This is a genomic window from Sphingobium chlorophenolicum (genome assembly GCF_000722875.1).
Taxonomy (GTDB): domain Bacteria; phylum Pseudomonadota; class Alphaproteobacteria; order Sphingomonadales; family Sphingomonadaceae; genus Sphingobium; species Sphingobium chlorophenolicum.
Window position 1 is genome coordinate 1 of sequence record NZ_JFHR01000027.1, and the last position, 55103, is coordinate 55103.

Here is a 55103-nt window from a genome sequence, read left to right on the forward strand (position 1 = left end):
GCGGGAGGGGGAATGACGGCAAACCACCCAAAACAGCTTCGCTTGCCCCTAAGTCGCGTGGGAGGCGCCGTGCCGGGCGACGGCGACGCGGTTGCGGCCGGAGCGCTTGGCCTCGTAGAGCGCCATGTCGGCCACCGCCAGCCAGCTTTCGCCGGTCGGCCAGTCGCCGCGCAGTTCCGCCACGCCGAAGCTGACCGTCACGCGCAGCGGCGGCGGGCCGGGGATCTCCGCTGCGGCAATCGCCTCGCAGAAACGTTGCGCGGCTCTGGCGGCGTCTTCCTCGGCGGTTTCGGGCAGCAATATGCCGAATTCCTCGCCTCCCAGCCGACCCAGCGAATCGCTGGGCCGTTGCAGGCTGGTGCAGAGCCGGGCGATGCCGCGGATCACCTGATCGCCCGCCGGATGGCCATGGGTGTCGTTGATCCGCTTGAAATGATCGATGTCGAACAGCAGCAGGCTGGCGGGCCGCTCATGCCGTTCGAACAGGGCGATGGCGCGGTTCATTTCAGTCAGGAAGGCGCGGCGGGTGAGGGCGCCGGTCAGATGATCGCGTTCGGCGATGCGGCGCAGTTCCAACTGTTCGACCACCAGCGCGGCCAGATTTTTGAGGATGGCGATCTGGCCGGGGTCGAATTCCCGCGGGACGGTGTCGATGGCGCAGAGCGAGCCGATATTGTAGCCGTCCGGCGTTTCCAGCGGGATGCCCGCATAGCTGCGGATATTGGGATCGCCCGTGACGAGCGGATTGTCGCGGAAGCGCGCATCCTCCTGCGCGTCGGTGACGACCATGGGCGCCCGCTGGCGGATGGTGTGGTCGCAAAAGGCGATGTCGCGGGAGGTTTCGCTGGCGTCGAGACCGGCCAGCGACTTGAACCATTGCCGGCCGCTGTCGACCAGCGAGACGGCGGAAATCGGCACGCCCAAAATGCTGCGGACCAGATCGGTGATGCGGTCGAAGGAGGGTTCGCTTGGCGTGTCCAGAACTTCGTAGCGTTCCAGCGCGGCCATGCGCGCCGGTTCATCCGTCAGCTTGGGGTCGAGCATTGCCAATGCACCTCAATGGGCGGCGCGGCCGGTTCCGCGCCCCGCGATTCTCATTGAAACCTTATCTCACGATAATGGCTTGGCGATGTTTAACAAAGGCTTGGCGGTTGCCGTCCGCCTTATTCCTCGCCGAATTTATCCTCCACCAGCGTCACCAGCTTGCCCAGCGAATCGGCCGCCTCCGGGCCGGTGGCGCTGATCGTGATGCTGTCGCCCATCGCCGCGCCCAGCATCATGAGGCCCATGATGGAGGTTCCGGTGACCTCGCTGCCGTCCTTGCGCACCGTGATCTGCGCGGGCAGGCCGCTGGCCAGGGTCACGAATTTCGCGCTGGCGCGGGCGTGGAGGCCCCGCCGGTTGCTGATCCTGACTTCCTGACTGATTTCGCTCATGTAGTGCTGCCCAACAGTTCCGATGCGACGCTGATATATTTCTGGCCCGCCTCCCGCGCGGCGGCGACGGCCTGGCGCACGTCCATGACCTTGCGCGCGCTTTCCAGGCGGATCAGCATGGGCAGGTTGATGCCCGCGATCACCTCTATCTCGCCCGCCTTCAGCAGGGAAATGGCCAGGTTGGACGGGGTGCCGCCGAACAGGTCGGTCAACAGGATCACGCCCGCCCCGTCATTGACGCGGGCGACCGCGTCCGCGATGTCGGCGCGGCGCATCTCCATGTCATCCTCTGGCCCGATGCAGATGGTCTCGATCTGCTGCTGCGGACCGACCACATGTTCCATCGCGACGACGAATTCCGTCGCCAGCGCCCCATGGGTGACGAGTACCAGTCCAATCATGTCGCTTACGTGGCCCACCTGTTTTTCATGATGTTGCTTTCGGGCCTCCCGGTCTGCGCTTCTCCAGGGCATCCTGGGGCGCTGATTCCATATTGCGGTGCGAGACCGTGGGCGAAAAGCCCGCATCTTGCAAGTCTCTGGCGACGCGTTCGGCGACATGGACCGAACGATGACGGCCGCCGGTGCAGCCGAAGGCCACGGTAATGTAGCTTTTTCCGCTCTCCGCATAGCGGGGCAGCAGCAGCGTCAGCAATTGTTCGATGCGCTGGACGGCCTCCTCATAGGCCGGGTCCGCCACGATATAGGCGGCGACATCGGGGTCCAGCCCGGTTTTGGGCCGCAGATCCTCCTCCCAATGCGGATTGCGCAGGAAGCGCATGTCGAAGATCAGGTCGGCGTTCAGCGGCACGCCCCGCGAATAGCCGAAGGACAGGATGGTCAGCACCGGGTCCGACAGCCCCTCGCGCGCGAAGCGGTTGCGGATTTCCTGCTGCAACCCGTTGCTGGTCAGGCTGCTGGTGTCGATCACCTGATTGGCCCAGCGGCGCAGCGGTTCGGTCAGTTCCCGTTCGCGGGCGATGCCGTGGCGGGCGGGGCGGTCGGTGGCCAGCGGGTGGCGTCGGCGCGTCTCGGCGAAGCGGCGCTCCAGTTCCGCGCCGGAGCAGTCGAGGAACAGCGTCTCCACATCATGGCCGTGACGGGACCGCAGCGCCTTGATCCGCTGGACGATGGCGGCGGCGTCGAAACCCCTGGTCCGCGCATCGATGCCCAGCGCCAGCGGACGGTCCGTCCCCTCGTCATGCCCCTCCGGCAGGGGGGTGTCGAGCAGCCGGTCGAGCAGCACCAGCGGCAGGTTGTCGACCACTTCCCAGCCCATATCCTCCAGCGTCTTGAGCGCGGTGGTCTTGCCCGCGCCGGACAGGCCGGAAACGAGCAATATGGTCTTCGGCGTTTCGAAACTCACGATAGGCTCTCGCTCTTCAGGCCCATGCTCCTGACTGCGAGTTCGACCTTGATCGGGGCGGATGCCTCGAACGGGGCGAGGCGCACGACCGGGATGTCGACGCCCGCGATCGATCGTTGCGCGGTTTCCAGCGGCATGCGCTCCACCGCGTCGCTCAGGTCGACGGCCAGGGCGACGGGGGCGTTGTCCGCATGGGGCATGTCGACCAGACCCAGGCCGCGCACCTCCATCATGCCGACGATCCGGTCGGGGGCGCGGGCGAACAGGCGGCCTTCGATTTCCAGCAGGCGGGTATAATCGTCGCTGATCAGCACCGCGCCGCGGTCGATCAGGCGCAGCGCCAGATCGGACTTGCCCATGCCGCTGGGGCCGCAGAGCAGGACGGCCCGGCCGTCAATCGCCACGCTGGTCGCATGTAGGGTTTCGGAAGAGGGTGTCGACGCCATATCGCCTTATCGCTTTGACGTCATATTAGCCCGTCTTGGCGCTGGGGGAAATCGAATTAACCGGGGCGGTTCTCATTATGGTGCGGTTGTTAATCCTCCCTGCGCGAAGCGTGGGGAGGGGGACCGCGCGAAGCGTGGTGGAGGGGAAATGGCGTGACCTCCGAATTTCCCCTCCACCACCGCCTTCGGCGGCGGTCCCCCTCCCCATCTATCGATGGGGAGGAATAGGAGAGGTTCGCTTCTTATTCCGAAACGATGCCTGGATCGCGTTCCACCGCCATGGGCAGGCGCATGATGAAGCAGGCGCCGCTTTGCGCGTCCTGGCGGTCGGCGATGCTGATCTTGCCCTGATGCCCCTCCACGATGGAGCGGGCGATGGCGAGGCCCAGACCCGAATGCTTGCCGAACGCCTCATTTTCCGGGCGCACGCTGTGGAAGCGGCGGAAGACATGTTCGCGTTCGGATTCGGGGACGCCCGGTCCCTGATCCTCGACGCTGACCAGCACTTCATTATCCGCCACCGTCGCGACGATCTGGACCAGTCCATCGTCGGGGGAGAAGGACACGGCATTGTCGATCAGATTGTCGAGCACGCGGATGATCCGCTGTTCCTCGCCCAGCACCACCGCGACATTCCGGCGCGGGCGGGCGAAGGCGAGGCGGACGCCGCGGGGGACGCCGCGGGCTTCGCGGGCCACCACCATCCGCTCGATCAGCAGGCCAAGGTCGATCGGCTCGAACCGGGTGCGCGACAATTGGGCATCGATGCGCGACGCTTCGGCAATGTCTGTGACCAGCCGGTCAAGCCGCCGCACATCGTCCTGCGCGATGGCCATCAACTGGGCACGCAGTTCCGGCTTGTCCACCCGGTCCAGCGCGTCCAGCGCGGAGCGCAGGGAGGCGATGGGGTTCTTCAATTCATGGCTGACGTCGGCGGCGAAGGCGTCCGTGGCGTCGATCCGCTGGCGCAGCGCATGGCTCATGTCCGACAGGGCGCGGGCCAGCATGCCGATCTCGTCGCGCCGGTCGGGCAGGCGGGGCACGGTGACTTCACGCGCCCGGCCCAGCCGCACCCGCACCGCTGCGCGGGCCAGCCGCTGCAACGGCTGCACGATGGTCCGGGCGAGGAACAGCGAGAGCAATACCGATGCCAGCACCGCCGCCGCCAGCACCATGCCCAGGCGGAAGCGTTCGGCGCGGACGGTGCGGGTGATGTCGCGGGCGTTTTCGGTCGCCAGCAGGCTGGTGCCGTCCTTCGCGATGACGGCGGCCGATATCATGAAGGTGCGGTCGGGCGCATAGCGGTTCACCGCCTGGGTCCGGCCGCTTTTCCGCGCCACCACCAGTTCGGGCCAGGCCTGCGCCCGGTCGACCGCCGGTTCATCGAAATTGGGCGGGCGGTCGGCGGAAACGATGCGGTCGATCAGCTTGTCGAGGAAGCGGGCGACATGGCGCTGCCATTCCTCCTCCTCCGGCAGGCGCAGGCGATAGCGGGGGGCGTCCATGGCGAAGCTGTCCGCGATCAGCCGTCCGTCCCCGTCATAGCGGCGCACGCGATCTTCCGTCTGCCGCGCATAGGCGGCGATCAGCGCGTCTTGCCGGTCGGCGGGCGCATTTTCCAGGCCGATGGCCAGCAATTCCAGTTCGCGGGCCGACTGTTGCAGCCGGTCGTCAACGATGCGCGTGCGATAGCTGTCGAGATAGAAGAATCCGCCCGCCAGCAGCGCCAGCGCGAACACGTTGACCGCCAGGATGCGCGGGGTCAGGCTGATCCGGCCGGACCAGCTCAATCCCGGACCCGCGTCAGACCTCTTCGGAGAAACGGTAGCCGGCGCCATAGAGGGTGTCGATCGCGTTGAATTCGGGGTCGGTTTCGCGGAACTTGCGGCGGAGGCGCTTGATGTGGCTGTCGATGGTGCGGTCGTCGACATAGACGTCATCCTGATAGGCCGCATCCATCAACTGGTTGCGATTCTTGACCACGCCGGGGCGCGCGGCAAGCGTTTCGAGGATCAGGAACTCGGTGACGGTCAGCGTCACGTCCCGGCCCATCCATTTCACCCGGTGCCGGGCCGGGTCCATCTCCAGCCGTCCGCGCACGATGGGTTCGGCGACCGGTTCGTCCGGGGAGGCGTCCGCCTTGCTGACCTCCGCCCGGCGCAGGATCGCCCGGATGCGGGCGATCAGCAGCCGTTGGGAAAAGGGCTTGCTTATATAATCGTCCGCGCCCATGGCAAGGCCCAGCGCCTCGTCCAGTTCATCCGCCTTGGACGTCAGGAAGATGACCGGCATATGGCTCTTCTCGCGCAGCCGCCGCAGCAGTTCCAGCCCGTCCATGCGCGGCATCTTAATGTCGAAGACGGCAAGGTCGGCGGGGTTTTCGATCAGCGCCTTCAACGCCGCCTCCGGGTCCGAATAGAGGCGCGTCAGAAACCCCTCCGTCTGCAAGGCGATGGAGACGGAGGTCAGGATATTCTTGTCATCGTCCACCAGAGCGATGGTTGCGGTCATGCTGTGTCCCGGAAATTCGTCGGCATGGGAATAGCTTGCGTTAGACGATGGCGGCTTCCCCCGCAAGGAAGGTCGGGCAGGCGGGTTATGCGGCGTAGTCGTGGGAATTCGGGATAGATGCCGCCGCCATGGCGTTTTCCGGGGTTTGACGCACCTACTGCAAAGCCTTATGCCCCCTCTGTCTGCAACAGACGGCGCCACGCGGCACGAAGAATCGCGGCGCCGGGAGGTGGACCGGTCGTGAACATGATAAGATGGCGACCGACATAATGATATTCAGGAGCAAAGGCGTGCAGGCCAAATCCTCTTTCACCCTCGATCAGCAGGGCATTTCCACCAGCGCTGTTCAATATTGGAATCTGGGCACCGCGCCCCTGGTCGAAGCCGCGCTCGCCAATGGCGAAGGCATTTTGGCCAAGGACGGCCCGCTGGTCGTCAAGACCGGCAAGCATACCGGCCGGTCGGCAAGCGACAAGTTCATCGTCCGGGACGCGGAAACCGAATCGACCGTCTGGTGGGGCAAGACCAACGTGCCGATGACGCCGGAACATTTCGCCGCGCTGAAGGCCGATTTCTTCGCCGCCCTGGGTCAGAAGGACAAGCTGTATGTCGCCGACCTGTTCGGCGGGTCGCAGCCGGAACATCGCGTCAATGTGCGCGTCATCAACGAATTCGCCTGGCACAACCTGTTCATCCGCACGCTGCTGGTCCGTCCCGGCGCGGATGAGCTGGCCGGTTTCGCGCCTGAATATACGATCATCGACCTGCCGACCTTCAAGGCCGATCCGGCCCGCCACGGCAGCCGCAGCGAAACCGTGATCGCGGTCAACTTCACCGAGAAGCTGATCCTGATCGGCGGCACCCGCTATGCCGGCGAGATGAAGAAGTCGGTGTTCGGCATCCTCAACTATCTGCTGCCGACCCATGGCGTGATGCCGATGCATTGCTCCGCCAATATCGGTCCCAATGGCGACACCGCCGTCTTCTTCGGCCTGTCGGGCACGGGCAAGACCACCCTGTCGGCCGATGCCTCCCGGACCCTCATCGGCGACGACGAGCATGGTTGGTCGGACACCGCCGTCTTCAATTTCGAGGGCGGCTGCTATGCCAAGATGATCAACCTGTCGGCCGAGGCCGAGCCGGAGATCTTCGCCACCACCAAGCGGTTCGGCACGGTGCTGGAAAATGTCGTGATAGACGAGGAAACCCGCGAGATCGACCTGGACGACAATAGCCTGGCGGAAAACAGCCGCGGTTCCTACCCGATCGACTTCATCCCGAACGCGTCGGAGAAGAATCTGGGGCCGGTGCCCAAGAACATCATCTTCCTAACCGCCGACGCTTATGGCGTGCTGCCGCCGATTGCGCGGCTGACGCCGGAACAGGCCATGTATCACTTCCTGTCGGGCTATACCGCGCGCGTCGCGGGGACCGAAATCGGCGTGACGGAGCCGACCGCTACCTTCTCCACCTGCTTCGGCGCGCCGTTCATGCCGCGTCATCCCTCCGTCTACGGCAATCTGCTGAAGGAACGGATCAACAAGGGTGGCGTGACCTGCTGGCTGGTCAATACCGGCTGGACCGGCGGCAAATATGGCGTCGGCAAGCGCATGCCGATCAAGGTGACTCGCGCCCTGCTGAACGCCGCGCTGGACGGCAGCCTGAACAGCGCCGAATTCCGGGTCGATCCGAATTTCGGCTTCCAGGTGCCGGTATCGGTTCCGGGCGTGGATTCGACCATCCTCGATCCGCGCGCGACCTGGGACGACAAGGCGGCCTATGACGAAACCGCCGGCAAGCTGGTGAAGCAGTTTGTCGACAATTTCGCCCAGTTCGAGGATCATGTCGACGCATCGGTGCGTGAAGCGGCTTTGACCGCCGCCTGACATCGCAGCGATCCGTAACGAAAGGGGCCGGGGGAGCGATCCTCCGGCCTCTTTCGCTTTCTGTCGGCGGCGCGCAATGCTATCCTGCGTCAAATCACTGGCGGGATATGTCCTATGTTTGACGATTTGCTGGGAAATATGGGTGGTCTGGAGGCGGTCGCCGCGAAGATCGGCCTTCAGCCGGAGCAGATGCAGGCGCTGATGAGCGAAATCGGCGGCAAGATCGCTGCGGGCGAGACCGATGTCGCCGCGCTGGCGACCACGGCGGCCGAACATGGCGTGTCGGCGGACAAGCTGCAGGAGCTTTTCGCCCAATTTGGCGGGCCGGAAGCCATATTGTCGAAGATCGGCGGCCTGTTCGACCGGGACGGCGACGGCAATCCGCTCAATGAACTGGGCGGGTTGGCCAAGGGCCTGTTCGGCTGACGCATTGGGCGGAATGACCGGGCATACCCCCGATAGAGTATGCTTTTGGACAGGGAAGCCATTATGGACCTGCTGCGGGGACGGGCGTGTCGGCGTTCCGGAGCAAGGGAAATCATCATGGTGGGGGATATGCTGCTCGGCAGCGCCGCCATTGCAGCGATATTGAGCGGCAATGCGCAGGCGCAGGGCCAATTGCTGTCCGGCGAATGGATGCAGGATGGCGCCTGCGTCCCCGGTCATCGGGTGTTGCCGGGGGTGACTCATTTGCCCTGCTGCGTTCCGGCCCGTCGCGCCGTGCCGCCGCTTTGCCCCCGGTCCTGATCCGGCGCGGATGATCGCCAGCTTTCGCGCCGACAAGTTTTTTTCGCCTTGCCTTGGAACGTTCCAGGGGGCATTCGCGCTGCACAGCTTATTGCGAAGCCCACGCAACTGACGCTCTTTCGGCGGCGGTCGCCCTGGATTTGGCAGGGGAAAAGGTTTGAACGACGTGACGATCGAAAAGCCGGTGCTGGAACCGACCGGCGCGCTATCCGTGGAAACCGTGCTGTCGGTGCGGCATTGGAACGAGCATCTTTTCAGCTTCCGCATCACGCGGCCCGCCAGCTTCCGCTTCCGGTCGGGCGAGTTCGTGATGATCGGGTTGCAGGGCGACAATGGCAAGCCGCTGCTGCGCGCCTATTCGGTCGCCAGCCCCGCCTGGGACGAGGAACTGGAGTTCCTGTCGATCAAGGTGCAGGACGGCCCGCTGACGTCGAAGCTGCAATTGATCCAGCCCGGCGACCAGATCTATCTGGGCCGCAAGCCGACCGGCACGCTGGTGACGGACGCGCTGCTGCCGGGCAAGCGGCTGTTCATGCTGTCGACCGGTACGGGGCTGGCGCCCTTCCTCAGCCTGGCGCGCGATCCGGACGTCTATGAATTTTACGAGCAGGTCGTGGTGGTGCATTCGGTTCGCCGGGTGAGCGATCTGGCCTTCCATGACGAACTGTCGGGCAAGCTGGCGGAAGACCCGCTGGTGGCGGAACAGGCGGCGAGCCAGTTCCATTATGTGCCGACCGTGACCCGCGAGCCGTTCCGGAACAATGTCCGTATCGACAAGCTGATGGAAACGGGTGCGCTGTTCGAGGGCATATCGGGCGACGCGAAGTTCAATCCGGAAACCGACCGGATCATGATGTGCGGCAGCATGGAGATGATCAAGCAGTTCGGCGCCTATTTCGAGGAGCAGGGCTTTGCCGAAGGCTCCAACGCCGCGCCGGGGGCTTATGTGATCGAGCGGGCTTTCGTCGGCTGATTTGTTGGCGCTATGGTGGAAAGAAGGGGCTGGCGGTGACGCTGGCCCTTTTTTGGTCGCTTAAATCCTCCCTGCGCGCAGCGTGGGGAGGGGGACCGCTCGCGAAGCGAGTGGTGGAGGGGAAATTCGGAGGTCGTGCCCCTTTCCCCTCCACCACGCTTCGCGCGGTCCCCCTCCCCATCTCTCGATGGGGAGGAATGGGAGGGGTTCGCTTACTCCTTAAGCCGTCTCAAACCAGCTCCACCTTCAGCACCGACGCCTCGGCGCCGATTACTCTGACGCTTGTGCCCACGGGCGCGTCGGGGCCTCGGCAGGACCATACGCCGTCCCCCACCTTCACCCGTCCCCGGCCATTGTCGATCGCTTCGACCACGGTGACGATTTCCCCCACCAGCCGCGCCGCGCGGTCGTTGAGGAGCGGGTCTTGCGAATCCACCGGATTGGCGGTGTACCAGCGCCGCCCGCCCCATACCGACAGCAGGCACAGGCCGGCAAACAGCAGCAGTTGCAGCGGCACGGAGATCGGAAAGACGAGCGCGACGAGGCCCGTCACCGCGGCCGCCAGCGCGACCCAGATCAGGAACACGCCCGGCACCAGCACCTCGCCCATGCCGAGCAGCGCGGCGAAGACCAGCCAGCCCCAATGATCGTCCAGCAGGGCGAGCCAGCCCATCATGCCCGTTCCCATCAGGCTGGCCCCTGTCCGAACGGGCCACGGCGCGGCGCTGCAGGGGGCGACGGGGGTGGGGCGCCTTCACCCAATGCCTCCTTCGCCAGCGCGCCGATGCCGCCCAGCGTGCCGATCAACTGGGTCGCCTCGACCGGGAAGAGGATCGTCTTGGCATTGGGGGAGGTGGCGAACTGGCTCACCGCCTCGACATATTTCTGGGCGATGAAATAGTTGATCGCCTGCGCATTGCCGCTGGCGATGGCTTCGGAGACCATCTGCGTCGCCTTGGCTTCCGCCTCCGCCTCGCGCTCGCGGGCTTCGGCGTCGCGGAAGGCGGCTTCGCGGCGGCCCTCCGCCTCCAATATCTGGCTTTGCTTCTGACCTTCGGCCTTCAGGATTTCCGATGCGCGCAGGCCCTCCGATTCCAGGATCAGGGCGCGTTTTTCGCGCTCGGCCTTCATCTGGCGGCCCATGGCGTTGACAATGTCGGCGGGCGGGCGAATGTCCTTCAACTCGACGCGGGTGATCTTAATGCCCCAGGCGTTGGTGGCGTGATCGACCACGGACAGCAGCCGCGCATTGATTTCGTCGCGCTTCGACAGGGTTTCATCGAGGTCCATCGACCCCATCACCGTGCGCAGGTTGGTGGTCGCAAGCTGCATGATCGCGACATAGAGTTCCGACACTTCATAGGCCGCCTTGGCCGCGTCCAGCACCTGGAAGAAGACCACGCCGTCGACCGACACCATGGCATTGTCCTTGGTGATGATTTCCTGCCCCGGAATGTCGACCACCTGTTCCATCATGTTGATCTTCCGCCCGACGGCGTAGAAAAAGGCGGGGTAGAAATTCAGGCCGGGGCGCGCGACTTCGGTGAAGCGGCCGAAGCGTTCGATGGTATATTGATAGCCCTGGCGCACGACCTTGACGCTGACCGCCAGATAAAACAGCACCAGCAATGTCACCGTCAGCGCGAATGTCGTCAGCATGCTGCCCTCCCCCTGAAATCCGCTTGGACTATGACGCGAAATCATGAATGGGGAAAGGCAAAGGATAGGAGTTTCATCATGTTGTTGCGCCACGCCCGATCGCTGCTGTTCCTGCCCGCGTCCAACCCCCGCGCCATCGCCAAGGCGCGGACCTTGCCCTGCGACATGGTGATACTGGATCTGGAGGATGCGGTGCCCGACGACCGCAAGGAAGAAGCGCTGGCCAATGCGGTAGAAGCCGTGGCGGAGGGTTTTGGCGGGCGTCTGGCGGCGGTGCGCATCAATGTCGAGGGCGCGCCGACGCATGGGCGCGAGATGGTGGCGCTGAAAGGCTCTGCCGCCGATTATGTCGTGCTGCCCAAGGTGGAGACGCCCAAGCAGGTGAAGGACGTGTTCAGCGTCTGCCAGAAACCGGTGATCGCGATGATCGAAAGCGCGGCAGGCGTAGTCGCGGCGCAGGCGATCGCGGCGGCGGAGGGCTGCGCGGGGCTGTTCATGGGCAATAACGACCTGCGGCAGGATCTGGGAATTCCGCCTTCGGCCGGGCGGGAGGGGCTGTCGCTGTCGCTGCAATCGACCATATTGGCGGCGCGGGCGGCCCGGATCGCGGTGTTCGACGGCGTGTTCAACCGGCTGGACGATGAGGCCGGGTTCGAAAGCGAATGCGCGGCGGGGCATGTGCTGGGCTTCGACGGCAAGACGCTGATCCATCCCAGCCAGGTGCCGGTCGCCAATCAGGTGTTCGGTCCCGATCCGCAGGCCGTGGCGGATGCGCGGCGGCTGATCGAGGCGGCGACGGGCGGCGCCGAACGCTTCGAGGGGCGCATGATCGAAAGCATGCATGTGGAAGAAGCGAAGGCGTTGATCGCGAGAGCCGACGCGGTGACGGTTTAGGGCGGTGGCCACAAACCCGGAGTGGGGAATGGCGTGACCTGCGTATCTTCCCCTCCACCAGCCTTCGGCCGGTCCCCCTCCCCATCTATCGATGGGGAGGAATAGGATAGGTCCGCTTTCTACCCCAATCGCTCCGTCGGGCATTTTGGATTGTCCACGCCGCAAGGCTGGAGATGGACGAAAGGGCGCAATTCCACGATGTTTCCGCATGCGTCATAAATGTCACTGTCAATAAATAATTAATGGCATTTTTATGGCAAAATGTTAATGTTGAATTTGCGGGGTCCAGTCGATTCTGCGAGGTCCATCATGTCCAGGTTGAGGATGGCGGCCGGTGCCGCCAGTTGCTTTGTCGCGCTCTTTTTTGGCGGTGCCGCGTCTGCGGGGGAGGCACGGTGCTGGCAAAGCTATGAAGTCGAAGCGGCGCGAGTCAGGGATCTACAGATCATGTTGATGCTGGGATCGCTGAAATGCCGGTCGACCAATAGCGAGATCACGGCGAAATACGATAAATTCTATGAGAAGATGGGAAGCGCCGATAAATATAATAATGCGTTGAAACTGCGCTTCATGCGCGAAAACGGCATAGCTGACGGACAGCGTGCCTATGATGATTTCATAACCAGACTGGCCAATAGTCACAGCGATGGCCTCCAGACAGCGGGTTTCTGCCAGATGGCCGATACGTTGCTGAGCCTGGCGACCGACGCCGGTGAGAATGAGCTTCCGATGCTGGCCCGGAATTTTTCCGAAAAACCGGCCGGGGTCGGAGATGTGTGTGAATTGACGACCGCTGCGGCGGCGGCTCCGGCCTCTGTCCCGGCGGATGCAGTGAAAGCGGCGCCGGTGAGCGATCCGGTGACGCCGACAGCAGCAGTGGCCGAGACGGCAGCACCGCAGGTCACGCCGCAATCCGCCGCGGCGGCGCTGGAGGCGGCGGCTGTCGCGCTTCAGTCGGCCGCGGCGAGCCTCAAGACCCAGCCAAGTGCGGCCAATGCGGCGACAAAGGACGCCGCGCTGGATGCGCAGCCGACGCTGGTGGCGGTGGCGAAGCCTGTAAGCTGAGAGTTGGAGAGGTGCCGCGCTTTGGGGGAGCGCGGCATGGGGGCAATGTTCAGGCCCCGGAACGCTTTTTAGTCCCCGCTGCGTTCCCTTCGCTTCAACTCCGGTTTGCCGGTTGCAATAGAGGTGGTGCGCTTTGCGCTTGCTGCGTCGATTGGACGAGGGTCGTGCGTTCCGGCCCGTCGTCATGCTGAACTTGTTTCAGCATCCATTTCTCCCCAGGCGGCCAAGGCTCTTGGAGGCACAATGGATGCTGAAACAAGTTCAGCATGACGGGTAACGGGAAAGCATGGCTCTCCGCCGCCGCATCTGCATCGCCTTCACCCCTGCCGGTGGCGGGCGGTCAGCAGATAGTTGATCGCCTTGTTGGGCGACAGGATGAAGCCCTTGGCGGGCGTGAAGCTGAGGCCGCTACTGTCGGTGACTTCCAGACCCGCATCTTCCAGCAGCTTCGTCAATTCCTCAGGATTCAGGAATTTGCGCCAGTCGTGCGTGCCCTTGGGAATGCCGCCGATGCTTTCGCCGATGGTGATCATGGCCAGCCGGGACAGCGGCGTGCGGTTGGGGGTGGAGAGGATCAGCAGGCCGCCCGGCGCCAGCTTGTCCGCCAGCGCGGCGATGAAGGCGGCCGGATCGGTGACATGCTCTATCACCTCCATCGAGGTGACGAGGTCGAAGCCGCTTTCCTCCAACTGCTCCACCGGGGTGGCGCGATAGTCGATGGAGAGGCCCTGCGCCTCCGCATGGCTGCGCGCCACGGCGATATTCTCCGCCGCCGCGTCCAGCGCCGTCAGCGCCGCGCCCATGCGGGCCAGCGGTTCGGAGAGCAATCCCGCGCCGCAGCCGACATCCAGCGCCCGCTTGCCCGCGAGTGGACGAAAGCTCTGGTCGTGCCCTGGCCAATGCCCGTCGACGGCATCGCGGATATAGCGCAGGCGCACGGGGTTCAGCTTGTGCAGCATGGCGCTGCTGCCCTTTGGATCCCACCAGTCGGCGGCCATGCTGCCGAAATGTGCGGCTTCGCGGGGGTCGATGGTGCTGGAAGCTGTGTTCGCCATAATCGCCCTGCTACCAGCGTCCGCCTCTTCGCGCCATATGCGCTTTGCGCGTGAGGTTGCCATATTCGCCGCTGCTGCTATAGCGGCGCCGTTTTTGCCCCATGGGGCGACATTTTCTTTCTTACAACCAGGCAGGCTCGACAAGCAAATGGCGCGCATCGTGATGAAATTCGGCGGCACCTCCATGGCGGGGATGGAGCGAATTCGCAACGTGGCCGCGCGCGTCAAGCATGTCGTCGAACAGGGTCATGAAGTCGCCGTTGTCGTATCCGCCATGGCGGGCGAGACGGACCGGCTGGTCGGCTTCTGCAAGGAAGCCTCTGCCCTTTACGATCCGGCGGAATATGACGTCGTCGTCGCCAGCGGCGAACAGGTGACCAGCGGCCTGCTGGCCATGACGCTGAAGGCGATGGGCGTCGACGCGCGAAGCTGGCTCGGCTGGCAACTGCCCATCCGCACCAACGAGGCCCATGCCAAGGCGCGCATCGGGGACATCGACACGATCGACCTGCTCGCGTCCATGCGGTCAGGCACAGTCGCCGTCATTCCCGGCTTCCAGGGCATGATGGAGGATGGCCGCATCTCGACTCTGGGCCGAGGCGGTTCGGACACATCGGCCGTGGCCGTGGCGGCGGCGTTGAAGGCGGATCGCTGCGACATCTATACCGACGTCGACGGCGTCTACACCACCGACCCCCGCATCGTGGCGCGGGCGCGCAAGCTGGACCTCGTCACCTATGAGGAGATGCTGGAACTGGCCTCGGTCGGGGCCAAGGTGCTCCAGACCCGTTCGGTCGGCCTCGCCATGAAGGAAGGCGTGGTCGTGCAGGTGCTTTCCTCCTTCGATGATCCCACGCAGGACGACCTCCCCGGCACGCTGATCGTCAGCGAGGAGGAACTGGAAGCCAAGCTCAAGGAAGACAAGATGGAACGTCAGCTCATCACCGGCATCGCCCATGACAAGAATGAGGCGAAGATCACCCTGACCCGCGTGCCGGACCGTCCGGGCGCGGTGGCGCACATCTTCGGCCCGCTGGCCGATGCCGCGATCAACGTCGACATGATCATCCAGAATGTCGGCCGCGACAAGGGCGAGACGGACGTGACCTTCACCGTGCCGGGCGCGGATCTGGCGCGCGCGCTGGACGTGCTGGAGGGGCAGAAGGACGTGATCGGCTTCAACCGGGTGATCCCGGATACCAAGGTGGCGAAAGTGTCGGTGGTCGGCGTCGGCATGAAGAGCCATGCGGGCGTGGCGTCCGCCATGTTCCAGGCGCTGGCCGATCGCGGGATCAACATCCTCGCCATCTCGACCAGCGAGATCAAGGTTTCGGTGCTGATCGACGAGGATGAGACCGAACTGGCGGTGCGCGTGCTGCACACCGCTTACGGTCTGGACGCGCCGGTCGCGTAAGCGAACCTCTTTACTAAAGTCGTCATTCCCGCGAAGGCGGGAATCCATCTCCAACCCCATCCCCTGTCGCCATGTCGGGAGATGGATCCCCGCCTTCGCGGGGATGACGGGAAAGAACGAATGAGCAAGTCGAAACTGCAATCCCTGATGGCCCGCGGCACCGATTTCCTGGGCTGCGAGGTCGCGATCCTGTGCGGGGCGATGAGTTGGGTGTCGGAGCGGCATTTGGTCGCGGCCATCTCCAATGCGGGTGGCTTCGGCGTGATCGCCTGCGGGGCGATGACGCCTGACCTGCTGGACAAGGAAATCGCGGCGACCAAGGCGCTGACGTCGAAGCCCTTCGGCGTCAATCTCATCACCATGCATCCGCAGCTTTTCGAGCTGATCGACGTTTGCGCGAAACATGAGGTCGGCCATGTGGTGCTGGCCGGCGGCCTGCCGCCCAAGGGCAGCATAGAGGCGATCAAGCAGAAGGGCGCGAAGCTGATCTGCTTCGCCCCGGCGCTGGCGCTGGCGAAGAAGCTGGCGCGTTCCGGCGTCGACGCGCTGGTGATCGAGGGGATGGAGGCGGGCGGCCATATCGGCCCGGTGTCGACCAGCGTATTGGCGCAGGAAATCCTGCCCGAAATGGCGTCGCAGCTTCCGGTGTTCGTCGCGGGCGGCATCGGGCGCGGCGAGCTGATCGCGGGCTATCTGGAAATGGGCGCGGCGGGCGTGCAGCTTGGCACCCGCTTCGCCTGCGCGACGGAGAGCATCGCCCATCCCAATTTCAAGAAGGCCTTTTTCCGCGCCTCCGCCCGCGACGCCATCGCCAGCGTGCAGATCGACCCGCGCCTGCCGGTCATTCCCGTGCGCGCCCTGAAAAATGCCGGGACCGAAGCCTTCACCGCCAAGCAGCGCGAGGTCGCCAACCTGCTGGACAGCGGCGCGGTCGACATGGGCGAGGCGCAGTTGCAGATCGAACATTATTGGGCGGGCGCCCTTCGCCGCGCCGTGATCGACGGCGATGTCGAGGGCGGTTCGCTGATGGCGGGGCAGTCGGTCGGCATGGTCGCGAAGGAAGAGCCGGTGGCCGACATCATTGCCCAGTTGATGGATGAAGCGGTGGTGGCGCTGGAGCGGCGCGCCTGAAAACAGGACAGGGTGAATCCGTGACCGGATGAGCCGAACCCCGGCGCGCTCGTCAGGAACGCTTGGCTTTGCCATGAGTTTGTTCTGTCCTGACAATGATCAAAGGGATTTCGGGTGCCGTCGCGTACCGTCTTTCGCCGTTTTTATGCGCTTGCATCCATAACCGCGCTCGCACTGGTCGCGGGCTGCTCCACGCCGGAAAAGGCGCCGCCCACGCCACCGCCGCCGGTGGTGCCGACGATCAAGCCGCTGCCGCCCATGGGCGCGGTGGAGGATATGAGCATTCCGGAGGTCGCGACGGACGGCAGCTATCTGACCCCCAATCGCGGCGTTACCGCCAATACCGCGCTCTGGCATGTGCGGATGGCGCTGAACGTGGCGGCGCTGTCCTGCCATGGCGTCTATGAGCCGGCGCGCCTCCAGTATAACCAGATATTGCATGTGCATCAGGCGGCGCTGCGGGAGGCCAATGCGGCGGTCGACCGCAATTATCTGGCCGCTTATGGAACGGGCGGGCTGAAGGCGCGGGAATTGCTGAACACCGTCGTCTATAATTTCTTCGCCCTCCCGCCGGTCACGAAGAGCTTCTGTCCGGTGGCGATCGATGTCGGCGCGAAGATTCTGGCCATGCCGTCCGACCAGTTGCTGGCCTATGCGCCCGAAGCGCTGACCGCGCTGGAAAAGCCGTTCCAGGATTTTTATGCGGCCTATGCCGACTATCTGCGGCGGCTGGCGGAATGGCAGTCGCGTTTCGGCGGGACGGTGACTGTGGTGGCGTCGCCTACGCCTCTGCCGCCGCCGCCGATGGCGCCCAGGGAAGTCGCGTCCGGCTTCGCGCCCGTCAGGGTGCCGGGCGCGCCGGTGGTGGTGGAGGTGCCGACCTTCCCCCTGACGCCGATGCGCGAGACGTTCGTGCCAGTGCAATAGAGCATCGTGCGCGCAATGGGGCTATTTCGTGCGATTGGCGCCAGCTTCATTCCAGATCGTCATGCTGAACTCGTTTCAGCATCCATCGTGCCTCCACACGCCTTTCGCTCATGGGAAGAAATGGATGCTGAAACGAGTTCAGCATGACGTTGCTTTTTTTTTACCGAAAGCTTCGACAAGCCTGTCCTGAGCCTGTCGAAGGGCTCAGCCCGAACGGGGAGGGGGCGCTCAATCGCGGGTGTCGAAGCGGCGGCGGGAATCCTCCACCGCTTCCAGATTGCGTTCCGCCCAGACCCAGACGCCGCAAAAGGCGGCGCTCAGGCTGTTGCCCAGCGGCGTTAGAGCATAGTCGACGCGGGGCGGCACCACCGGATGGACGGTGCGGGTGAGCAGGCCGTCGCGCTCCATCTGGCGCAGCGTCTGGGTCAGCATTTTCTGGCTGATCCCCTCCACCTGCTGCGCGATGCGGGTGAAGCGCAGCGTGCCCTTTTCCTCCAGCAGTTCCAGCACCAGCAACGTCCATTTGTCGGCGATGCGGCCGATCAGGTCGTTCACAAGTCGCTCGATTCGCGGGTCTAGCGGCGCTTCGGGATTGGCCTCGATAAAGGCTTCCGCCTCGGCGATTTCATGGGGAGCGAAGCGCTTTGTCAGCGGATTTTCCATTTCTCACTTTCCGGTACCTATAGAACTTTACGGTGCCTTCTTTCCAAAAGAGAGTAAAGGCATAAATTGCCCCTCACATCATCGCTTCAAAAGGAGACGACCCATGAAAAAGAGCGGCAACACCATCCTCATCACCGGCGGCGGATCGGGCATCGGCGCGGCGCTGGCGCATGAATTCCACGCAGCGGGCAATCGGGTGATCGTCGCCGGGCGGCGGCAGGCGGCTCTGGACGCCGTCGTGGCGGAACATCCAGGCATGGCGGCGCTGACCGTGGATATGGAGGACCCGGCGGCCATCGCGGCCTTTGCCGACAGGGTGATCGCGGATTCCCCGGCGCTCAACGTCGTGATCCACAATGCCGGGATCATGGTGGTGGAGCAGCGGATCGACCTGGCCATAGCGGAGGCGATCGTCGCCACCAATTTGCTGGGGCCGATCCGGCTGACCCATGCCCTGCTGCCGCATCTGCTGGCGCAGCCCGCCGCGACATTGATGACGGTGACGTCGGGTCTGGCCTTCGTCCCGCTGGCGGCGACGCCGACCTACAGCGCGACCAAGGCGGCGCTGCATAGCTGGTCGCAGTCGATGCGGCATCAGCTCAAGGGGACCGGCGTCGAGGTGATCGAACTGGCGCCTCCGGGCGTGCAGACCGACCTGATGCCCGGCCATGCGGAAAATCCGGAAATGATGCCGCTGGACGACTATATAGCGGAGGTCATGGGGTTGCTGGGGCAGGAACCCGCGTTGGAGGAAATCTGCGTCGAGCGCGTGAAGTTCCTGCGCGAAGCGGAACGGCGCGGCGAATTCGACCAGGTGTTCGGAGTGCTGAACGCCGCGCATTGAACGGGACGCCCGGCTCCGCTTGCAGAGGCGGAGCCAGCCCCCTATCCTGCATCGGCCAGGGGGCATGAGGAGAGACGTCATGAGCTATATGGACGGTTTCGTGATCCCGGTGCCCAGGGGCAATAAGGAGCGTTATAAGGAGGTGGCGGCCTATGCCGCGCCGATCTTCATCGAGCATGGCGCGCTGCGGATCGTGGAATGCTGGGCGAACGACATCAAGCCCGGCAAGGTCAACGATTTCCGCACCGCCGTCATCGCGGAGGAGGATGAGGACGTCGTCTTTTCCTGGATCGAATGGCCGGACAAGGAAACCCGCGACGCGGGCGCGGAGAAGGTCATGAACGATCCCCGCATGCAGCCGAAGGAGGGGGAGGACATGCCCTTCATCGGCGCGCGGCTGATCTATGGCGGGTTCGAGGTGCTGCTCGACGCCAAGGCGTGAGGGAGAGGGACGATGACCGACCTGAACGGCAAATTCTTCTGGTATGAACTGATGACCGGCGATCCGGCGGCGGCGATGGCCTTTTACGGCGATGTCGTCGGCTGGACGTTCCAGCCCTTCGGCGGCGATCATGGCTATCATGTGGTTTCGGGCAGCGCCGGGCCGGCGGGCGGGATCATGGCGATTCCGGCCGACGCCGCCGCCCATGGCATGAGGCCCTGGTGGGGCGGCTATGTCGGATCGGCCGATGTGGACGCCGATGCGAAGCGGCTGGCCGACGCCGGGGGCAGCGTGAAGCGGCCGCCCGAAGACATAACGGGCGTCGGGCGCTTCGCGGTGATGGCCGATCCGGGCGGCGCTGTGTTCATGCTGCTCAAGGGCTCCAGCCCGGAGGGGATGGACGCGCCGTCGCCGATGGCGAACGGGCATGTCGGCTGGCATGAACTGTATAGCGGCGATTTCGATGCCGATCTGGCCTTCTACACGTCCGCGTTCGGCTGGGCGAAGGGGGAGGCGATGGATATGGGCGAGATGGGTAGCTACCAGCTATTCTCGCAGGACGGATCGACCGACTTCAATGGCATGAGCGGCGGCATGATGGCGTTGCCGAAGGAAATGCCCGCGCCGTTGTGGCTGTTCTACTTCGTCGTGCCGGACATCGATGCCGCGACCGAGAAGGTGAAGGCGGGCGGCGGCACCATGCTGAACGGACCGATGGAAGTGCCCGGCGGGGCCTGGATCATTCAGGCGGCCGATCCGCAGGGCGCGATGTTCGCGCTGGTAGGGATGCGCGCTGCCGAAAGATGACGGCCGAGGGATAAGGAGAGGAACCATGTCCAGAATTTCACCCTGCCTATGGTATAATGGGCAGGCGGAGGAGGCGGCGCGTTTCTACGTCTCGATCTTCGGCGGGTCGGTGGATTTCATCAACCGCTTTCCCCAGGACCAGCCCACGCCTGCCCCATTCAAGGGCGGGGATGTGCTGATGGTCGAATTCACTCTGTTAGGCGACAGTTATCAGGCGCTGAACGGCGGGCCGGAATTCGGCTTTACCGAAGCGGTGTCGCTGTCTGTCGCGTGCAGGGATCAGGCGGAGATCGACCGCTATTTCGACGCCTTGACCGCCGATGGCGGATCGCCGGGGCCGTGCGGCTGGTTGAAGGATAAATATGGCCTGTCCTGGCAGTTGGTGACGCAGGAGATCATGGACCTCTACAAGACGGGCGACGGGCCGGGCATTCAGCGGATGATGACGGAGATGATGACCATGCAGAAGCTGGATACCGCCCGGATGAAGGCGGCTTTCGAAGGCGCGGCGTCATGAGCGCTGCTGAATTTGAGCTGTCCGTGACATGCCATATCGCCGCCCCGCGCGGGATCGTGTGGAAGGTGTGGACCGACCTGAAGGACGAATGGTTCTGCCCCAAGCCCTGGCGGGCGGAGGTGATCGAGGAGGATTTGCGCCCCGGCGGGCGGAGCGCGGTGCGCATGTTCGGTCCCGATGGCGAGGATACCGGGCCGATGGAGGGCGTGTTTCTGGAGGTCGTTCCGGGCGAGAAGGTCGTGACCACGGACGCCTATGCTTCGGGGTGGATTCCGCAGACGCCCTTCATGACGGCGATCTGGCATTTTGCTGATGAGGGGGAGGGGACGCGCTTCACCGCGACGGCACGGCATTGGGACGCCGAGGCGATGGAGAGGCATAAGGAAATGGGTTTCCATCCCGGGTGGGACCAGATGGCGGAGCAGTTCAAGTCATTGTGCGAAGCGTCGGCGGCGAGCGCTTAGGCGGAGGGAGCAAGAGCGGACCTATCCTATTCCTCCCCATCGGGAGATGGGGAGGGGGACCGCCGCTGAAAGCGGTGGTGGAGGGGAATGGGGCACGACCTCCGCAATTCCCCTCCACCACTCGCTTCGCGAGCGGTCCCCCTCCCCACGCTTCGCGCAGGGAGGATTTAGGGTGACGCTGGCCATGTAAAGAAAAAGGGCGCCCAGCATATGCCGGACGCCCTCATTGCGGCCTTGGGAACCGGATCAGGCCTTGTAGACCTTCTCCACCGCCGAGCGGAATTTCGCCATGTCCTCCGCCGAACCCACGGTAACGCGGGAAACGGTGGGCCAGATCGGCCAGTTGCGCCCGATCTGCACCTTTTCCGGGGTGGCGAGCAGGGCGGCCTGCATCTCCTTGGCGGGCTTGGTCTTCCAATCCACCATGAACATGTTGGCGTGGCTGCCGGGGTGCACCTCTATGCCCTTCTTCGCGAGCCAGGCGATGGTTTCGTCGCGGTTGGCGATCATCTCCGCGCGGCGGGCCTTGATCAGGCCCGTTTCGGGATAGACCGCGTTGCCGCAGGCCATGGCGGTGATCGACAGGCCGCCCGCCGTGGGGCCGAACAGGCTGATGCGCTTCTGCACTTCCGGATCGGCGAAGGTCAGGCCCAGCCGCACGCCCGCCATGCCGAACAGCTTGGAGAAGGTCCGCATGACGATCAGGTCCTTGCGGCCCGCCACCAGCTTCGCGGCGTTGGGGCCGTCATACCAGTGGATATAGGCTTCATCGACCAGCAGGAAGGAATCCTTGGGCTTGTTCGCCAGCAGCCATTCGATGTCGGCCATCGGCGTGATGGTGCCGGTGGGGTTGTTGGGCGTGCAGATATAATAAAGCCCGGCATTGGGATTGGCGGCCAGCATCGCCTTGACGTCATGGCCCTGGCCGATGGCCTGGGGCGCCTTGGCGATGGGGGCCTTCAGATAATCGGCGGTGCGCCAGGCGGATTCGAAGGTCGGATCGGCAGTGACCAGCCCCTTGGTGGGCGAGCAGAAGGCCGCGACCGTGCTGACCAGCGGGCCGCCCGAACCCGGCCACAGCATGATGTGCGATTCCGGAATCCCCTCCACCTTCGCGATGGTGGAGATCAGGTCGCCCTTGTAATTGTCCGGATCGTACCAGTTGCCGACGGCGGCGGCCTTCGCGGCGGCCTGCACGCCGGGTTCGAACGGGCCGGTCCAGCATTCGTTGGCGCCGATGCGCACCGCGCCCTTGATCCCGCGTCCGGCCTGCTGCTGTGCGAAGGCGGGCTGGGTCAGCAGGTTGCCGGCGGCCGCGCCGGCGGCCATCAGGGCGGAAATCTTGCCGATCGTGCGGCGGGAATAGCCCCGTTCGAGCAGGTCTTCGCGGGCGTCCTTATCCAACATCATGGTCATGTCGTCTGTTCCCCTTATCGTTCCACTACTGCGCATATTCCAAAGGGGAGGAACGAAAGGGGCGGCGCATTTCCGCAATGCGCCGCCCCCGGATTCCTGAATTTTATGTTTTATTTCGCGATCAGGCTTTCCAAACCTTGTCCACGGCGTCGCAAAAGGCCTTCATTTCCTCCGTCGAGCCGACCGAGACGCGGGAAACCGTGGGCCAGATCGGCCAGTTGCGCCCGATCTGCACCTTTTCGGCCAGAAGGGCAGCCTGCACTTCCTTGGCGGGCTTGCCCCAATCGACCATGAACATATTGGCCTGGCTGCCCGGAATGACCTTGATCCCCTTCTTCTTCAGGTGGGCGACGGCCATTTCGCGGTTGGCGTTCATTTCGGCGCGGCGCGCCTTGATCAGGTCGGCCTGGGCCACCGACACGGTGCCGCAGGCGACGGCGGTCATCGGCAGCATCGCCGTCACCTGGCCGCCGTCATAGCGCATCATCTTTTCCATGATGGCGGGGCTGGAGAAGGTGAGGCCCAGCCGCATGCCCGCCATGCCGAACAGCTTGGAGAAGGTGCGCAGGATCAGCACGTCGTCGCGGGTCGCGGCCATCTTTGCCGCGTTGGGGCCGTCGAACCAGTGGATATAGGCTTCGTCCACGACCAGGATCGCGTCCTTGGGCTTGTTGTCGGCCAGCCACTGAATGTCGGCGAGCGAGGTCATCGTGCCGCTGGGGTTGTTGGGCGAGCAGATATAATAGACGCCCGCATTGGGATCGGCCGCCAGCATCGCCTTCACGTCATGGGCGTAATCCTTGGTCAGCGGCACCTTCGTCACCTTCGCGCCCAGCCAGTCGCCGGTGCGCCAGATGGCTTCGTAGGTGGGGTTGCCGGTGACGATGCCCCGCGTGGGCGAGGCGTAGGCGACGGCGACGCGGCTCAGCGGATCGCTGGAACCCGGCCAGGCGGTGATGCGGTCGGCGGGAATGCCCTCCACGGCGGCGACGGCGGCGAACAGCTTGGCATGTTCGTCATTGGGTTCGTAGCGATTGCCCTCCTGCACCAGCTTGAAGGCGGCTTGCGCGGCGATGGGGAAGGGGCCGGTCCAGCATTCGTTCGCGCCGATGCGCACGGCGCCCTCGACGGCCTTCGCGGCCTGCTGCGCCATGGCGCCGGTGACGCGCACAGCAGCCGCGCCCGCGCCCAGCAGGGCGGCGACCTTGCCCATCTGGCGGCGGGAATAGCCGCGATCGATCAAATCCTGTTCGAACGCCTTATTGTCGATTTCTGCCATATGCTCATCTCCCTGAATTCCGAGATTTTACGGCTGTAAACGAAAGCATCGTTCATTTCCGCCATATCCGTACAGGGAAAATCCGCCGGAACCGCACATATTCGCCTTGGAAAGCGGCGGCGCGATCTGTTAGCGCTTCACCATGCCCAGCACGCCCGCCGCCGCCGCCCGCCAGATCCTCATCCGCCTGCAGGAGGTCATGGCGGCGCGCACCAGCGCCCAAGCAAAGCTGAACAAGGTGGTGGAGATCATCGGCGAATCCCTGTCGAGCGAGGTCTGCTCCATCTATCTGGTGCGCGAGGGGGTGCTGGAACTGTTCGCGACGCGGGGGTTGAAGCAGGAGGCGGTCCACGTCACCCGCATGGCGATGGGCGAGGGGCTGGTCGGCATGATCGCCACCAATGTCGAGACGCTGAACCTGGACGAGGCGGCGTCGCATCCCGATTACAGCTATCGCCCGGAGACGGGAGAGGAACTGTTCCACAGCTTCGCGGGCGTGCCCATCGTGCGGCGGGAACGCGCCATCGGCGTGCTCTGCGTCCAGCATGTCGAGCCGCGCCGCTATGACGAAGTGGAGATAGAGGCGCTGCAGACCGTGGCGATGGTGATGTCCGAACTGATCGCCAATGCGGAACTGGCCGATGACGGTCCGCTGGACAGCCGGGTGCAGGATACGGGCAGCACGGTGCTGCACGGGTTGCAGCTCGTCATGGGCATGGCGCGGGGGCATGCGGTGTTCCACCAGCCGCGCGTCCATATCGAACATACCGTCGCGGAGGATACGGAGGCGGAGCGCGCCCGCGTCATTTCCGCCTTCACCAAGATGCGCGAGCAGATCGACCGCATGACCGGCGCGGCCGAATTCGGTACGGAGGGCGAGCATCAGGAGGTGCTCGAAACCTACAAGATGTTCGCCTATGACGAGGGGTGGGCGCGGCGCATCAACGAAGCCATCGACAGCGGCCTGACCGCCGAGGCGGCCATAGAGCGCGTGCAGCAGCGCACCCGCATGCGCATGCGCCAGATCGACGATCCGTTGTTGCAGGACCGGATGCACGATCTGGAGGATATGGCGAACCGCCTGCTGCGCATCGTGTCGGGGCAGTTGGGCACGGCGGCGCAGCTTGGATTGCGGCAGGACGCCATCCTGATCGCCCGCAACCTTGGCCCGGCGGAACTGCTGGAATATGACCGGCGGCGGCTGAAAGGCGTGATCCTGGAGGAAGGGTCGCTGACCGCCCATGTCACCATCGTCGCCCGCGCCATGGGCGTGCCGGTGCTGGGCCGGGTGCGCGACATCCGCCATCAGGTGAATGAGGGCGACCTGATCCTGATGGACGTGGGCGACAACAACCTGCTGATCCGCCCGACGCCCGACATGGAGGAGGCGTTCGAGAACAAGCTGCACGTCACGCAGAAGCGCCGGGCCGAATTCGCGGCGATGCGCGACCTGCCATCCGTCACCACCGACGGGCAGCGGATCGAACTGATGGTCAATGCGGGCCTGCGCGAGGATGCGCAGGCGCTGGATCTGGTCGGCGCCGACGGCATCGGCCTGTTCCGTACCGAGTTCCAGTTCCTCGTCTCCGCCACCCTGCCGCAGCGGGAAAAGCAGCAGCGGCTCTATCGCGACGTGCTGGACGCGGCGGGGGACCGGCCGGTCATCTTCCGCACCGTCGACATCGGCGGCGACAAGGCGCTGCCCTACATGTCGCGGGATGCGGAGGAGGAACTGGAGGACAATCCCGCCATGGGCTGGCGCGCCCTGCGGCTGGCGCTGGACCGCGACGGGCTGATGAAGGCGCAGGCCCGCGCCCTGCTGGAGGCGGCGGCGGGCAAGGTGCTGCACGTCATGTTCCCGATGGTGTCGGAACCCTGGGAATATGAGCAGGCGAGGGCGCTGGTCGAACATCAGCGCGAATGGCTGGTGGCGCAGAAGAAGAAGCTGCCGGTCGCCGTGCGCTACGGCGCGATGCTGGAGGTGCCCGCGCTGGCGGAGGTGCTGGACCTGCTGCTGCCCCGGCTGGATTTCCTGTCCATCGGCACCAACGACCTGACCCAGTTCCTGTTCGCTGCCGACCGCGCCCATCCCCGGCTGGCGGAGCGGTACGACTGGCTGAGCATCGCCATATTGCGCTTCCTGGACCGGGTGGTGCGCGCCTGCGAGGCGCATGAGGTGCCGGTGGGCGTGTGCGGCGAGATGGGCGGGCGCACGCTGGAGGCGATGGCGCTGATCGGCCTGGGCGTTCGGCGTCTGTCGATCACCCCGGCTTCGGTCGGGCCGGTCAAGGCGATGATCCGGACCATCGACGCGGCGGAACTGCGCGGGGTTATGCGCGACCTGCTGGACAGGGGCGTCACCGATATTCGTTCGGCCCTGGTCGACTGGGCCGGAGAACATGCTATTGAATTGAATTAATGGGATTGCGGGGCTGCGCCGGACCTGTGCGGCGTTGACAATCCCTGTCCCGCAATGAGACAAGACCGGCCTTCATAAGTCGCGGAGCAGCATGGCAGAAGAAGCTGAACAGGAATCCGGCGCCCCCGCGCAGGAACAGCGTCCCGACACTCCGGGCGCGCGCCTGCGCGCCGCGCGGGAGGCGCAGGGCCTGTCGATACAGGATGTCGCCACCCGGACGCGCATCGCCCAGCGGCAGTTGGAGGCGATAGAGCGCGACGATTATGCGGCCTTGCCCGGCATTCCCTATGCGGTCGGCTTCGCCCGCGCCTATGCCCGCGCCATCGACGTGGACGAGGTGGCGATTGCCGCCGATGTGCGCAGCGCCGTGCATAATTCGGACCTGGGCAGCAACCGCTATGAGGCGTTCGAGCCTGCCGATCCGGCGCGGGTGCCCTCCCGCGCCCTGGCCTGGACGGCGGCGGCCATCGTCGTGATCCTGGTCGCCGGTTTCGCCGTCTGGCGCACGCAGGTGATGACGCCGCCGACGGGGGAAGAAATTGCCGCGCAGCAGGCTGCGCCGACCCCCGTCGCGGCGAAACCCGCGACCGGGACGCCCCCCGCCGCGTCGGTGGCGCAGGCGGTTGTCTTCACGGCCAATGACGATGTGTGGCTGCGCATCTATGACGAGGCGGGCGAGCGGTTGAAGGACGGGCTGCTGAAGAAGGGGGAAAGCTTCACCCTGCCCGCCAATGCCCGCAATCCGATGATCCTGACCGGGCGACCCCAGGCGCTGAACGTGACGGTCGGCGGCAAGCCGGTCGCGCCGCTGGGACCGCCGGACCGCACCATCGCCGACGTGCCCGTCAATGCGGAGGCGTTGCTGGCCCGCGCCGCTCCCGCTGCGGCCCCTGCTGCGTCGACGGGGCGTGTCGGGTCCGCTCCGGCTTCGGCTTCCGTTGCCCCGGCCGCTGCTCCTGCTCCCGTTTCGACCGAGCCAGTCACGCCTCCGCCCGCCGCGCCTGCTCCGGCGCCTGCCGCAGCGGACTGATCCGTAGCGACCGATCCGTAGCGACTGATCCGTTCAGGGGCAATTCAGCGGAATTTGGCGCAAAGTCATGCTTTACCGGGCGGATTATCGCCTTATGGTTAAGGCCGAATATAAGTCGGGGATCATCATGCGTAACGCTTTTTTCGCGACGGCCGCACTGGCGCTGGTCGCGCTCGCGCCGTCGGTAGCGGCCCAGAATGTCAGCGTCGACGTTCGGGTCGACCGACTGGAAAAGGAAATGCGCGCCGTGCAGCGCAAGGTGTTTCCGGCCGGTGCGCCGCTGGAGGCGGAGATCACGCGCCCGGCCGCGCCCGCCATCGTGCCGGGATCGCCGTCCTCCACGCCGGTCGCCGACCTGACGGCGCGGGTGGGCGCGCTGGAATCGCAATTGGCCTCCATCACCGGGCAGGTTGAGGAAAACAGCTTCAAATTGAAGCAGTTGGAGGATGCCTTCAACCGCTACAAGGCGGAACAGGAAAGCCGCGCCGCGCCCGCCGTGGTGCCGCCGCCCGCGGTCGCTCCCTCCGCCGCTCCGGCCCGGCCCGCCGCGCCGCGCCCCGCCGCCAGCGGCGCGAGCGAGGAGCGCAAGACCGCCGTCGCCGCGATCGAGCGCCCCTCGACCGGCAATGAGGCGGACGACGCCTATAGCTATGGCTTCCGCCTTTGGGACGCGAAATTCTATCCGGAGGCGCAGGCCCAGTTGAAGGCCACGGTCGACAAATATGGCGCCAGCCCCATCGCCAGCAAGGCCGCGAACCTGCTGGGCCGCGCCTATCTGGACGACGGCAAGCCCGCGCTGGCCTCCGTCGCCTTCTACGAAAATTACCAGAAGCGGCCCAAGGGCGACCGCGCCGCCGACAGCCTGGCCTATCTGGGCGAGGCGCTGATCCAGCTCAAGAAACCCGCCGACGCCTGCAAGGTCTATGCGGAACTGGAGCAGGTCTATGGCGGCAGCCTGTCGAACGGCCTGCGCGGCATGATGGACAAGGGCCGGACCAGGGCCAAGTGCACGGCCTGAGGGCCGCATGGCTGAGGGCGATCTTGAAACGCAACTGAAGCAGGCCATCGGGGCGCTGGTGGAGAATGCCGCCAGCGCCCGTTTCGGCGTGGCGGTGTCGGGCGGGCCGGACAGCATGGCCCTGCTCGATCTGGCGGCGCGGGCCTTTCCAGGGCGGGTCGAGGCGGCGACGGTCGACCATGGCTTACGGGAGGCTTCGGCGGCGGAGGCGGCGATGGTCGCGAACTGGTCCCGGGATGCCGGGATCGAACATGCGATGCTGCATCCGCAGGGCGCGGTGCGGGGCAATGTGCAAAGCTGGGCGCGGGCGCAACGTTACGCCCTGCTGGAAGAATGGCGGGCGGCGCGGGGGTTGGACTGGCTGCTGACCGCGCATCATGCCGACGACCAGTTGGAAACGCTGCTGATGCGGCTCAATCGGGGCGCGGGCGTCGGCGGGCTGGCGGGCGTGCGGGCGCGGCAGGGCGTGGTGCTGCGGCCGCTGCTGGGCGCGCGCAAGGTGGACCTGCTTGCCTATGCGCTGGACCGGGGTTTGCCGCATGTCGATGACCCCTCCAACAGCGATCCGCGCTTCGACCGGGCGGCGTTGCGCACCGCGCTGGCGGGAGTGGACTGGATCGACGCGGCGGCGGCGGGACGCAGTGCGGCGGCGCTGGCGGAGGCGGAGGAAGCGCTGGACTGGATGGTCGCCGGGATCGAGGCGGATCATGTCCGCCCGGACGGAGAGGGGCTGGCGCTGGACCGGACGGATTTGCCCCGCGAACTGCTGCGCCGCCTGATCCTGCGGATGGTGGCCCGGTTGCAGCCCGACGGCTCGCCGCCGCGCGGGGAGGCGCTGGACCGGCTGATCGCGGCGGCCCGGAAGGGTGAGAAGATGAGCGTGGGCCGCCTCGTGCTGAAAGGTGGGGTATGCTGGACGCTGAAAATCGCGCCGCAGCGCCGATGGCAGTGAAGATCGTTACGCAAAGGTTCCACGGCCCGGCGCGTCTGCCCCACGATCCGTCGATTTGATTCCGCGCAATGACCTTTCCTTAACGGCTATGGTGGTTAATGAAGACTGTTGAGCGTGGGAATTTTCGATTCATGATGGAATTTGCGGCACTGACTTATGGTCTGCTGGCCAGTGTCATCCTTTCGGCGGCGCAGCGTAACCGCCGCCTGGCGCAGCCTCATCCGCCGATGCTGCTGTATGCGGGCTATCTGCTGTGCGGCATATCGGCGGGCATGGCGGCGATCCTGGCCTATATCGCGCTGTCGCAATTTGCCGGGGGTTGATGCGGGACTGCGGTCCCGCTTGCGATTTTGCCGCGGCACCCTATCTTGCCGGGTGAAAGAGAGTGGTGAATGAACGACGAGAAAGACCCGCAGGGCAATCCCTGGATCAAGAGCGCGATGATTTGGGCGGGGGTGATCGTCGCCCTGCTGCTGTTCGTCTCGATGTTCGACAGCCGCACGGCGTCAAGCACCGGGACCGGCATCGCCTATTCCGAATTCCGCGCCAAGGTGCAGGAAGGGCAGGTCAAGGATGTCGCCGTCGCCACTGATCGCATCACCGGCACGCTGACCAGCGGGCAGAAATTCAGCACCGTGCCCGTGAACGATCCGGGCCTCACCGGCCTGCTGGACGATTATAACGTCAAATATTCCGGCCAGGCGGAGGAGCAGCCGAGCTTCTGGATGATCCTGATCTACCAGTCGCTGCCGTTCCTGCTGATCCTGGGCATCGCCTTCTTCGTGCTGCGGCAGATGCAGAAGGGTGGCGGCGCGGGCGGCGCGATGGGCTTTGGAAAATCCAAGGCCAAGTTGCTGACCGAAAAGCATGGCAAGGTGACTTTCGATGACGTGGCCGGCATCGATGAAGCGCGGGAAGAATTGCAGGAAATCGTCGAATTCCTGAAAGACCCCAGCAAATTCGCCCGGCTGGGCGGCAAGATTCCCAAGGGCGCGCTGCTGGTCGGTTCGCCGGGTACGGGCAAGACCTTGCTCGCTCGCGCCATTGCGGGCGAGGCGGGCGTGCCCTTCTTCACAATTTCGGGTTCCGATTTCGTGGAAATGTTCGTCGGCGTCGGCGCGAGCCGCGTGCGCGACATGTTCGAGCAGGCGAAGAAGAATGCGCCCTGCATCGTCTTCATCGACGAAATCGACGCGGTCGGCCGCCATCGCGGCGCGGGCCTCGGCAACGGCAATGACGAGCGCGAGCAGACGCTGAACCAGCTTCTGGTCGAGATGGACGGGTTCGAGGCGAATGAGGGCATCATCATCGTCGCGGCGACCAACCGCCCCGACGTGCTTGACCCCGCTTTGCTGCGTCCGGGCCGCTTCGACCGTCAGGTCGTGGTGCCGCGCCCCGACATCGAGGGCCGCGAGAAGATTCTGGCCGTGCACATGAAGAAGGTGCCGCTGGCGCCCGACGTCAATCCGCGCACCATTGCGCGGGGCACGCCCGGTTTCTCCGGCGCCGACCTTGCGAACCTCGTCAACGAAGCGGCTTTGATGGCGGCCCGTCGCGGCAAGCGTCTGGTCGCCATGGACGAGTTCGAGGCGGCCAAGGACAAGGTCATGATGGGCAGCGAGCGTCGCTCCATGGTCATGACCGACGATGAGAAGAAGATGACCGCCTATCATGAGGCGGGTCATGCCATCGTCGCTGTCCATGAACCGGCGTCCGACCCGATCCACAAGGCGACGATCATTCCCCGTGGCCGCGCCTTGGGTATGGTGATGCGCCTGCCGGAGCGGGACAGCTACAGCTATCACCGCGACAAGATGCACGCGAACATGGCCGTCGCCATGGGTGGCCGCGTGGCCGAGGAGATCATCTTCGGTTACGACAAGGTGTCCAGCGGCGCGTCGGGCGATATCCAGTACGCGACCAAGCTGGCGCGGGACATGGTCACCCAATGGGGCATGTCCGACAAGCTCGGTCCGCTGCAATATGAGGAGCAGCAGGGCGAAACCTTCCTCGGCTATTCGCAGAGCCAGCGCGTCCATATGTCGGACGAGACGGCGAAGCTGATCGACAAGGAAATTCGCGGGCTGGTCGAACAGGGCTATGCGCGGGCGCAGGAAGTGCTGAAGGGTCATGAGGACCAGCTTCACCTGCTGGCCAACGCGATGCTGGAATATGAGACGCTGTCCGGTGAGGAGATCAAGACGCTGCTCGACAAGGGGGAGATCACCCGCGACGACGGCACGACGATCAAGCCTTCGGCGATCCCGACGGCGGGTTCCTCCATTCCCAAGACGCGGCGGCGGAAGGGGCCGTTCGGCGACCCTTCGCCCGCCGGGGCCTGATCCGGACGACAGGTTGAAAAAGGACGTCGCTGAAAGGCGGCGTCTTTTTTATTTTCGCGGTGTTGGCTGAGGGACATTTGGGGATGTCGTTCATCGTTACCCTATCGTCATCCCAGCGATAGCTGGGATCTCAGGCGATAGGGCACGGAGTAGGCCGCGTGGACAAATTCAAGACCCGCTGGACTGAGATTTGGGTGGAAAGCGGACCTATCCTATTCCTCCCCATCGAGAGATGGGGAGGGGGACCAGCCGCAGGCTGGTGGAGGGGAACGGGGCACGACCTGCGCTTTTCCCCTCCACCATCGGCTGCGCCGACGGTCCCCCCTCCCCACGCTTCGCGTAGGGAGGAATTTGGCGTCCGCTATTGACCATTTCCCAACATTCCTAATTTGTCCACGCGGCCTAGCCTCACGAGATCCCAGCTTTCGCTGGGATGACGGATGTGCGGCGCGCTGCCCTCCATCGTCGCAAGGCATCCGCACTGGACAAGTCGGCGCGGCGCGACCAAATGATGGCTTGTCATGACCAAGCGCATCCTTCTCATCATTTCGGGCGGCATCGCGGCCTATAAATCGCTGGAGCTGGTGCGGCTGCTGCGCAAGCGGGGCATCGCCGTGCGGGCGGTGCTGACGGAAAGCGCGGAAAAATTCGTGACGCCGCTGTCGTTGGGCGTACTGACGGAAGATCACGTCTATGGCGACATGTTCGACCTGAAGGAAGAGCGCGAGATCGGCCATATCCAGCTTTCACGGCAGGCCGATCTGGTGGTGGTGGCGCCCGCGACGGCAAATATGCTGGCCAAGATGGCGGGCGGCATCGCCGATAATCTGGCGACGACCCTGCTGCTGGCGACCGACAAGCCGGTGCTGGCCGTGCCCGCGATGAACATCCGCATGTGGCACCATGCCGCGACCCAGCGGAACATCGCGCAACTCAAGGCCGACGGTATCCACGTGATGGAACCGGACAGCGGCGAGATGGCGTGCGGGGAATTCGGCAAGGGTCGCTTGCCTGAGCCGCAGGCCATTGCGGCGGAGGTGGCGCGGTTGCTGGCATTGCCCTTGCCCGCCGATCCTCTGGCGGGCCAGCCCGATTTCGAGACGGCGGACACGCCGCTGGCCGGGCGGCATGTGCTGGTGACGGCCGGGCCGACGCATGAGCCGATCGATCCGGTGCGCTATATCGCCAACCGTTCGTCTGGGAAGCAGGGCTTTGCCATTGCGGCGGCGGCGGCGCGGGCCGGGGCGCGGGTGACTTTGGTCGCGGGTCCGGTGCATCTGCCGACGCCAACGGGCGTGAACCGCGTGGATGTCGAGACGGCGCGGGAGATGCTGGGGGCGGTGGAGGCCGCTCTGCCCGCCGACGCCGCGATCATGGTGGCGGCGGTGGCGGACTGGCGCACCGCCGACGCGGCGGATCAGAAGCTCAAGAAGGACGGATCGGGCAAGCCAGCGCCGCTGCCGCTGGTCGAAAATCCGGATATTCTCGCCACATTGGGCAAGCATGCGAAGCGGCCCGCCCTGCTGGTGGGCTTCGCCGCCGAGACGCAGAAGGTCGCCGAACATGCGCAGGCCAAGCTGGCGCGCAAGGGCGCCGACTGGATCGTCGCCAACGACGTGTCGGGCGACGTGATGGGCGGCGATTCCAACAGCGTGCATATCGTTTCCAGGGACGGCGTCGAAAGCTGGGAAAATCTGCCCAAGGACGCCGTCGCCACCCGCTTGATAGAAAAGGTCGCCCATGTCCTCTCCGCTCGCCCCGATTGAAATCCGCCTGAAGCGCCTGCCCCATGGCGAGGGTCTGCCCGTGCCCGCCTATGCGACGGCACATGCGGCCGGGATGGACGTGGTGTCGGCGGAGGACGTCATTCTGGTGCCGGGCGGGCGGCATGCGGTGTCGACCGGCTTCGCCATGGCGATTCCGGAGGGCTATGAGGTGCAGGTGCGGCCCCGTTCCGGACTGGCGCTGAAACATGGGATCAGTCTGCCCAACACGCCTGGCACCATCGACGCCGATTATCGCGGGGAATTGAAGGTCATCCTCATCAATCTGGGGTCGGAGCCTTTCGTCATCGCGCGCGGCGACCGGATCGCGCAGTTGGTGGCGGCGCCGGTGCAGGTCGCCACCTTCGCCGAAGTCGCGGAACTGGACGAGACCGTGCGGGGTTCCGGTGGTTTCGGGTCGACCGGAGTGAGTTCCTCATGACCCTTTCCGACGATCAGTTGGAGCGTTACGCCCGCCATATCGTGCTGAAGGAGATTGGCGGGGCAGGGCAGGCGCGGCTGCTGTCGGCGGATGTGGCGGTGATCGGCGCGGGCGGGATCGGCAGTCCGGCGATCCTCTATCTGGCGGCGGCGGGTGTCGGCACGATCCGGGTGATAGACGACGACGCGGTCGCCCTTTCCAATTTGCAGCGGCAGATCATGTTCGGGACCGACGATATCGGCGCGCCCAAGGCCGAGGCGGCGATGGCGGCGGTGGCGCGGCTCAATCCGGATGTGAAGCTGATCCCGATCAACGCCCGGATCGATGCGGACAATGCCGCGCTGATGCTGCGCGAGGCGGACGTGGTGCTGGACGGCTGCGACAGTTTCGCGACGCGGCTGGCCGTGGCGGATTGCACGCGAAAGCTGCGGATTCCGCTGGTGTCGGCGGCGGTCGGGCCGTTCGAAGGCCAGCTCGCCACCTATCGCGGGTGGGAGGCGGACAAGCCCTGCTATCGCTGTCTTGTCGGTTCGCCGGAGGATGCGCCGGAGCGCAATTGCTCCGAAACCGGGGTGATCGGCGCGCTGACCGGCGTGATGGGCAGTCTGGCGGCGCTGGAGGTGATCCGGGCGCTGGTGCCCTTTGGCGAGGATATGGCGGGGCGGTTGCTGCTGGCCGACCTGCTGTCGATGCGGTTCCGCACTGTAACGGTGCCCAAAGACCCGGCCTGTCCCGCCTGCGCCGTGGAACTATGCGCGAACTGAGGATCGTCGTCGCGACGGCGGATGCGGAGCGGCTGCGCGGGGCGCTGATGACGGCGGCGGCGCAGGCGGCTCTGGGCGGGGCGGCGGCGCTGTTCCTGCAAATGGATGCCGTAGCGTTGCTGCGGGCGCCGATGGAGGCGCCCCAGGACGAAGCGCATCGGGCGGCGGGGCTGCCCACGTTGGCGATGCTGGTCGAGGAGGCGCTGGCGCTGGGCGTGGCGCTGACCGCCTGTCAGAGCGGGCTGGCGCTATACGGGCTGACCGTCGCGGACCTGCCGCAGGGCGTGGATGTCGGCGGCCCCATCGCCTTCCTGCAGGCGACGGACGATCAGGCGCGGCTGCTGTTCGCCTGATCGCTTCCCGCCACATCAGAAGCTGGCGTAGCGTTCATTGCCGATGAAGCCGAGTTTCTTCACCCCGGCGCGGCGGATATCGGCCAGCACCTCATCCACCACCACATAACGGGCGGCTGCGTCGGGCTGGAACTGGAGTTCGGGTTCGACCGTCAGCCGCAGCGACGCGGCGAGATAGCGGCGCAGCGTCAGCCGATCCACGGCCGCGCCGTTCCAGCGGATGACGCCCTGCGCGTCGATGCCGACCCTGTTCTTGACGGTGTCGATGGGGGGCGGGAGCAGTTCCTTCGGCGTCTGGGGCAGGTCGATGCCGACGCTGTGCGTCTGGATCGGGATGGTGATGATGAACATGATCAGCAGCACCAGCATCACGTCGATCAGCGGCGTGGTGTTCATGTCCGCCATTGGTGCGTCCTGGGGCGTGTTCCCGCCAGCGCTATCGGGTCTTGCGAAGCTCAAAGCCATTCGGTCCCTCCTGTTGAAATAATGATATATCAACACATGAAACATGCCTTGATCCGACAGTCTTGGCAAGACGCCTTCTATTGACAGGCCGGGCGGCCCATTTATGGGGAAGGCGCGGCTTTTTGGGCCGCGCAATCGCTACATCCAACAGAAAGACCGTCCGTGTCCGCCATGCTCAAGATCACCCTGCCCGATGGTTCCGTGCGTGAAGTCGCGCCCGGCACTACTCCGGCGGACATTGCGGCGGCGATCGGGCCGGGCCTGGCCAAGGCCGCCATCGCGGCGCGGGTCGATGGCGAACTGCGCGACATCATGCGCCCGCTGGAGGCCGACGCCCAACTGGCGCTGGTGACGGGCAAGGATGAGGCGGATGCGCTGGAACTGGCGCGGCACGACTTCGCCCATGTGCTGGCGGAGGCGGTGCAGGCGCTGTTTCCGGGGACGCAGATCACATTCGGCCCGTCGACCGACGATGGCTTCTATTATGATTTCGCGCCGAAGGACCGGCCCTTCACCGAGGAGGATCTGCCCGCCATCGAGGCGAAGATGCGGGAGATCATCGCCGCCGACAAGCCGCTGCGCCGCGAAGTGTGGAAGCGCGAAGATCTGATCGCCCGCTGGCAGGCGGAGGGTGAGACGTTCAAGGCCGAATGGGCCGCCGAACTGCCGGAAGGCGAGGAATTGACGGTCTATTGGTCGGGCAATGAATGGCTCGACATGTGCCGGGGTCCGCATCTGGCCTCGACGGGCAAGCTCGATCCGGCGGCTTTCAGGCTGACCCGCGTGTCGGGCGCCTATTGGCGCGGCGACCAGAAGAATGCGATGCTCAGCCGCATCTATGGCACCGGCTGGCTCAACCGGAAGCAACTCGACGCGCACCTCACGCGGCTGGAGGAGGCGGGCAAGCGCGACCATCGCAAGCTGGGCGCGGAGATGGACCTGTTCCACCTCCAGCAGGAGGCGCATGGGAGCGTTTTCTGGCACCCCAAGGGCTATATCGTCTGGCGCGCGCTGGAGGCCTATATGCGCCGCGCCATCGACGATGCGGGCTATCGCGAGGTCAAGACGCCGCAGGTGATGGACGCCCGCCAGTGGGAGCAGTCCGGCCATTGGGGCAAATATCGCGAGAATATGTTCGTCATCCCCGACGAAGTGCCCAATGTCGAGGATGAAGGGCCGCTGGTGTCGGACGCCGCCGACTGGATGGCGCTGAAGCCGATGAACTGCCCGGCGCATATCCTGATCTTCAAGCAGGGGATCAAAAGCTATCGCGACCTGCCCTTGCGCCTCTATGAAAATGGCTGCTGCCACCGCAATGAGCCGCATGGCGCGCTGCACGGGCTGATGCGGGTGCGCCAGTTCACGCAGGACGACGCGCATATCTTCTGCCGCGAGGATCAGATCGTGGAGGAAGTCCGCGCCTTCTGCGCGCTGGCCGACCGCATCTACAAGGATTTCGGCTTCACTTACTCGATCAAGCTGGCGTTGCGCCCGGAAAAGCGCTTCGGCACGGAAGAGATGTGGGACAAGGCCGAGGAGGAACTGCGCAACGCGGTCGCCGCGGCGGGGCTGAACACGCCGGAATATGGCTGGGAGGAATTACCGGGCGAGGGCGCCTTCTATGCGCCCAAGCTGGAATGGCATCTGACTGACGCCATCGGGCGCACCTGGCAGGTGGGCACGATCCAGTCCGACCGCGTGTTGCCGGAGCGACTCGACGCCTCCTATGTGGGGGAGGATGGCGAACGGCACCGGCCGGTGATGCTCCACCGGGCGATTTTCGGCAGCTATGAGCGGTTCATCGGCATATTGATCGAACATTATGCGGGTAAATTCCCGCTCTGGCTGGCGCCGGTGCAGGCGGTGGTGGCGACCATCGTTTCGGATGCCGACGACTATGCGCAAACGCTTGTCGAGAAGCTGCGGGCGGCGGGCATCCGCGCCGAAACCGACGTTCGCAACGAGAAGATCAATTATAAGGTGCGCGAGCACAGCCTTGCGAAAGTGCCCAATTTGCTGGTCGTCGGACGCCGTGAGGCTGATGAGGGCACGGTGGCGCTGCGCGAACTGGGCAAGGAGGGGCAGAGCATCCTTTCTGTCGATGACGTCATCGCCCGTCTTGCAAAAGAGGCGCTCGCACCCGATATGCAGTGAGGCAGCGATGCCACATGGGGCCGGTAAATCCGCAACTGCGGGCTTGCCGCCCCTTTCGGCTTTGCGCTAAAGCGCCGCCAGAGTCGTTCTATCAACTACCGTAGGAGAAGCTGCTATACGTCCCCCAATGATGCGCCGCCCGATGGCGCCGCCGCCTAAGTCCGGACCCCGTTACAATGAGTTCATCACCGTGCCCAAGGTGCGCGTGATCGACGACGAAGGCGAAAATCTGGGCGTGATGTATACGCAGGAGGCGATCGAGCGCGCCTATGAGATCGGGCTGGACCTGGTCGAAGTGTCGCCGACCGCCGATCCGCCGGTCTGCAAGTTCCTGGACATCGGCAAGTACAAGTACGAGGCCCAGAAAAAGGCGAATATCGCCCGCAAGACCCAGAAGACGCAGGAACTCAAAGAGATCAAGATGCGTCCGAACATCGACGATCATGACTATGATACGAAGATGAAGAAGGTCCATGATTTCATCGGCGATGGCGACAAGGTGAAGATCACCCTGCGTTTCCGTGGCCGCGAATTGTCGCACCAACAGCTCGGCATGCAGTTGCTCCAGCGCGTGGCGGAGAATGTGGGGGAGATCGCGAAGGTCGAAGCCTATCCGCGCATGGAAGGCCGCCAGATGCTGATGGTGCTGGCGCCGAAATAAGCATTTCCGGTTTCCGGATTAGCCGAATCGGGCGGGGTCTGGATGCAGGCTCCGCCCGATTGCTTTTGGCGGGACACAGGTCCGGGAAAGCCTTGAGCGGCCCCATGCCCAAAGAAAAAGGGCGGAACCTTGCGGCCCGCCCTCTTCTCATCCCGCCTGACGCCGCGTCTTAGTAAACGCGGGCCTTGGGCTTGATATATTCCGCTTCATCCGTGAGCGTGTAATCGTGCACCGGACGGTAATCGAGCGACACCTTGCCGCCCTTACCGCCCCAGCCTTCGAACCAGCTTACGGTGTGCTTCATCCATTCGGCGTCGTCGCGGTTCGGGAAGTCCTCATGCGCGTGGGCGCCGCGGCTTTCCTTGCGGTTTTCCGCGCTGACCATGGTGCAGACCGCCTGGGACATCAGATTGTCCAGTTCCAGCGTCTCGATCAGGTCGGTGTTCCAGATCAGCGAGCGGTCGGACACGCCGACATCGGCCAGGCTCTGGTTGACCTGCGCCATCTTGGTGACGCCTTCGGCCAGCAGCGCGCTGTCGCGGAACACGGCGGCATGCTTCTGCATGGTGTGCTGCATTTCGAGACGGATCTTCGCCGTGGGCGAGCCGCCCTTGGCGTTGCGATAATGGTCGAGACGCGACAGCGCCAGATCGGCGGCATCGCTCGGCAGCGGACGATGCGAGCCGTTGGGCTTGATCGTTTCCTTAAGGTGCAGGCCGGTGGCGCGGCCGAACACGACAAGGTCGATCAGCGAGTTCGAACCCAGACGGTTCGCGCCATGGACCGACACGCAGGCCGCTTCGCCGACCGCGTACAGGCCCGGCACCACGACTTCCGGATCGTCGCCGACCTTCGTCACCACCTGCCCATGATAATTGCAGGGGATGCCGCCCATATTATAGTGGACGGTCGGCGTCACCGGCAGCGGCTGGCGCGTCAGGTCGACGCCCGCGAAAATCTTGCCGCTTTCGGTGATGCCCGGCAGACGCTCCGCCAGCACCTTGGGATCGATATGGTCGAGGTGCAGGAAGATATGGTCCTTGTTCGGGCCCACGCCGCGCCCCTCGCGCATTTCCATCGCCATCGAGCGGGACACGACGTCACGCGACGCCAGATCCTTCGCGGAAGGCGCATAACGCTCCATGAAGCGCTCGCCCTCGGAGTTGGTCAGATAACCGCCTTCGCCGCGCGCCCCTTCGGTGATGAGCACGCCCGCGCCGTAAATGCCGGTCGGGTGGAACTGCACGAACTCCAGATCCTGCAACGGCAGGCCAGCGCGCAGCACCATGCCACCGCCGTCACCGGTGCAGCTATGCGCCGAAGTGGCCGAGAAATAGGCGCGGCCATAGCCGCCCGTCGCCAGCACGACCGCCTTGCTGCGGAAGCGATGGATCGATCCATCCTCCATGCAGATGGCGATCACGCCCCGGCATTCCTTGCCGTTCGGGCCGTCTTCCATGATCAGGTCGATGGCGAAATATTCGATGTAGAAGTCCGCGTCATATTTCAGCGACTGCTGATACAGAGCGTGCAGCATCGCGTGACCGGTACGGTCGGCGGCGGCGCAGGTGCGCTGGACCGGCGGACCGGCGCCCATATTCTGCATGTGGCCGCCGAACGGACGCTGGTAGATGGTGCCGTTGTCGTTGCGGCTGAACGGCACGCCCGCATGCTCCAGCTCGATCACGGCCGCAGGCGCTTCGCGCACCATATATTCGATCGCGTCCTGGTCGCCCAGCCAGTCCGACCCCTTGACGGTGTCGTACATGTGCCAGGTCCAGTGGTCGGGCGAGTTGTTGCCCAGCGACGCCGCAATGCCGCCCTGCGCCGCCACGGTGTGGCTGCGGGTCGGGAACAGCTTGGTGATGCAGGCGGTCTTCAGCCCCGCCTCGGCGCTGCCCATGGTGGCGCGCAGGCCGGAGCCGCCAGCACCCACGACGACCGTGTCGTAGGTGTGGTCGATGATCTTATAGGCTTCGCTCATTATTTGACGATCCCCGTGAAGGCGATCTTGGCGATCGCGAAGACGCCCGCGGCCGCGCCGCCAAAGGCATAGAAGTTCAGCAGCAGCATGGAGAGGAAGGCCAGACCCTTGTCATGGACATAATCCTCCAGCATCACCTGCATGCCCAGGCGCAGGTGCCAGAAGATGCTGACGATCATCAGCATCAGCGGCACCGCGACCAGCGGATTGGCGATCCAGCCGACCACGCTCTGATAGTCGAGGCCCGGCAGGGCGATCAGGCTGAACAGCAGCCACAGCACCAGCAACAGGTTGCCGATGGCGGTATAGCGCTGCGCCAGCCAGTGATGCGCGCCGTGCCTGGCCGATCCAAGACCGCGAACGCGGCCGATTCCGGTTCCGTTGCCCATCAGAATTTCCCCGTGCAGATGGCGGCCCAGAAGGCGATGGTGAGCGACGTCGAAAGGACGAAAGTCAGCACCGACCAGAGCTTGTTGTTCTTCAGCTCATAGCCCGCGCCCATGTCGAGCACGAAATGGCGCAAGCCGGAGCAGAGATGCTGGAAGAAGAACCAGCTCAACCCCGCCATCACCAGATAGCCGATGGGCGATGTCGCGCATGTCACGAAGGTCGCATAGGCCTCCGGCCCGGACGCGGCGGCCATCAGCCACCAGACCAGGCCCAATGCCCCCGCCGTCGCCAGACCGTTGCCGGTCACGCGGTGCATGATGGACACGGCCATGGCCGGCCCCCATTTCCAGATCGTCAAATGCGGCGAGAGCGGCCGGCTCGTGGTTCGCGCCATATCTTCCCTACGTCCCTGATGTTTGTCCCTCGAGTCCCGTCCCCTTAGGAGCGATCCGCCTGGAGGGCAAGTCGCCCTGATCAGGCGACGGATCGATAAAGGCGGACGGGGCGGGATGGGCTAAGAAGTGATTAACCAAATGGCGCTATCACCCGGCGGGACAAAGAGACCATATCGGGGTTCTGCCGCACATGAATTCAGCCGCCATGCCCAAAAGCACCGTCCTTGCGATGATGAAGGAGGTCGATCCGCATGGAGAGCTGGCGCAGGGCCTGCGCCAGATCCGCGACCTGGTGGGCGAGAACATCACGGTGGCGGCGCGCACCTTCTACGATTCCTATCTGGAACATGCGAATCTGCGACCCAAGCTCAGCCCCGCCACGCTCGCGAAGATAGAGACCGAGGCGCATGAATATGTGCGCCAGAAGCTGGGCTATTATGAAGCGGGCGAATGGGCGCTGTCTTCGGTCGCCTGCGTGCGCCATGCCCGCAAGCACGGCGCGCCGCTGCGCGCGGTTCTGCTGCCCGTGGCGGCGGCCAATGAAAAGCTGATCGACCTCATCTGGCAACGCGCCGAGGTGGAGGCGGACCGCAGACGGCTGGTCCAGATCATGATGCATGTGAGCATGGTCGATGCGGGCCTGATGGCGAATGTGCTCGCCGGAGACGAAGCCGAGGCCCAGCGCAACGAGCGCCAGCGTTTCGGCACGATGTTCGAGCAGCGGATCATGGGCGAAATCGACGGCGCGTCGCAATTGGGCGAATCGCTGCGCGAACAGGCGAAGGATGCGTCGGCCGCCACTCGCGGCATGCTGGGCAAGGCGTCGGAAGTCGCCGCCGCCGCCGAGCAATCCGCCCTCGCCATGCGCGAAGCCGCCCGCACCTCCGCCGGTCTGATCCGCGCCATCGAAGACGCCCGGACCGAGGTGGAGAGCGCCGCGGGCGTCGCCCAACGCGCCGCGCGCCAGTCGGGCGACGCGGTCGCCATGTCCACCACCCTGTCCGAACATGCCAAGTCGATCGAATCGATCCTGGGCCTGATCCGCGACATTGCGGGCCAGACCAACCTGCTCGCGCTGAACGCCACGATCGAGGCGGCCCGCGCCGGAGACGCCGGACGCGGCTTCGCCGTGGTCGCGCAGGAGGTGAAAAGCCTCGCCAACCAGACCGCCCGCGCCACGGACGAGATTGCGGGCAAGATCGCCGACATCCAGGCGTCGACCCGCCAGTCGGTCGAGACCAACGAACGCATCCGCGACACGGTGGGAGAGGTGCAGGCTAGTGCCGAGCGCATCCGTCACGCCATGGACGCGCAGGCGCAGACGGTGACGATGATCACGGCGGCTGTGGACGAAACCGCGCTGGCTGCCGATTCCATGTCCTCGACCATCAGCGCGATCCGGCAGGACACCGAAGTGGTGGCGTCGGAAATCGACCAGCTCGAACGCGGTTTCATGAGCGTGGAAGGCAAGCTCTCCAGCCTGCGCGCCGCGTCCTCCGACTTCGGCAAGCAGGTGGCCTGACGGCCGAGATTGGCCATCCCAAGACATTCCCCTCCCGCAGGCGTTCAAACGAGTCACGTGCCTCGTTTGAACGCCTGCGGGAGGGGGAATGACGGCTAGCCACCCACCCTCGTTCCTACCCAGGCCGCAACTCTTTCCTTTGCGCAGCGGTGAATTCCCACCCGCGTGAGAAGGCGGAGAGCGTGCAAGTCCCACTGGCGCGGCGCTTCATCTCGTTCTAAGTCTTTCATTGATGACGATTGACCCGCTGGTGCTGCTGCAGGCTTACGCGATCGGCGTGTTTCCCATGTCGGACGACCGGGAAGCGGATGAGGTGTACTGGATCGAGCCGAAACGGCGGGCGGTTATGCCGCTCGATGGCTTCCACATCTCCCATTCCCTGGCCAAGACGATCCGGCAGGATCGGTTCCGGGTCACCGCCAACCGCGACTTCGTCGGGATCGTCCAGCTTTGCGCGCAGGCCGCGCCGGACCGGCCGTCGACCTGGATCAACCATCCGATCGAGCGGGCCTATCGCCATCTGCATGAGATCGGCTTCGCCCACAGCGTCGAGGTGTGGGAGGGGGATGAACTGGTCGGCGGCCTTTATGGCGTGGCGCTGGGGCGGGCCTTTTTCGGCGAAAGCATGGTGTCCCGGCGCACCGACGCGTCGAAAGTGGCGCTGGCCTGGCTGACGGCGCGGATGCGGTTCGGCGGCTTCACTTTGCTCGACTGCCAGTTCATGACCGACCATCTGCGGTCATTGGGCGCGATCGAGATCAGCCAGCGCGACTATCTTCAATCGTTGGCGGTGGCGCTCGACGGCGTGGCGCTGGGGGCTGGACGCGGGGTGCTGGCGGGCGGTTCCGGGGTTTGCGCGGAACTGGCGTTTTCGCCGCTGGCGGGGGACGCCTGGACCGGGCCGCCGGCCGACGCCTCGCCCTTGTCGCCCAGCTTCACCGTGTCGGGGCCGGTTTCGGGCCAGGACATCGTGCAGCTTCTGACCCAGACGTCGTAGATCGGGTGCTGCACCACATTGCGGTCGGGCCGTTCCTTGAACAGCCAGCCGGAAAAATTGCGCCGCCATTTATTGTCGGCGGTGCTGCGCACGTCCAATTGCACGAAGGCCCCGGTTTCCTGAACATTTTCCCAGGGCGCGGTGGTTTCGCAGGCTTGCAGCCGGACGATGGCGTCGCCCACGCGCAGCGCTTCGCCGGGCTTCATCTGAAGGTCGGTGGTGATGCCGTTGCGCTTGTTGAGCAGGCCGATCACCGCCACCCGCTCATTCATCGGCGTGCCGGTCAGGGCCGATTCGCCGCCGTCGCGGATCTTCTGCCCTTCGATGCGGACGGGGCCGGTCCGGTTTTCCGCAGGCATGTCATCGCCGCCGCAACCCGCCAGAATCAGCGTGCAGCCGATAATCGGCAGGAAACGTCCCGCCGGGCGCCGCGTCATGATGCGTCGGGGCTCCATGCCTCATAATCGCCGGTAGCCTTCTGGCGCAGGCCGCCCTTTTCCAGCGCGCCGGAGGGGCGATAAGCCTGGGCCGTGCCGGTGGCGTTGGGGGTGAAGTCCTTTTCCCAGATGCGGGGCGGCGGCAGGAAGCTTTCCGGCGCGCCCTCGATCGAATGGTGCAACCAGCCATGCCATTCGGCGGGCACGCGGCTGGCGTCATTGGGACCGTTATAGATGACCCAGCGGCGGGTCAGGCCATTGGGGTCGGTGCCGCCTTCATAATAGACATTGCCCTGATGATCCTCACCCACCTTCGTGCCCTTGCGGGAGGTGTAGAGCGAAGTGCCGATGGTCGCGCCATCCCACCAGGTGAAGATCTTGCCAAGGATTCCCATGGGCGAAGCGCTTAGCCTTTGGCGCTGGCGCTTGGCAAGGGTGGATCAGTCGCCGGGGCAGAAATTGAGCGGGTCTGACGGCGCGGGCCGGTCGCAATCGCCCCAAGTGACCCTGTCGCCCTCCCGGATGCCGAGTTCGGCCGCGCGGCCGCCGCGCAGTTCCAGGACGGCGGCGACCGGTATGCCCGCCGAAACCGGCTCGCGGGAATAGGGGGCGGCGTTGGCCTTGATATAGGCGATGCTGCCGTCGGTGTGGATGAACAGCATGTCGAGCGGGATCAGCGTGTTCTTCATCCAGAAGCTGGCCGTGCGGGGCGGAGACATGGGGAAGAGCATGCCGCTGTCAGGGGCCAGCAGCTTGCGGAACATCAGCCCCTGTTCCTGCTGCTTTTCGGTCAGGGCGACTTCGACGGTGAAGCGGTGGGTGGCCTTGGCGGTGCGGATGGTGAGGGGGATGGTGGTTTGCCGGGCGGTAGCGGTGGCGTTTTCGGCTTTGGGAGCGGACGGGGAGCAGGCGGTGAGGAGAGCCGCGAGGAGGAGGAGGGGGAGGGGTTTCATGGAAGGGTGAGGTATCACAGCCTGGCGACTAAAGAACAGCGTGCTCCTGCGCAGGCAGGAGCCCAGTTCGGATGTTGCTTTGACAAGGGTGAGCGTGGAACTGGGCTCCTGCCTGCGCAGGAGCACGTCGTGCTGAGCGCCTACGCATCCGCTTCCGGCATTTCTCCCGGCGCGGCGTCGGTCCAGCGGCGGGCGGTGGCGTAATTGTGACCGGCGCGCAGGAAGGCGGCGATCCATTTCTCGCGCTGTTTGGGGTCAGGCCGCTCCTGCGCATAGGGGCCGATGCGCTTGCGGCGGGCGAAGCGGTCGGCGGCTGCCCAGGCTTCGTTCCGGGTCTGGTTGTCGGCTTCCTCGCGGTCGGCGTCCGCTATGCCGTCGGCGCGCAGGGTTTCGGCGACGCGGCGGGCGCCATAGCCCCGGCGGGCGAGCGCGGCGCTCTTCATCACCGCATAGCCGGCATCGTCGACATAGCGCAGTTGCGTGAACCGATCGACCAGCCCTTGCGGATCGGCGGGGTCTTCGCCGCCCCATCCGCGTTCCGTCACCTTGCGGTTCAGATAAGCGAGCAATTTGGCGCGGCTGGTGGCGAAACGGCTGACATAGCGCAGCGCCAGTTCGCGCAGCGCCTCTTCATCGAGCGGGGGAGGAAGGCGTTTGTCGGCCATGGCAATGCTTCATGCCTGTTGCGCCTTGATTATGCCACAGTCGGGCCGGAATTTTACCGCCCCTTTTGGGTTAAAAGCCCAGGCTGGAATGCAACTATCCGGTGCAAAGCGGCTTGAAAGCTGTTAGCGGCGCGCCGGAATAGGACAAATATGACATTGGTAACGCCAATATGGGTTCGCAAAGCATGATGGCACCGACGCCGACCAACGATGATCTTCCCCGCCGTTTCTCGGACTTCGAGACGCTGGGCGAAGCGCTGGACTATGCCGCGACCGGGCGGCGCGGGCTGAATTTCCACGATGCGCGGGGGAATCTGGCGCGCGTCTATCCCTTTTCCGAACTGCGCGCCGACGCCATCGCCTGCGCCCATCGTCTGATCGCCCATGGCGTGAAGCCGGAAGACCGCGTGGCGCTGGTGGCGGAGACGGGGCCTGATTTTGCGATGCTGTTCTTTGGCATCGTCTATGCGGGCGGCTGGCCGGTGCCGCTGCCGTTGCCGACCAGCTTCGGCGGCAAGGAAAGCTATATCGACCAGTTGAACGTCCAATTGTCGAGCTGCGACCCGATGCTGTTCCTCTTCCCCAGGGAGTTGGAGGAAATGGCAGGCGAGTCCGGCCGCCAGAAAGCAGTCGAAAGCATCGCTTTCGAGGATTTCATTGCGCGGGACGCCGTGCCGTGCGCCCTGCCGCAGGCGCAGCCGCATGAAATCGCCTATCTGCAATATTCGAGCGGATCGACCCGCTTCCCCCATGGCGTAGCGGTGACGCATCATGCGCTGCTCAGCAACCTGGCCGCGCACAGCCATGGCATGAAGGTGCAGGACAGCGACCGCTGCATAAGCTGGCTGCCCTGGTATCATGACATGGGGCTGGTCGGCTGCTTCCTGTCCGTCGTCGCCAACCAGGTGTCGACCGACTATATGAAGACGGAAGATTTCGCCCGCCGTCCGCTGGCGTGGCTGGACCTGATCAGCCGCAATGAAGGCACGTCGATCAGCTATTCCCCGACCTTCGGCTACGACATCTGTGCCCGTCGCATGTCCAGTCAGACCAAGGCGGCCGACCGCTTCGACCTGTCCCGCTGGCGGTTGGCGGGCAACGGCGCGGACATGATCCGCCCGGACGTGATGCAGAGCTTCGTCGATGCGTTCGGCGATGCGGGTTTCAGCCCCACGGCCTTCCTGCCGAGCTATGGCCTGGCCGAAGCCACGCTGGCCGTCACCATCATGCCGCCGGGCGAGGGCATCATCGTCGAACTGGTCGAGGAAACCGACCTGTCCGGCGGCGACGCGACCGAGGGGCGGCCGCAGCGTTTCCGCTCCATCGTCAATTGCGGCAAGCCTGCCCGCGACATGATCGTGGAAATCCGCGACGAGGATGGGGGCAAGCTGAACGAGCGCCAGATCGGCAAGGTGTGGACCACCGGACCCAGCCTGATGGTCGGCTATTTCCGCGATCAGGAGGCGACCGACGCCTGCATGCTCGACGGCTGGCTGGACACCGGCGACATGGGTTATCTGAGCGACGGCTATCTCTATATCGTCGGCCGCGCCAAGGACATGATCATCATCAATGGCAAGAATCACTGGCCGCAGGACATTGAATGGGCGGTGGAGCAGTTGCCCGGCTTCAAGCAGGGCGACATCGCCGCCTTCGCCATCACCACGCCGGGCGGCGAGGAAGCGCCCGCCGTGCTGGTGCACTGCCGCACCTCCGACAATGACGAGCGCACCCGGCTGCGCGACCAGATCCGCGAGCGGGTGCGGGCGATCACCGGCATGAACTGCGTCGTGGAACTGGTGCCGCCGCGCACCCTGCCCCGCACGAGTTCGGGCAAGCTTAGCCGGTCGAAGGCGCGCAACCTCTATCTGACCGGGGAAATCCGGCCTTACGATATCGCTGCCTAAGCCTCGATAGGCTGAACGCGGGCCAGGATCATCCTCGCTTCGAGAAGCGGACCTATCCTATTCCTCCCCATCGGTAGATGGGGAGGGGGACCGCGCGAAGCGTGGTGGAGGGGAATGGGGCGCTACCTCCGAATTTCCCCTCCACCACTCGCTACGCGAGCGGTCCCCCTCCCCACGCTTCGCGTAGGGAGGAATTTACGTCAGCTATTGGCCCTCAGCGTTTCAGCACCTGCCGCTCAATCGTCGTCCACAACCCCGCAAAGGCCTGCGCCGGGGACGATGCGGCCGCGAAGGCGCCCAGCGGCTTCCGGCGCACGGCCATCTGCTCCACGGCGCTGGCCATGGGAATGGCGGGCCAGCCGGGTTGCGCGTCCAGCGCGGCGCGGTGCAGGGCGCGGCGGCGGTCGACCATCGAATAGACCGGCATGATCGGCGGGTGGCTGCCGCCGCGCTGGACCAGATAGCGGGCGACCTCCCCCATGGCGCGCTGGGCGAGGGGGGAGGGGATGACGGGAATCACGATCATGTCGGCGGCGCGCAGCACCTGCTCGCTGGTTTCGGTCAGGCCCGGCGGGCAATCGAGGATGATCCGGTCATAATCCTTGCCCAGACTCTCGATCAGCTTGGCGAGGCGTTTCTTCTTGTCCATCTCGCGGAAAAGATGGTCCAGGCTGCGCAGCGAGGTGTCGGCGGCGATCAGGTCCAGACCGGGCACGGTCGAGGGCTGGATCAGCTTGCGGACCTCCACATCCTTGCTGAAGATCGCCTGCGCGGCGTCCCGGCTCTCGCTGTCGGTGGAGATCAGCCAGCTTGCCGCCGCCTGCGGATCGAGATCCCAGAGCAGGGTCCGCCGTTTCGAGATGCTGGCGGACGCCCAGGCGAGGTTGATCGCGAAGGTGGTTTTGCCAACGCCCCCTTTAAGGCTGTAGACGGCGATGGTCGCCAATGCCGGTTCCTTTGCCATAGGCGGAGGCTATATTGCTGCACCGCCAAAGCAAGAGCTGAATCACAACATTGTTACGCCCCTGTGACAGGGGTACGGATCGTATCGCGTGTGCGAAAAAGCCCGCCCCCAGCCTTGGCTGGAGACGGGCTTGCCAATCCGTTCGACGGCGTCAGGCGGCGGCCCGGCGTTCCTTCAGTTCCTCGTTCAGCATTTCCGCGAGCAGGAATGCGAGTTCAAGGCTTTGCGCCGCATTGAGGCGCGGGTCGCAATGGGTGTGGTAGCGATCCGCCAGACCTTCGTCGGTGATGGCGATGGCGCCGCCGGTGCATTCCGTCACATTCTGGCCGGTCATTTCGGCATGGATGCCGCCGCCGAAGCTGCCCTCGGCCCGGTGGACGGCGAAGAAGCCGCGCACTTCGGCCAGAATGCGGTCGAAGGGGCGGGTCTTGTAGCCGTTGGCGGCCTTGATCACATTGCCGTGCATCGGGTCGCAGGACCAGACCACAGGATGGCCTTCGCGCAGGACGGCGCGGACCAGTTTGGGCAGGCCCGCCTCGATCTTGTCATGGCCATAGCGGGTGATGAGCGTGATGCGCCCGGCTTCGCGGGTCGGGTTCAATATGTCCAGCAGGCGGATCAGCGCGTCCGGCTCCAGCGACGGGCCGCATTTCATGCCGATCGGATTGCCGATGCCGCGCAGATATTCGACATGGGCGGACCCTTCGAACCGCGTGCGGTCGCCGATCCAGAGCATGTGCGCGGACGTGTCGTACCAGTCGCCGGTCAGCGAATCCTGCCGGGTCAGCGCCTGCTCATAGGGCAGCAGCAGCGCCTCATGGCTGGTGTAGAAGCTGGTGCCGCCAAGCTGCGGCACGGTTTCCGGCGACAGGCCGCAAGCGCGCATGAAGTCGAGCGCCTGGCCGATCTGGTCCGCCATCGCCTCGAACTTCGCGGCCCAGGGGCTGCGGCCCATGAAATCCAGCATCCAGCCATGCACCCGATCCAGGCTGGCATAGCCGCCGGTCGAGAAGGCGCGCACCAGGTTCAGCGTCGCCGCCGACTGGTTATAGGCGCGGATCATCCGCTGGGCGTCGGGTTCGCGCGCTTCGGGCGTGAAGGCGATGTCGTTGACATTGTCGCCGCGATAGCTGGGCAGTTCCACGCCGCCGATCGTCTCCGTATCGGCGGAGCGCGGCTTGGCGAACTGGCCCGCCATGCGGCCGACCTTCACGATGGGCAGCTTCGACGCGAAGGTCAGCACCACCGCCATCTGCAACAGCACGCGGAACGTGTCGCGGATGTTGTTTGGGTGGAACTCGGCGAAGCTTTCGGCGCAGTCGCCTCCCTGCAAGAGGAAGGACTCGCCGGCCGTGACCTTGGCCAGTTCCGCCTTCAGGCTGCGCGCTTCGCCGGCAAAGACGAGGGGGGGAAACTGGCTGAGCTGCGCCTCCACGGCGCCAAGCGCCTGGGCATCCCGATAGACGGGCATCTGAATGCCCTTATGCTCCCGCCAGCTTTCCGGCGTCCACTTCGCCGCCACTTTGAATCTCCCAAAGATCATAAAATAGGGGCCGCACCTACGCGCAACCAGTGGCTAACGCAAGTTTATAGCGGCAGGGGCGCTCGCCGGTTTCGATGGTTGCGCGGCGGGGACGGCCCGCGTCATTTTTCGCAGGGATAATGTTCGTTCAGCGCCACGCTGACCAGGACGGATGCGGGCGCCTGCCGCTGGTCGGGATAGCGGGTGAGATAGGCGAGGACGATGCGCTTCACTTCCTCCGCATTCAGTTGCGCGGGCCAGCAATTGGGCTTGGCGCGGCCGATGAACACGTCCTTCTTGATGCCGTCCACCGCGCCGACGATATAGGCGGTGCAGGCCAGACTATATTCGGGCGCCTTGTTCCGGCATTTGGCGAGCAGGGTCGTGCCCGTTTCGAACATATAGTTTTGAGCAGGTGCAGCAATGGGAATTGCCGCCATTCCACTGACCGCGATGAAGGCTGCCGTTGCGTATCTTAGCATGTGCGGAATCTGCCCGTTTTGGAGCGATCTGTCCAAACGGGCGGACCTGCCCCGCGCACATCCTGCCTCAGATGAAGGAAGTTTTCCAGCGGACGGAAGGATAGGCCCGCTGCAAAGAATTGCCCAGGCCGGTAGGGAATAAATTCGGAAATGTTGGGGAATGGCTAATGGCGGACGTTAAATTCCTCCCTACGCGCAGCGTGGGGAGGGTCGAAGAGAGGCACGTGACTCTCTTCGACGCCGCTGAAAGCGGTGGTGGAGGGGAAGATTCGGAGGTCGTGCCCTATTCCCCTCCACCAGCCTTCGGCCGTCGAAGAGAGTCACGTGCCTCTCTTCGACCCTCCCCATCTCTCGATGGGGAGGAATAGAATAGGTCGGCTAACCCCTCAAATCACTCTGTCCGGCCCAAGTCCCTGCGCGGGAGCACATTATATAGGAGGTAAAATCAAGCCAGCGCCAAACGCCAGTCCCAGCGGAGTGGATCGCCGTCCATCACCTCCACCCCGCGCGCGATCAGGGCATCGCGGATTTCATCCGACAGGGCGAAGTCCTTTTCGGCGCGGGCGGTCTGGCGGCGGTCGAGTTCGGCTTCGATTTCGTCTGGCGCGATCTGCGCGTCCCTGGGCTGGATGCGCAGGTCGGCGCGGCCGAGCGTCAGCAGGTTGAGACCCAAAGCCTGATCGAATGCGGCGAGCAGGCACAGCTTTTCGTCCACCGGCACCTTTTTCATGGCGATGGTTTCTTCCAGCAGGGGAAGGGCGCGGGGCGTCATCAGGTCGTCGCTGATAGCGGCGTCGAACTGTTCGAGCAGCGGGGCGAGCTTCGGGTGCAAATTGGCGCGCAACCAGTCGAGGCGCAGCGATTGCCAGGTGATCCCCTCGGCGCGGGCCTTGAGGTTTTCCACGCCCATGACCAGACGTTTCAGGCGGGTGAGGGCCGCGCTCACGCTCTCCGCGCTGAATTCCAGTTCGCTGCGATAATGGGCGCCCAGGCACAGCAGGCGATAGGCGAGCGGATGCACGCCCGCGTCGATCAGCGAGAAGAGCGTGGTGAAGCCGCCCTTCGACTTGCTCATCTTCCCTTGGCGATCCACCAGGAAGTTATTGTGCATCCACCATTGCGCACCAGTGAAGCCGGGCTGGGCATCGTTGCAGGCGCAATAGGCCTGATTCTGAGCGATTTCATTGGGGTGGTGGATTTCGCGATGGTCGATGCCGCCGGTATGGATGTCGAACGGATGGCCCAGCCGCGCCTCGCTCATCACCGAGCATTCCAGATGCCAGCCCGGCGCGCCCTTGCCCCAGGGGGAATCCCACTCCATTTGCCGCTGCTCGCCCGGCGGGGACTTGCGCCAGATGGCGAAGTCGCTGGGATTGCGCTTGCCCGCGACCGGGTCGATGCGGGCATGGGCCGCGTCGTCGCGGCCCCCGGCAAGCGCACCGTAATCGGGCACGCTACTGCTGTCGAAATAAAGGCCGGTTTCCAGTTCGTAGCAATGGGCCGACGCGATCTTCTCGGCGAAGGCGATCATCTGCGGCACATAATCGGTGGCGACCGTCCATTCGCTGGGCGCGATGATGTTGAGATCCGCGATGTTGCGCTTGAAGGCGTCGGTATAATGGGCCGCTATGTCCCAGATGCTCTTCGCCTGGGCGCGGGCGGCGGCCTCCATCTTGTCGTCTCCGGCGTCGGCGTCGCTGGTCAGATGGCCGACATCGGTGATGTTGATGATGTGGGTGACGTCCAGCCCCTTCCACAGCAAGGTGCGGCGCAGCGTGTCGGTGAAGACATAGGCGCGCAGATTGCCGAGATGGGCATAATTATAGACGGTCGGGCCGCAGCTATAGACGCGGGCATGGTTCGGCTGGATCGGCGCGAAGGGCTCGACCGCGCGCGTCAGGCTGTTGAACAGGCGCAGGGGCGCGTCGGCGTGCTGCTGGGCGGGGGTGAACTGGTCGCTCATGGGATGACGCCATGCGGCGGTTCGCTCGAAGCGTCAACAGCCCTCGCTATCTGGGAGCGTTCCGGTTTACTATAGGCCGCTCATCCGCCGGGGCGTCCTTGCCGTGCCGGGCGTCGGGAAAAGGAAGACGGGATTATGAAAGCGGGTTTTGTCGGTCTTGGCCTGGCGCTGGGCGCAGGGATCGGTGCTGCGACCGGCAATGTCGCGGCGGGCGTCGCGCTGGGTCTGGTGTGCGGCGTCGCGGTCGGCGCGGCGAAGATCAGGCGGAGCCCGTCGTCGCAAAATCCTGACCCGGACGTCAGCCGGCGATTGTAACAAATTATTGCTGAAAGTCCGTTCCCCGCGCCGCCCCTTGCATTGGCGCGTTGGTCCCCCGATATTGCCTGTGCGGGCCGGGCCCCTCTGGCGGTTGGATGTGGCGACACAGTTCAGCCGTGATGTCGGACCGCATCGAGTGTGCTCGGTGCAGGTTCGTGAGTGTTTGTCCCCCCTTTAAGCCTCACGAAGACCGCGCTGAGCCACTCGATCCAAAGGCTGTTTTGGCCGTAACTGATGTTTGGATGGAGTATTGACGCCGTGAACAATCCCGTTCGTATGCCGGGCTATGGTGCGAGCCAGACGGCGCAGACCGATGCCGGGCTGCGCGCGCACATGCTGGGCGTTTTCCGCAATATGGGTATCGGCCTGGTCATCACCGGGCTGGTCGCCGCCTTCATCGGCAATACACCGGTGCTGGCCGCCGCGATCTTCGGCACGCCGCTGAAGTGGGTGGCGATCTTCGCGCCTCTGGCCTTCGTATTCTTCTTCAGCTTCCGCATGGAAAAGATGACGACCGCGGGTGCGCGCATGGCCTTCTACGCCTTTTCGGCGGTGATGGGCGTGTCGCTGGCCAGCATCTTCCTGGTCTTCACCGGCGGGTCGATCGCCCAGGCCTTCTTCTCCGCCGCCGTGATGTTCCTGGCGATGGCGCTGTGGGGCTATACGACCGGGCGCGACCTGTCGAAATTCGGGTCGTTCCTGATCATGGGCCTGATTGGCATCCTGGTCGCCAGCCTGATCAACATCTTCATCGGCTCGTCCGCCATGCAGATGGTGATCTCGATCATCGGCGTCGTGGTGTTCACTGGCCTGACAGCCTGGGACGTGCAGCGCATCAAGTCGGAATATTTCTATTATGCCGGCCATGAAGTCGCGCAGAAGATGCAGGTGATGGGCGCGCTGTCGCTGTACCTTAACTTCGTCAACCTGTTTCAGATGCTGCTGAGCCTGACCGGCGAGCGGGAATAAATCCCGATGCGCGATCAGGCCGCGGTGTCGGCCATGCTCTGCCCGGTCTGTCATGTGGGCCTCTCCATGACGGACCGGCAGGGGGTGGAGATCGACTATTGCCCGCAATGCCGGGGCGTCTGGCTGGACCGGGGCGAGCTGGACAAGATCATCGAGCGTTCGGCGGGCGGCGTTCCGCCTCCGCAGCCAAGCTACCGGCCGGACCGCGACGATGGGCGATATTATCGCAACAAACGGAAGAAGAGCTTTCTGGAAGAGCTGTTCGATTGAAAGGAAAGCGGCCCTGATTGCGGGCCGCTTTTTTTATTGAGGAATTCTGGCTTAGATTCTCAGAGCGGCTATAAGCATCGCGAATTTCTGAGAGAGTTGCATGTCGGACAAGAGCGTTGCGGTTGTTACCCCGGTGATATTGGCTGGCGGGTCGGGGACTCGACTTTGGCCCCTGTCACGCAAATCCTATCCCAAGCAGTTCGTGCCTTTGTTGGGCGAGCAGACGCTGTTCCGTTCCGTGGTCCATCGGCTGTCGGGTGCGGGAAAAGGTTTTGCCTTTGCCCGGCCGGTGGTGCTGACCAATGCGACCTTCCGCTTCATCGTGGCCGAGCAACTGGCGGAGGAAGGGGTGGACGCGCAGGCGATCATCATCGAGCCTTCGGTGCGTAATACCGCGCCTGCCATATTGGCGGCGGCGCTGCATCTGGTGGCAGGCGATCCGGACGCTATTATGCTGGTCGCCCCTTCGGATCAGGTGGTGCCGGATGTCTCGGCCTTTCATGCGGCGGTGAGCCGGGGGCTGGAAGCAGCCAATGCGGACGATCTGGTGACCTTCGGCATCCAGCCGACGCGGCCGGAGACGGGCTATGGCTATTTGCAGGTCGTCGCCCGGCCGGATGGGTCGGGACAGCCGATCAAGCTGGCTCGTTTCGTGGAGAAGCCGAATGCGGCGCGGGCGCAGGAAATGCTGGCGAGCGGCGATCACCTCTGGAATGCGGGGATTTTCCTGTTCGCGGCCAAGGATCTGATCGCCGCCTTCGAAAAGCATGCGCCCGACGTGCTGGCGGCGGTGCGGCCTGCCGTGGAGGCGGCCGAGGGCGATCTGGGCTTCCTGCGGCTGGCAGCGAAGGCGTGGGACGCCGCGCCGGACATTTCCATCGATTATGCGATCATGGAACGGGCCGGCAATCTGTCGGTCGTGCCCTATGATTCGGGCTGGTCGGACCTGGGCGGCTGGGACGCGGTGTGGAGCCATGCCGGGCCGGACGCGGCGGGCGTGACCGTCAGCGGCGAGGCGACGGCGATCGATTGCAGCGACACGCTGCTGCGCTCCGACAGCG

57 protein-coding genes and 1 pseudogene (1 of these 58 running past the window's edge) are annotated in these 55103 nt (G+C 64.8%); 33 read left to right on the top strand and 25 right to left on the bottom strand.

Going from position 1 to position 55103, the window contains the following annotated elements:
• Positions 1-48 precede the first annotated feature (48 nt).
• From BV95_RS12505 to BV95_RS12535, 7 genes are all read right to left on the bottom strand, one after another.
• Entirely contained in the window at positions 49-1044 is a 996-nt protein-coding gene (locus tag BV95_RS12505) for a sensor domain-containing diguanylate cyclase (protein WP_037452253.1), read from the bottom strand.
• A gap of 119 nt (positions 1045-1163) precedes the next feature.
• Positions 1164-1436 carry an HPr family phosphocarrier protein gene (locus BV95_RS12510; RefSeq protein ID WP_020818371.1) on the bottom strand — a complete coding sequence of 91 codons (273 nt, stop codon included), beginning with the start codon at positions 1434-1436 and terminating at the stop codon, positions 1164-1166.
• Positions 1433-1837 (bottom strand): PTS sugar transporter subunit IIA, encoded by a 405-nt coding sequence (locus BV95_RS12515; protein WP_013847575.1) that lies wholly within the window; start codon positions 1835-1837, stop codon positions 1433-1435. Before BV95_RS12515 ends, BV95_RS12510 begins: the two co-directional genes overlap by 4 nt.
• Positions 1838-1862: 25 nt before the next feature.
• Positions 1863-2801: an RNase adapter RapZ gene (gene rapZ / locus BV95_RS12520; protein ID WP_037452255.1), complete on the bottom strand. Its 939-nt coding sequence runs from the start codon at positions 2799-2801 to the stop codon at positions 1863-1865.
• On the bottom strand, positions 2798-3247 hold the full coding sequence (locus BV95_RS12525) for an HPr kinase/phosphorylase (RefSeq protein WP_037452257.1): 450 nt from the start codon (positions 3245-3247) through the stop codon (positions 2798-2800). Before BV95_RS12525 ends, rapZ begins: the two co-directional genes overlap by 4 nt.
• A gap of 242 nt (positions 3248-3489) precedes the next feature.
• Positions 3490-5085: a sensor histidine kinase gene (locus tag BV95_RS12530; protein WP_037452259.1), complete on the bottom strand. Its 1596-nt coding sequence runs from the start codon at positions 5083-5085 to the stop codon at positions 3490-3492.
• Positions 5051-5758: a response regulator transcription factor gene (locus tag BV95_RS12535; RefSeq protein WP_013847571.1), complete on the bottom strand. Its 708-nt coding sequence runs from the start codon at positions 5756-5758 to the stop codon at positions 5051-5053. The genes BV95_RS12530 and BV95_RS12535 overlap by 35 nt, the downstream gene beginning before the upstream one ends.
• A gap of 290 nt (positions 5759-6048) precedes the next feature.
• Between BV95_RS12535 and BV95_RS12540 the strand changes: the two genes are divergently transcribed.
• From BV95_RS12540 to BV95_RS12555, 4 genes are all read left to right on the top strand, one after another.
• Positions 6049-7644 carry a phosphoenolpyruvate carboxykinase gene (locus BV95_RS12540; RefSeq protein WP_037452390.1) on the top strand — a complete coding sequence of 532 codons (1596 nt, stop codon included), beginning with the start codon at positions 6049-6051 and terminating at the stop codon, positions 7642-7644.
• Positions 7645-7758: 114 nt separating this feature from the next.
• A complete protein-coding gene (locus BV95_RS12545) occupies positions 7759-8070 on the top strand; it encodes a hypothetical protein (protein WP_037452262.1) in 312 nt (103 codons plus the stop codon).
• Positions 8071-8187: 117 nt separating this feature from the next.
• Entirely contained in the window at positions 8188-8391 is a 204-nt protein-coding gene (locus BV95_RS12550) for a hypothetical protein (protein ID WP_037452265.1), read from the top strand.
• A 157-nt stretch (positions 8392-8548) separates the two neighbouring features.
• On the top strand, positions 8549-9364 hold the full coding sequence (locus tag BV95_RS12555) for a ferredoxin--NADP reductase (RefSeq protein WP_037452268.1): 816 nt from the start codon (positions 8549-8551) through the stop codon (positions 9362-9364).
• Positions 9365-9593: 229 nt separating this feature from the next.
• On the opposite strand, the gene BV95_RS12560 is transcribed toward BV95_RS12555, so the two are convergent.
• Positions 9594-10052: an NfeD family protein gene (locus BV95_RS12560; protein ID WP_037452270.1), complete on the bottom strand. Its 459-nt coding sequence runs from the start codon at positions 10050-10052 to the stop codon at positions 9594-9596.
• On the bottom strand, positions 10052-11023 hold the full coding sequence (locus BV95_RS12565; RefSeq protein ID WP_037452273.1) for an SPFH domain-containing protein: 972 nt from the start codon (positions 11021-11023) through the stop codon (positions 10052-10054). Before BV95_RS12565 ends, BV95_RS12560 begins: the two co-directional genes overlap by 1 nt.
• Before the next feature lie 78 nt (positions 11024-11101).
• Here BV95_RS12565 and BV95_RS12570 point away from each other — a divergent pair, with 78 nt between their 5' ends.
• Entirely contained in the window at positions 11102-11917 is an 816-nt protein-coding gene (locus BV95_RS12570; RefSeq protein WP_037452276.1) for an HpcH/HpaI aldolase/citrate lyase family protein, read from the top strand.
• Between the two features lie 309 nt (positions 11918-12226).
• Complete coding sequence (locus tag BV95_RS12575; protein WP_234703182.1) at positions 12227-12982, top strand: hypothetical protein; 756 nt, start codon at positions 12227-12229, stop codon at positions 12980-12982.
• 317 nt (positions 12983-13299) lie between these two features.
• Here BV95_RS12575 and ubiG read toward each other — a convergent pair whose 3' ends face one another.
• Positions 13300-14037, bottom strand: a complete 738-nt coding sequence (ubiG, locus tag BV95_RS12580) for a bifunctional 2-polyprenyl-6-hydroxyphenol methylase/3-demethylubiquinol 3-O-methyltransferase UbiG (RefSeq protein WP_037452283.1) — start codon at positions 14035-14037, stop codon at positions 13300-13302.
• A 148-nt stretch (positions 14038-14185) separates the two neighbouring features.
• On the opposite strand from ubiG, the gene BV95_RS12585 reads away from it, so the two are divergent.
• The 3 genes from BV95_RS12585 (at position 14186) to BV95_RS12595 (ending at position 17509) form a co-directional block, all read left to right on the top strand.
• The gene (locus BV95_RS12585; RefSeq protein ID WP_037452286.1) at positions 14186-15451 is read left to right on the top strand and encodes an aspartate kinase; all 1266 of its coding nucleotides are present in this window, start codon (positions 14186-14188) and stop codon (positions 15449-15451) included.
• Between the two features lie 120 nt (positions 15452-15571).
• Positions 15572-16582, top strand: a complete 1011-nt coding sequence (locus BV95_RS12590; protein WP_037452289.1) for an NAD(P)H-dependent flavin oxidoreductase — start codon at positions 15572-15574, stop codon at positions 16580-16582.
• 114 nt (positions 16583-16696) lie between these two features.
• Positions 16697-17509 carry a hypothetical protein gene (locus BV95_RS12595; protein WP_037452292.1) on the top strand — a complete coding sequence of 271 codons (813 nt, stop codon included), beginning with the start codon at positions 16697-16699 and terminating at the stop codon, positions 17507-17509.
• A 228-nt stretch (positions 17510-17737) separates the two neighbouring features.
• On the opposite strand, the gene BV95_RS12600 is transcribed toward BV95_RS12595, so the two are convergent.
• On the bottom strand, positions 17738-18172 hold the full coding sequence (locus BV95_RS12600; RefSeq protein WP_037452295.1) for a winged helix-turn-helix transcriptional regulator: 435 nt from the start codon (positions 18170-18172) through the stop codon (positions 17738-17740).
• Between the two features lie 103 nt (positions 18173-18275).
• Between BV95_RS12600 and BV95_RS12605 the strand changes: the two genes are divergently transcribed.
• The 5 genes from BV95_RS12605 to BV95_RS12625 all read left to right on the top strand — a co-directional run bounded on the left by BV95_RS12605 (position 18276) and on the right by BV95_RS12625 (position 21246).
• Positions 18276-19016 carry an SDR family oxidoreductase gene (locus tag BV95_RS12605; RefSeq protein ID WP_037452298.1) on the top strand — a complete coding sequence of 247 codons (741 nt, stop codon included), beginning with the start codon at positions 18276-18278 and terminating at the stop codon, positions 19014-19016.
• 79 nt (positions 19017-19095) lie between these two features.
• A complete protein-coding gene (locus BV95_RS12610; protein WP_037452301.1) occupies positions 19096-19458 on the top strand; it encodes a DUF1428 domain-containing protein in 363 nt (120 codons plus the stop codon).
• 12 nt (positions 19459-19470) lie between these two features.
• Positions 19471-20265 carry a VOC family protein gene (locus tag BV95_RS12615; RefSeq protein ID WP_037452304.1) on the top strand — a complete coding sequence of 265 codons (795 nt, stop codon included), beginning with the start codon at positions 19471-19473 and terminating at the stop codon, positions 20263-20265.
• Between the two features lie 25 nt (positions 20266-20290).
• Positions 20291-20782, top strand: coding sequence for a VOC family protein (locus tag BV95_RS12620; RefSeq protein ID WP_037452306.1), 492 nt, complete (start codon positions 20291-20293; stop codon positions 20780-20782).
• Positions 20779-21246, top strand: coding sequence for an SRPBCC domain-containing protein (locus BV95_RS12625; RefSeq protein ID WP_037452309.1), 468 nt, complete (start codon positions 20779-20781; stop codon positions 21244-21246). Before BV95_RS12620 ends, BV95_RS12625 begins: the two co-directional genes overlap by 4 nt.
• Before the next feature lie 246 nt (positions 21247-21492).
• Here BV95_RS12625 and BV95_RS12630 read toward each other — a convergent pair whose 3' ends face one another.
• Together BV95_RS12630 and BV95_RS12635 are read right to left on the bottom strand one after the other, a co-directional pair.
• Positions 21493-22662 (bottom strand): pyridoxal phosphate-dependent aminotransferase, encoded by a 1170-nt coding sequence (locus BV95_RS12630; protein ID WP_037452312.1) that lies wholly within the window; start codon positions 22660-22662, stop codon positions 21493-21495.
• Positions 22663-22783: 121 nt separating this feature from the next.
• The gene (locus tag BV95_RS12635; protein ID WP_037452314.1) at positions 22784-23941 is read right to left on the bottom strand and encodes a pyridoxal phosphate-dependent aminotransferase; all 1158 of its coding nucleotides are present in this window, start codon (positions 23939-23941) and stop codon (positions 22784-22786) included.
• Between the two features lie 142 nt (positions 23942-24083).
• Here BV95_RS12635 and ptsP point away from each other — a divergent pair, with 142 nt between their 5' ends.
• The 10 genes from ptsP (at position 24084) to BV95_RS12685 (ending at position 35024) form a co-directional block, all read left to right on the top strand.
• A complete protein-coding gene (gene ptsP, locus BV95_RS12640) occupies positions 24084-26360 on the top strand; it encodes a phosphoenolpyruvate--protein phosphotransferase (RefSeq protein WP_037452316.1) in 2277 nt (758 codons plus the stop codon).
• Between the two features lie 91 nt (positions 26361-26451).
• A complete protein-coding gene (locus BV95_RS12645) occupies positions 26452-27390 on the top strand; it encodes a helix-turn-helix domain-containing protein (protein WP_037452318.1) in 939 nt (312 codons plus the stop codon).
• A gap of 127 nt (positions 27391-27517) precedes the next feature.
• Positions 27518-28408, top strand: a complete 891-nt coding sequence (locus BV95_RS12650; protein WP_037452393.1) for a tetratricopeptide repeat protein — start codon at positions 27518-27520, stop codon at positions 28406-28408.
• A 7-nt stretch (positions 28409-28415) separates the two neighbouring features.
• Entirely contained in the window at positions 28416-29360 is a 945-nt protein-coding gene (tilS, locus tag BV95_RS12655) for a tRNA lysidine(34) synthetase TilS (RefSeq protein WP_037452322.1), read from the top strand.
• Between the two features lie 131 nt (positions 29361-29491).
• Positions 29492-29683, top strand: a complete 192-nt coding sequence (locus BV95_RS12660; protein WP_037452325.1) for a hypothetical protein — start codon at positions 29492-29494, stop codon at positions 29681-29683.
• Positions 29684-29752: 69 nt separating this feature from the next.
• Positions 29753-31702, top strand: a complete 1950-nt coding sequence (ftsH, locus tag BV95_RS12665) for an ATP-dependent zinc metalloprotease FtsH (protein WP_037452328.1) — start codon at positions 29753-29755, stop codon at positions 31700-31702.
• Between the two features lie 521 nt (positions 31703-32223).
• Positions 32224-33468: a bifunctional phosphopantothenoylcysteine decarboxylase/phosphopantothenate--cysteine ligase CoaBC gene (gene coaBC, locus BV95_RS12670; RefSeq protein WP_037452331.1), complete on the top strand. Its 1245-nt coding sequence runs from the start codon at positions 32224-32226 to the stop codon at positions 33466-33468.
• Positions 33443-33907 carry a dUTP diphosphatase gene (gene dut / locus BV95_RS12675; protein WP_037452334.1) on the top strand — a complete coding sequence of 155 codons (465 nt, stop codon included), beginning with the start codon at positions 33443-33445 and terminating at the stop codon, positions 33905-33907. Before coaBC ends, dut begins: the two co-directional genes overlap by 26 nt.
• Positions 33904-34671: a HesA/MoeB/ThiF family protein gene (locus tag BV95_RS12680; RefSeq protein ID WP_037452337.1), complete on the top strand. Its 768-nt coding sequence runs from the start codon at positions 33904-33906 to the stop codon at positions 34669-34671. Before dut ends, BV95_RS12680 begins: the two co-directional genes overlap by 4 nt.
• The gene (locus BV95_RS12685; protein ID WP_037452340.1) at positions 34659-35024 is read left to right on the top strand and encodes a DsrE family protein; all 366 of its coding nucleotides are present in this window, start codon (positions 34659-34661) and stop codon (positions 35022-35024) included. Before BV95_RS12680 ends, BV95_RS12685 begins: the two co-directional genes overlap by 13 nt.
• A 15-nt stretch (positions 35025-35039) precedes the next feature.
• Here the strand turns inward: BV95_RS12685 and BV95_RS12690 are convergent, their stop codons facing one another.
• Positions 35040-35489 carry an ExbD/TolR family protein gene (locus tag BV95_RS12690; RefSeq protein ID WP_037452395.1) on the bottom strand — a complete coding sequence of 150 codons (450 nt, stop codon included), beginning with the start codon at positions 35487-35489 and terminating at the stop codon, positions 35040-35042.
• A gap of 171 nt (positions 35490-35660) precedes the next feature.
• On the opposite strand from BV95_RS12690, the gene thrS reads away from it, so the two are divergent.
• Together thrS and infC are read left to right on the top strand one after the other, a co-directional pair.
• Positions 35661-37643 (top strand): threonine--tRNA ligase, encoded by a 1983-nt coding sequence (thrS, locus tag BV95_RS12695; RefSeq protein WP_037452345.1) that lies wholly within the window; start codon positions 35661-35663, stop codon positions 37641-37643.
• A gap of 127 nt (positions 37644-37770) precedes the next feature.
• Positions 37771-38304 carry a translation initiation factor IF-3 gene (gene infC / locus BV95_RS12700; protein WP_021238112.1) on the top strand — a complete coding sequence of 178 codons (534 nt, stop codon included), beginning with the start codon at positions 37771-37773 and terminating at the stop codon, positions 38302-38304.
• Positions 38305-38473: 169 nt separating this feature from the next.
• On the opposite strand, the gene sdhA is transcribed toward infC, so the two are convergent.
• From sdhA to sdhC, 3 genes are read right to left on the bottom strand one after another with little or no spacing between them, the layout of a single operon-like run.
• The gene (gene sdhA / locus BV95_RS12705) at positions 38474-40288 is read right to left on the bottom strand and encodes a succinate dehydrogenase flavoprotein subunit (protein WP_037452351.1); all 1815 of its coding nucleotides are present in this window, start codon (positions 40286-40288) and stop codon (positions 38474-38476) included.
• Positions 40288-40677: a succinate dehydrogenase, hydrophobic membrane anchor protein gene (gene sdhD / locus BV95_RS12710; protein ID WP_013847644.1), complete on the bottom strand. Its 390-nt coding sequence runs from the start codon at positions 40675-40677 to the stop codon at positions 40288-40290. The genes sdhA and sdhD overlap by 1 nt, the downstream gene beginning before the upstream one ends.
• Positions 40677-41009 (bottom strand): succinate dehydrogenase, cytochrome b556 subunit, encoded by a 333-nt coding sequence (gene sdhC / locus BV95_RS12715; protein WP_409372087.1) that lies wholly within the window; start codon positions 41007-41009, stop codon positions 40677-40679. The genes sdhD and sdhC overlap by 1 nt, the downstream gene beginning before the upstream one ends.
• Before the next feature lie 254 nt (positions 41010-41263).
• Between sdhC and BV95_RS12720 the strand changes: the two genes are divergently transcribed.
• Together BV95_RS12720 and aat are read left to right on the top strand one after the other, a co-directional pair.
• Positions 41264-42595: a methyl-accepting chemotaxis protein gene (locus BV95_RS12720; RefSeq protein WP_174544460.1), complete on the top strand. Its 1332-nt coding sequence runs from the start codon at positions 41264-41266 to the stop codon at positions 42593-42595.
• Between the two features lie 232 nt (positions 42596-42827).
• Positions 42828-43592, top strand: a complete 765-nt coding sequence (gene aat, locus BV95_RS12725; protein ID WP_037452353.1) for a leucyl/phenylalanyl-tRNA--protein transferase — start codon at positions 42828-42830, stop codon at positions 43590-43592.
• Between the two features lie 35 nt (positions 43593-43627).
• Here the strand turns inward: aat and BV95_RS24875 are convergent.
• From BV95_RS24875 to BV95_RS12745, 4 genes and pseudogenes are all read right to left on the bottom strand, one after another.
• Positions 43628-44047, bottom strand: a pseudogene (locus BV95_RS24875) (DUF2155 domain-containing protein); the annotation flags it as partial.
• Positions 44026-44424 (bottom strand): NADH:ubiquinone oxidoreductase subunit NDUFA12, encoded by a 399-nt coding sequence (locus BV95_RS12735; RefSeq protein ID WP_013847640.1) that lies wholly within the window; start codon positions 44422-44424, stop codon positions 44026-44028. The gene BV95_RS12735 and the pseudogene BV95_RS24875, both read right to left, overlap by 22 nt.
• 45 nt (positions 44425-44469) lie before the next feature.
• A complete protein-coding gene (locus BV95_RS12740) occupies positions 44470-44982 on the bottom strand; it encodes a DUF192 domain-containing protein (RefSeq protein ID WP_037452359.1) in 513 nt (170 codons plus the stop codon).
• 140 nt (positions 44983-45122) lie between these two features.
• Positions 45123-45647: a regulatory protein RecX gene (locus BV95_RS12745; protein ID WP_037452361.1), complete on the bottom strand. Its 525-nt coding sequence runs from the start codon at positions 45645-45647 to the stop codon at positions 45123-45125.
• Between the two features lie 185 nt (positions 45648-45832).
• Between BV95_RS12745 and BV95_RS12750 the strand changes: the two genes are divergently transcribed.
• Positions 45833-47554: a fatty acyl-AMP ligase gene (locus BV95_RS12750; RefSeq protein ID WP_051749763.1), complete on the top strand. Its 1722-nt coding sequence runs from the start codon at positions 45833-45835 to the stop codon at positions 47552-47554.
• Positions 47555-47768: 214 nt separating this feature from the next.
• Here BV95_RS12750 and BV95_RS12755 read toward each other — a convergent pair whose 3' ends face one another.
• The 4 genes from BV95_RS12755 to cysS all read right to left on the bottom strand — a co-directional run bounded on the left by BV95_RS12755 (position 47769) and on the right by cysS (position 52485).
• Positions 47769-48518: a ParA family protein gene (locus BV95_RS12755; protein WP_037452366.1), complete on the bottom strand. Its 750-nt coding sequence runs from the start codon at positions 48516-48518 to the stop codon at positions 47769-47771.
• A gap of 151 nt (positions 48519-48669) precedes the next feature.
• Positions 48670-50040, bottom strand: coding sequence for a class II 3-deoxy-7-phosphoheptulonate synthase (locus tag BV95_RS12760; RefSeq protein WP_037452369.1), 1371 nt, complete (start codon positions 50038-50040; stop codon positions 48670-48672).
• A gap of 122 nt (positions 50041-50162) precedes the next feature.
• The gene (locus BV95_RS12765; protein ID WP_234703183.1) at positions 50163-50441 is read right to left on the bottom strand and encodes a Rap1a/Tai family immunity protein; all 279 of its coding nucleotides are present in this window, start codon (positions 50439-50441) and stop codon (positions 50163-50165) included.
• 526 nt (positions 50442-50967) lie between these two features.
• A complete protein-coding gene (gene cysS / locus BV95_RS12770; RefSeq protein WP_037452373.1) occupies positions 50968-52485 on the bottom strand; it encodes a cysteine--tRNA ligase in 1518 nt (505 codons plus the stop codon).
• A 135-nt stretch (positions 52486-52620) separates the two neighbouring features.
• Here cysS and BV95_RS12775 point away from each other — a divergent pair, with 135 nt between their 5' ends.
• The 4 genes from BV95_RS12775 to BV95_RS12790 form a co-directional block, all read left to right on the top strand.
• Positions 52621-52800 (top strand): hypothetical protein, encoded by a 180-nt coding sequence (locus BV95_RS12775; protein WP_037452376.1) that lies wholly within the window; start codon positions 52621-52623, stop codon positions 52798-52800.
• Positions 52801-53079: 279 nt separating this feature from the next.
• On the top strand, positions 53080-53772 hold the full coding sequence (locus BV95_RS12780) for a Bax inhibitor-1/YccA family protein (RefSeq protein WP_037452379.1): 693 nt from the start codon (positions 53080-53082) through the stop codon (positions 53770-53772).
• A gap of 6 nt (positions 53773-53778) precedes the next feature.
• Positions 53779-54042, top strand: a complete 264-nt coding sequence (locus tag BV95_RS12785; protein ID WP_013847630.1) for a TFIIB-type zinc ribbon-containing protein — start codon at positions 53779-53781, stop codon at positions 54040-54042.
• A gap of 100 nt (positions 54043-54142) precedes the next feature.
• Positions 54143-55103, top strand: partial view of a mannose-1-phosphate guanylyltransferase/mannose-6-phosphate isomerase gene (locus BV95_RS12790; protein ID WP_037452382.1) — the 5' portion only. The gene runs 491 nt beyond the window's last position; only the first 961 of its 1452 coding nucleotides appear in the window; its start codon is at positions 54143-54145; its stop codon lies off the right edge, out of view.

Excerpts from the sequence above, each read along its gene's own strand:
- BV95_RS12505 (WP_037452253.1), bottom strand. The coding sequence starts at position 1,044 with ATGCTCGACCCCAAGCTGACGGATGAACCGGCGCGCATGGCCGCGCTG.
- BV95_RS12510 (WP_020818371.1), bottom strand. The coding sequence starts at position 1,436 with ATGAGCGAAATCAGTCAGGAAGTCAGGATCAGCAACCGGCGGGGCCTC.
- BV95_RS12515 (WP_013847575.1), bottom strand. The coding sequence starts at position 1,837 with ATGATTGGACTGGTACTCGTCACCCATGGGGCGCTGGCGACGGAATTC.
- BV95_RS12525 (WP_037452257.1), bottom strand. The coding sequence starts at position 3,247 with ATGGCGTCGACACCCTCTTCCGAAACCCTACATGCGACCAGCGTGGCG.
- BV95_RS12530 (WP_037452259.1), bottom strand. The coding sequence starts at position 5,085 with ATGGCGCCGGCTACCGTTTCTCCGAAGAGGTCTGACGCGGGTCCGGGA.
- BV95_RS12535 (WP_013847571.1), bottom strand. The coding sequence starts at position 5,758 with ATGACCGCAACCATCGCTCTGGTGGACGATGACAAGAATATCCTGACC.
- BV95_RS12545 (WP_037452262.1), top strand. The coding sequence starts at position 7,759 with ATGTTTGACGATTTGCTGGGAAATATGGGTGGTCTGGAGGCGGTCGCC.
- BV95_RS12550 (WP_037452265.1), top strand. The coding sequence starts at position 8,188 with ATGGTGGGGGATATGCTGCTCGGCAGCGCCGCCATTGCAGCGATATTG.
- BV95_RS12560 (WP_037452270.1), bottom strand. The coding sequence starts at position 10,052 with ATGGGAACGGGCATGATGGGCTGGCTCGCCCTGCTGGACGATCATTGG.
- BV95_RS12565 (WP_037452273.1), bottom strand. The coding sequence starts at position 11,023 with ATGCTGACGACATTCGCGCTGACGGTGACATTGCTGGTGCTGTTTTAT.
- BV95_RS12570 (WP_037452276.1), top strand. The coding sequence starts at position 11,102 with ATGTTGTTGCGCCACGCCCGATCGCTGCTGTTCCTGCCCGCGTCCAAC.
- BV95_RS12575 (WP_234703182.1), top strand. The coding sequence starts at position 12,227 with ATGTCCAGGTTGAGGATGGCGGCCGGTGCCGCCAGTTGCTTTGTCGCG.
- ubiG (WP_037452283.1), bottom strand. The coding sequence starts at position 14,037 with ATGGCGAACACAGCTTCCAGCACCATCGACCCCCGCGAAGCCGCACAT.
- BV95_RS12585 (WP_037452286.1), top strand. The coding sequence starts at position 14,186 with ATGGCGCGCATCGTGATGAAATTCGGCGGCACCTCCATGGCGGGGATG.
- BV95_RS12590 (WP_037452289.1), top strand. The coding sequence starts at position 15,572 with ATGAGCAAGTCGAAACTGCAATCCCTGATGGCCCGCGGCACCGATTTC.
- BV95_RS12600 (WP_037452295.1), bottom strand. The coding sequence starts at position 18,172 with ATGGAAAATCCGCTGACAAAGCGCTTCGCTCCCCATGAAATCGCCGAG.
- BV95_RS12605 (WP_037452298.1), top strand. The coding sequence starts at position 18,276 with ATGAAAAAGAGCGGCAACACCATCCTCATCACCGGCGGCGGATCGGGC.
- BV95_RS12610 (WP_037452301.1), top strand. The coding sequence starts at position 19,096 with ATGAGCTATATGGACGGTTTCGTGATCCCGGTGCCCAGGGGCAATAAG.
- BV95_RS12615 (WP_037452304.1), top strand. The coding sequence starts at position 19,471 with ATGACCGACCTGAACGGCAAATTCTTCTGGTATGAACTGATGACCGGC.
- BV95_RS12620 (WP_037452306.1), top strand. The coding sequence starts at position 20,291 with ATGTCCAGAATTTCACCCTGCCTATGGTATAATGGGCAGGCGGAGGAG.
- BV95_RS12625 (WP_037452309.1), top strand. The coding sequence starts at position 20,779 with ATGAGCGCTGCTGAATTTGAGCTGTCCGTGACATGCCATATCGCCGCC.
- BV95_RS12630 (WP_037452312.1), bottom strand. The coding sequence starts at position 22,662 with ATGACCATGATGTTGGATAAGGACGCCCGCGAAGACCTGCTCGAACGG.
- BV95_RS12635 (WP_037452314.1), bottom strand. The coding sequence starts at position 23,941 with ATGGCAGAAATCGACAATAAGGCGTTCGAACAGGATTTGATCGATCGC.
- ptsP (WP_037452316.1), top strand. The coding sequence starts at position 24,084 with ATGCCCAGCACGCCCGCCGCCGCCGCCCGCCAGATCCTCATCCGCCTG.
- BV95_RS12645 (WP_037452318.1), top strand. The coding sequence starts at position 26,452 with ATGGCAGAAGAAGCTGAACAGGAATCCGGCGCCCCCGCGCAGGAACAG.
- BV95_RS12650 (WP_037452393.1), top strand. The coding sequence starts at position 27,518 with ATGCGTAACGCTTTTTTCGCGACGGCCGCACTGGCGCTGGTCGCGCTC.
- tilS (WP_037452322.1), top strand. The coding sequence starts at position 28,416 with ATGGCTGAGGGCGATCTTGAAACGCAACTGAAGCAGGCCATCGGGGCG.
- BV95_RS12660 (WP_037452325.1), top strand. The coding sequence starts at position 29,492 with ATGATGGAATTTGCGGCACTGACTTATGGTCTGCTGGCCAGTGTCATC.
- ftsH (WP_037452328.1), top strand. The coding sequence starts at position 29,753 with ATGAACGACGAGAAAGACCCGCAGGGCAATCCCTGGATCAAGAGCGCG.
- coaBC (WP_037452331.1), top strand. The coding sequence starts at position 32,224 with ATGACCAAGCGCATCCTTCTCATCATTTCGGGCGGCATCGCGGCCTAT.
- dut (WP_037452334.1), top strand. The coding sequence starts at position 33,443 with ATGTCCTCTCCGCTCGCCCCGATTGAAATCCGCCTGAAGCGCCTGCCC.
- BV95_RS12680 (WP_037452337.1), top strand. The coding sequence starts at position 33,904 with ATGACCCTTTCCGACGATCAGTTGGAGCGTTACGCCCGCCATATCGTG.
- BV95_RS12685 (WP_037452340.1), top strand. The coding sequence starts at position 34,659 with ATGCGCGAACTGAGGATCGTCGTCGCGACGGCGGATGCGGAGCGGCTG.
- BV95_RS12690 (WP_037452395.1), bottom strand. The coding sequence starts at position 35,489 with ATGGCTTTGAGCTTCGCAAGACCCGATAGCGCTGGCGGGAACACGCCC.
- thrS (WP_037452345.1), top strand. The coding sequence starts at position 35,661 with ATGCTCAAGATCACCCTGCCCGATGGTTCCGTGCGTGAAGTCGCGCCC.
- infC (WP_021238112.1), top strand. The coding sequence starts at position 37,771 with ATGATGCGCCGCCCGATGGCGCCGCCGCCTAAGTCCGGACCCCGTTAC.
- sdhA (WP_037452351.1), bottom strand. The coding sequence starts at position 40,288 with ATGAGCGAAGCCTATAAGATCATCGACCACACCTACGACACGGTCGTC.
- sdhD (WP_013847644.1), bottom strand. The coding sequence starts at position 40,677 with ATGGGCAACGGAACCGGAATCGGCCGCGTTCGCGGTCTTGGATCGGCC.
- sdhC (WP_409372087.1), bottom strand. The coding sequence starts at position 41,009 with ATGGCCGTGTCCATCATGCACCGCGTGACCGGCAACGGTCTGGCGACG.
- BV95_RS12720 (WP_174544460.1), top strand. The coding sequence starts at position 41,264 with ATGAATTCAGCCGCCATGCCCAAAAGCACCGTCCTTGCGATGATGAAG.
- aat (WP_037452353.1), top strand. The coding sequence starts at position 42,828 with ATGACGATTGACCCGCTGGTGCTGCTGCAGGCTTACGCGATCGGCGTG.
- BV95_RS12735 (WP_013847640.1), bottom strand. The coding sequence starts at position 44,424 with ATGGGAATCCTTGGCAAGATCTTCACCTGGTGGGATGGCGCGACCATC.
- BV95_RS12740 (WP_037452359.1), bottom strand. The coding sequence starts at position 44,982 with ATGAAACCCCTCCCCCTCCTCCTCCTCGCGGCTCTCCTCACCGCCTGC.
- BV95_RS12745 (WP_037452361.1), bottom strand. The coding sequence starts at position 45,647 with ATGGCCGACAAACGCCTTCCTCCCCCGCTCGATGAAGAGGCGCTGCGC.
- BV95_RS12750 (WP_051749763.1), top strand. The coding sequence starts at position 45,833 with ATGATGGCACCGACGCCGACCAACGATGATCTTCCCCGCCGTTTCTCG.
- BV95_RS12755 (WP_037452366.1), bottom strand. The coding sequence starts at position 48,518 with ATGGCAAAGGAACCGGCATTGGCGACCATCGCCGTCTACAGCCTTAAA.
- BV95_RS12765 (WP_234703183.1), bottom strand. The coding sequence starts at position 50,441 with ATGTTCGAAACGGGCACGACCCTGCTCGCCAAATGCCGGAACAAGGCG.
- cysS (WP_037452373.1), bottom strand. The coding sequence starts at position 52,485 with ATGAGCGACCAGTTCACCCCCGCCCAGCAGCACGCCGACGCGCCCCTG.
- BV95_RS12775 (WP_037452376.1), top strand. The coding sequence starts at position 52,621 with ATGAAAGCGGGTTTTGTCGGTCTTGGCCTGGCGCTGGGCGCAGGGATC.
- BV95_RS12780 (WP_037452379.1), top strand. The coding sequence starts at position 53,080 with ATGCCGGGCTATGGTGCGAGCCAGACGGCGCAGACCGATGCCGGGCTG.
- BV95_RS12785 (WP_013847630.1), top strand. The coding sequence starts at position 53,779 with ATGCGCGATCAGGCCGCGGTGTCGGCCATGCTCTGCCCGGTCTGTCAT.